Here is a 55,576-nt window from a genome sequence, read left to right on the forward strand (position 1 = left end):
TAGGAATATCATGCCGCCACCCCGACGTCCACCACCGCGGCCACCTTTACCACCGCCGCCTCCTCCGCGTGAAATCAAGTATAGCCATAAAAATATTGCCATAATCACGGTCATAAAGAATCCGCCGCCTAAGGCTAGCGAGCCTGCAAAGAAACCGCCTGCAGTGAGGATAGAGCCGAATACTCGACCAAAAATACTGGTAATAAAGCTACCAAATATCATCGCCATAATAAATAAGAAAATAGGCGACGGCACTTCATCAGATCCTTGCTGCGCACTGCGCTCAGCTGCTTGTGCATCAGCACGCGCTAATACGTCAGGATCAGCGGTCAGGCGTGCATTTAGCGCGCCAACACCTGCCAATATCCCAGCGCCATAATCATTTTGCTTAAACAATGGCGTAATATCTTCACGGATGATGCGATTGACTGCGGCATCTGGCAACACCCCTTCTAGTCCATAACCAGTCAAAATATACATATCACGGTCATTGACAGCGACGACCATTAATAAACCATCATCAATATCTTGATTGCCTAGCTGCCATTTTTCTGCAACCTGTAACGCATAGTCAAAGATGGGCACACCATTGGTCGTAGGAACGATAACAACTGCCGCTTGAGCAAGACCTTGCTGATAGATACCCCTTAATTGAGCCTCTAATCGTTGTTTTTCTTGCGGGTTCAAGATATTGGCTTGATCAACCACTGGTGAATTCAGTATGAGCTTGTCAGCATCGATACTCTCTGCAGTGGACTGTACTGGTGGTTGAGCCGTCGGCTGTGCTTCTGCAGTCGCTTCATTATTAGCCGCATTAGGGTTGATAGCATCATTGCCAAGTATGGCGTCATTGATAGCGTCATTACCGAGCACCGCATCGTTGATGGCTTCATTCGACTCACCTGCCTTAGCAAGCGCCACCAACTCCTCGACACTACGATTTTGCATGGTCGAAGTACTATCGGTAGCAACAGCGGTATCGTTAACATTGGCGTCGGATGCAGCATACAGCACAGGCGCACCACTCATGCTTAGCGCGAATAGTAATACTGATAAGATTGCTTTTGAATTATTCATCTAATCTATACCACCTCAAGTGACATCTGTACTGAATTAATGGGTATGAACACTATCAATGCTAATGATATCGTTAGCAATGAGCTTATTACTGATAATGAGCGATTTTATGCCAAAGCATTAAACAAAAAGCATCCAGAAAAAATTACTGAGCGATAGCCATTAAACGACTCTTTAGCACCATCGGTCATACAAGTTTTAAGTCCTACAAGTACTCAGCAAAAAGCCACTTATATCAATCGAAAGTAAGACACCTCTAGAACCTTTACTGAATAGTAAATAGAGCAGCCAATATACAATACCGCCTTATTTACTTATTGATTTAACGCTTATACGCTTATTCAACCAACAGCAATTACTCAGCAGTGGCTTCAGACGAATCACCGAAATCCACACTTGGCGCGGTCGAGATGGCTTCTTCATTCGCCACGCTAAAGTTTGGTTTGGTATCCATGCCAAATACTTTTGCGGTGATATTGGTTGGAAACTGACGTACCGTCGTGTTATAGCCTTGGACTTCTTGGATATAACGGTTACGAGCAACAGCAATACGGTTCTCTGTCCCTTCTAGCTGTGCTTGCAGGTCTTGGAACAACGCGTCTGACTTTAGCTCAGGATAACGCTCAGACACCGCCATCAAACGTGACAATGCACCGGTCATCTGCTCTTGCGCAGCTGCATAGCGCTCCATGGCTTCTGGATCGTTAAGGACCTCTGGCGTGACTGTGATGCCACCCGCACGTGAGCGTGCCTCAGCGACTTGAGTAAAGACTTCTTGCTCTTGCTCGGCGTACTGCTGAACCACTTTGACCAAGTTAGGCACCAAGTCCGAACGACGCTGGTATTGGTTAACCACTTCTGACCACGACGCCGTCACTTGCTCGTCTTGTGATTGAAGATTGTTATAACCACAACCACTCAAACCAACAGTAGAAGTGGCCAATACTGCTGCCAACAACATAGGTTTTGCAATAGATTTACGCGTCATTGTTATTTCTCCTAATAGTGATAAATACCGTTTATCCATTTATTATAAAACACACGATAGCAAATGAACGGTTGTCTTTTAATTATGCTGCTAATAATGGCGCTATAACGGCACTTTTACAATTCATCGTTACCAAAACACAACCGCAAACCTCTGTCATCGACTGACCCACTACTTACTCGCTCATACTCTTCATTCGATAAAAATGATTCATAAACGCTAAAACAGCAAGCCTCTTACTATTTGTAGTCAGTACTCATAAATTAATGGCTACAAACTAATGACTCATAGAGTAGCAGATTACAATCTGACGAACGGTAAGGTGAGCTATAGTTTGAACACATCACAGCTATATGATTGGTAAATTAACCCAATAAATCTAAACATATACACCTATATATAAAGAAATTTCTAGTAATTGCTATAAAAATATGGCAAATTGCAGTTACGTAGCAGTACGGTTTGAATACATTTGGTAGTGGACTTATAGTTTGATTAGTATTAGCGCATGATTAGCAGCTGTATGAAAACACTAATAAATCGTCAAATACTGATTCGATTTTCGATACCAACTGTGTGGTCAGACTGTATCGCTCATAGCAAATTGGATGCTATAAGCAAGATAAGCGTCTATTTATATAACCGCCTGTTTTATCCGCTGGTCTACTTATAATTCATCTCAGTTATTTCGTGATGATAGGATACCGCAATAATTGGGACAGCAACAAATGCAGCCGCAGCCAACATTAAATAGATAAGCGGTAAGCATAGGATTGACATTGCTGATCAGCCATGTGGATAAATACAGACAACTACAGTCCATTCTTAGTGGCTAAGCGCGTATGAGACCTAACTGATATAGTTTAGTCGATGCAGATAATTTAACTGCTTAACTTGAATAAGTAAGTTAACCAGTTAGCTTACTCCTAGCATACAGCGCCACTTTGAGACAGTACTAGGAATACATAATATGGAAAGTTTAGTCAATCTAGCAAACGGAATTATTTGGAGCCCAGCATTAATTTACTTATGCTTGGGTGCAGGTCTCTTCTATTCAATTATGACGCGCTTTGTACAAGTACGTTTATTCAAAGAAATGCTTAGACTGCTATTTAAGGGTAAACCTGATAATGCTGGTATCTCGTCATTTCAGGCATTAGCTGTTTCACTTGCCGGTCGTGTGGGTATGGGTAACATCGCTGGTGTTGCTGCTGCCATTGGCTTCGGTGGCCCAGGTGCGGTATTTTGGATGTGGGTTGTGGCATTCTTAGGCGCATCCACTGCTTATGTTGAATCGACTCTCGGTCAGATTTATAAAGAGCGTGACGTCGTAACCGGCGAGTATCGCGGTGGTCCAGCTTATTACTTCGAGCGTGCGCTTGGTCAAAAGTGGTACGGTATTTTATTCGCTATCGCTTCGATCATAGCGTGTGGTGTGTTCTTACCTGGCGTACAGGCGAACGGTGTGATTAACGCTGTGGCTCAGGTCGCAGGCGAAGGTTCTGCCATGAATTTCATGGGTATAGAAACCGGCACGACTCGTGTTGTCGCTCTTGGTCTTATCTTAGTTGTCTTAGGTTTCATCATCTTCGGTGGTATCAAGCGTATTGCAACCTTTACCGAATATGCTGTTCCTTTTATGGCAGTTGGTTATATTGTTCTAGCCATCCTTATCATGTTTGCAAACTTCAGCATGATTCCGCAAGTGTTCGGTTCAATCATTGGTGATGCCTTTACTGCTCAAGCAGGATTTGGTGCTGCTATCGGTTGGGGTGTGAAGCGTGGTATTTACTCAAACGAAGCTGGTCAAGGTACCGGTCCTCACGCTGCTGCTGCTGCTGCCGTCGACCATCCTGCACAGCAGGGTTTGGTACAGGCATTCTCAGTCTACGTTGATACCTTACTTGTTTGTTCTGCGACTGCCTTTATGATTTTGTCTACAGGTATGTACAACATTCAAGGCGAACTACCTGATGGTCAGTTCTTGGTTCAAAACGTTGCAGCAACCGTCGAGATTAACTCACCTTCATTTACCCAAATGGCGATGGAATCTGTCTACGGTACATTCGGTAACACCTTTATCGCTGTAGCCGTATTCTTCTTTGCCTTTACCACTATCTTGGCTTACTACTACATCGCTGAGGTCAACATCTCTTACCTCACCCGCTCTATGGGTACTGGCGCTAGTAAAGCAGGTCAATTCGTTGTAAAACTTGTCATCATGTTTATGGTTGGTTATGGTGCGCTAAATAGCTCAGGTTATATCTGGGGACTTGGCGACGTTGGTGTTGGCTTGATGGCTTGGTTGAACATCGTTGGTATCATTGTTATCTTCTTTGTGGCTCGTCCTGCTATCGATATCCTGCGAGATTACGAAGCACAGCTCAAAGCAGGTGGCGGTACGACTTCTAAACGATTCGTCTTTGATCCGAAAAAATTCGGTATCAAAAATGCGACTTATTGGGAAGAACGTCATTTACAAGAGCAAAAAAGAATGGCAGCTGACCCACTACATAAAGAGCATAAGTAATACTCTATAAAGTAGCTGGTGGTTAGTGCTTATTCATTAGTATTAAAGTAGATAAAGCAAAAGCCCGGGACCATGGTCTCGGGCTTTTGCTTTCGGGTCACTTCCAAATTGGTGTTTTTTATAGAAAGTCTAAATACAAAGAACCCAGCGCGAGGGCTGGGTTCTTACATAATATTCATAAATCATTTTGCTCAAATTGTGCTTATTTTGGTAGCAATACAGTGTCAATCACATGCACAACACCATTGGTTGCTGTCATATCTGTTGCGGTGATATTGGCTGAGTTACCGCTAGCATCTGTAATCACATTGGCATCACTGATAGAGAATGTTTGACCATTCGCCGTTTCAATTTCATTGCCATAAGGAATGTCAGCTGCTTTTACGACCATAGGTACCACATGATACGTTAGCACACCAGTTAGCAGCTCTTTGTCCGCTAGTAGCTCTTCTTTAGTGATGTCTAGCTTGGTTAGCAGGGCAGCAAAGGCCGCATCTGTTGGAGCAAATACTGTGTACTGACCGTCAGCCATCATCATGTCGTCTAGCTCTGCTGATTGCAGCGCTTCAGTCAAGATGGTTAGGTTCTCGTTACCAGCTGCCATTTCACCAATACTCTGAGTAGCAACCATATCAGTGCCAGCCACTTCGGTCTCAGCCATTGGATCAGTGTCGACCATAGGCTCAGCAGGTTCAACTGCCATCTCTTCAGTGGTTACTTCTGGCTCAACTGGCTCAGCAACCGTTTCAGTATCGTTACAAGCGGCCAATGACATAGCTGCGGTAACGACGGCGATAGATAGTAGATTTTTCTTTAACATAGGTATTTCCTTTGGTGTTAGCGTTCAAAAGTGAGTAAAATTTGAGAAATTAGTAGTATTCAATACTTAGTGAAACTTAACCTAACTTCTATGAGCAGTCATTTAAAAATAACGGCTAAAAACAGCGTCTAAAAATAGGCTTTATAGCTATTCATTATTTGCTATAAAAATACAAATACTTATTTGGGCATCAATACGCGATCGATCACATGTATCACACCATTGCTAGCAGCAATATCCGTCTTTAGAATATTAGTAATGCGGCCATTCTCGTCTTTTAACTTACCTTGTGGGGTAATGACCAAGGTATCTGTACTAAGCATGGTGTAGTTACCTGGTCTTACATGCTTTTGATAAACCGAGGTATTGCCTTTTAGAACATGATAGGTCAAGATTTTGGTCAGCAGTGGCTTATTGGCAAACAGTTCTGCCTTGGTCATACCGTTCTCTTGCAGTGCTTTTGCAAAAGCAGCGTTAGTCGGTGCCAATATCGTGTAGCTGGCGCTAGTGTCAGACAATGCCCCCGCCAAATCTGCTGCTTGTAATGCCTCTACCAATAGCGAAAAGTCTGAATTACTTTGGGCAATTTGTACCACGTTCATTTTTGCCATTGGCTGACTGTGCGTAGGTGCTTTCATCTGCGTATCTTTGACAGGCATCATATTATTACAAGCACTCAAGCCAGCGATTGATATCGCCAATGTGCTGATAGTAGCGAGTTTAGAGATTTCCATATTTACATCCTTGATTATGAGATTTTTGTTTTATATGGTTGGATATCGTTTAAAGATTCACTCATAAGGTTTGCTAATCCATAAGACAATAACAGCTGCATTTTTATATTCATCACTTTACATCTAAATCACTTGCGCATACCGCATCCTATAAAGGTGATATCCATATATCCTTTCGAGCGCCAGTACTTAATGAGTGCCAATACTTACAAAACTGATGACACAACCGACGCCACGGCTTACAAGTGCTACTTATGAGAGGCGAATCCTTATGTACGCAAATTAGCATACAGCACCCGACCATCAATCCGTATTTACGCTATTTTTTGTGATATCGATGTAAGTTTTGTCAGTGTTTTAGGTAAACTATTAGCTTTTTATGGTTGAAATCAAAGCTTTATGTAATCTCTGAGCGAAATGATATTCATTTGTGCTCACTTGCTTTATGCCATAAAATCTATACTTGCGCTTAAATATGCAATTGATGACGCAAGCAGCAGACATATCCTCTTATTTATCATATGGTACAAAGGAATATGTACTATGACGTCTGTTAACTATTTTTCATGCTAAAATAATGCGGATTTGCCTATTCTATTTAAAAAAATCTGCAGCCTATTTGTTATCCCTCCCCTTTATAATACTGAAGATATAAGCAGCGTTCCTATGACTCAAGCGATGACACAGACTCCTTCTCAAGCTAACACCTCTAGCACATCACAAACAACTGATGACTTCATCCTGACGCCACCTGCTGTGTTCCCTTTTAAAGAAAGGCAGCTAAGCGCACGCGCCCGAATCGTTGAGCAAATGCAAAAGCGCATCCTTATGCTTGATGGCGCGATGGGTACGCATATTCAGAACTATAAGCTAGAAGAAGCGGACTATCGCGGCGAGCGCTTTGCAGATATTAGCCAAGATGTGCGTGGCAATAACGATTTGCTCGTGCTAACCCAGCCGCACATGATCAAAGAGATTCACAGTGACCACCTAACGGCTGGTGCAGATATTATCGAGACCAATACCTTTAATGGCACGCGTCTGTCGATGTCTGACTACGATATGGAATATCTGGTGCCAGAGCTGAACAAGACTGCGGCTAAATTAGCGCGCGAAGCTGCTGATGAAATTACTGCTAAGACCCCTGACAAGCCACGATTCGTCGCTGGAGTCGTTGGCCCAACGTCGCGTACTTGCTCGCTATCCCCTGATGTCAATGACCCTGCCTTTCGTAACATTACTTTTGATGAGTTGGTGCTAAATTACCGTGAAGCGACGCTGGCACTGATAGAAGGCGGTGTCGATATCATCTTGATTGAGACCATCTTTGACACGCTAAACGCTAAAGCCGCGATATTTGCGATTACTGGCGTCTTCGATGATATCGGCTTTGAGCTACCGATTATGATTTCGGGTACGATTACCGATGCCTCAGGCCGTACGCTATCTGGCCAAACCGCTGAGGCGTTTTATAACTCGATTCGCCATGCCAAGCCGTTATCTGTTGGCTTCAACTGTGCGCTTGGTGCTGATGCGCTGCGCCCACATATCCAAACGTTGTCTAATATCGCCAATACATATGTCTCGGCGCATCCGAACGCGGGCTTGCCCAATGAGTTTGGTGAATATGATGAATCGGCAAAGGAAACCACTGCCCTGCTAGAAGGCTTTGCCAAAGCGGGTATCTTAAACATCGTCGGCGGCTGCTGTGGTACGACACCTGAGCATATCCGCCAAATTGCTAATATGGTGGCAAACTACCCACCGCGCGAGATTCCTGAAATAGCACCTGCCTGCCGACTATCAGGGCTTGAGCCATTTAACATCACGTCTGACAGCCTATTCGTCAACGTCGGTGAGCGTACCAACGTCACTGGCTCGAAGAAATTCTTACGGTTGATTAAAACCGAAGCCTATACCGAAGCACTAGAGGTCGCCCGTGATCAGGTAGAGGGCGGCGCGCAAATCGTTGATATCAATATGGATGAGGGCATGCTCGACTCCAAGCAGGCAATGATTCATTTCGTCAACTTAGTCTCAGGCGAGCCTGATATTAGCCGTGTGCCTTTGATGCTAGACTCATCTAAATGGGACATCATCGAAGAAGGCCTGAAGCGTACGCAGGGTAAATGTGTCGTCAACTCCATCTCCCTAAAAGAAGGCTACGATGAGTTCGTCGAACGTGCCAAACTATGCATGCGCTACGGTGCCGCAGTCATCGTCATGGCCTTTGATGAAGACGGACAAGCCGATACTTATGAGCGTAAAATCCAAATCTGTCAGCGCAGCTATGACGTGCTGGTCAATGAAGTTGGTTTCCCGTCTGAGGACATCATCTTTGACCCCAACGTTTTTGCGGTCGCTACAGGTATCACTGAGCACAATAACTACGGCGCTGATTTTATCAATGCCACTAAGTGGATTACGGATAACTTGCCTAATGCGATGGTATCGGGCGGCGTATCCAACGTCTCGTTTAGCTTCCGTGGTAATCCGATTCGTGAAGCCATTAACTCGGTATTCCTCTATCATGCGATTCAAAACGGTCTGACGATGGGTATCGTCAACCCTGCCATGCTTGAGATATATGACGACATCCCGAAGGAAGCTCGCGACGCGATCGAAGATGTGATGCTCAATCGCAATCAAGGTGACAGCGGTCAAGATGCCACTGAGCGCTTGATGACGGTCGCAGAGAACTATCAAAACGACGGTAAGAAAAAAGACAGCACTATCGATATGAGCTGGCGCGAAGGCACAGTAGAAGATCGTATCGCTCATGCGCTAGTCAAAGGCATCACTACCTTTATTGAGGCCGATACTGAAGAGGCGTGGAAGAAGTACCCCAAACCGCTAGAAGTCATCGAAGGGCCACTGATGGACGGGATGAATATCGTCGGGGATTTATTCGGCGCGGGTAAAATGTTCTTACCGCAAGTGGTCAAATCTGCGCGTGTGATGAAGCAATCGGTGGCCTGGCTAAACCCGTATATCGAAGCGGAAAAAGTCGAGGGTGAGGTCAAAGGTAAAATCCTCATGGCGACCGTTAAAGGCGATGTCCATGACATCGGTAAAAACATCGTCGGTGTGGTACTCGGCTGTAACGGCTATGACATCGTCGACTTGGGCGTGATGGTACCGTGTGAAAAAATCCTCGATACCGCTATTGCTGAAAAAGTCGATATCATCGGTTTATCTGGTCTGATTACCCCGAGTCTCGATGAGATGGTCTATGTCGCCAAGCAAATGCAAGAGCGCGGCATGAATCTCCCCTTGATGATCGGCGGGGCAACGACTTCTAAAGCGCACACGGCGGTCAAAGTAGAACCGCAATATCAAAACAATGGCGTCATCTATGTAGCGGATGCCTCACGTTCGGTCGGCGTAGTCACCAAGCTGCTCTCTAAAGAACACCGTCAAGGCTTGATTGATGAAACCCGAGAAGAGTATATCAAGGTACGTGAGCGTCTCGCCAAACGCCAACCAAAAGCGGCAAAGCTGTCTTATGCCGAATCCATCAAGGTTGGCTTTAAAGATGATTGGGAAAACTATGTGCCACCTGTACCTAATAAACTCGGACAAGTGATATTTGATGATTATCCTATCACCAACCTACTGCCATACATCGACTGGACACCGTTCTTTATCTCTTGGGGTCTGGCGGGTAAATACCCAAAAATCTTGCAAGACGATGTGGTCGGCGAAGCGGCACGTGATTTGTTTGACAATGCAGAAGACATGCTGCAAAAAATGATTGATGAAAACTTAATCGTGGCCAAAGGTGTGTTTAAACTGATGCCAGCCAAGCGCACTGGCGCGGATACGGTCACCGTCTATGACAACAGTCCAGCTGATGGCGGCAAACCGACCTATCAGTTTGAGCATTTACGTCAGCAAAGCGATAAAGCCAGTGGCAAGCCGAACTTTAGCTTGGCAGACTTTATCTCACCATCGGACACCCATACCGATTACTTAGGTGGCTTTACGGTGTCGATAGTTGGGACAGAAGCACTGGCTGAAAAGTACAAAGAGGCAGGCGATGACTATAATGCTATCATGGTACAGGCGTTATCTGACCGTTTAGCCGAAGCCTTCGCTGAGCATCTGCATGAACTGATTCGTAAAGATTATTGGGGTTATCAGGCTGATGAAAATCTAACCAATGATGAGATGATTAAAGAAAAATACGTCGGTATTCGCCCCGCGCCGGGCTACCCGGCCTGTCCTGAACATACCGAAAAAGGCAAACTCTTTGACTGGCTCGGCACAGTTGAGGCTATCGGCACGACGCTAACTGAAAGCTTTGCAATGTGGCCTGCGTCATCGGTCAGCGGCTTTTATTATTCGCATCCTGATAGTGAGTACTTCAACGTCGGTAAAATCAGCAGCGATCAGTTAGAGAGTTATGCTGAGCGTAAAGGCTGGGATATCAAAACTGCTGAGAAGTGGTTAAATCCAAATTTGTAGGAATTCAACAGTTTGATATACGACATCGTTTTTTGAAACAAACTATGTCGTTATAAGCCTTAAACATACCGCCACATTGTCTACTTCATTTGATAAAAATGCAGTAGACAATATGGCGGTTTTTTATTGCCTATATCTTTACCTTTTAACTGTCTCTTTCAATCTCTATTTTTTTTACTCACTAAGCCCCGCCAGTCAAGCCTTAGAGTAAAAACAGTTAATTAAAATAATAAATAATCATGTCTGTTTTTACCAATAACCCCTCTTCAAACTGACTGCCTTTAATTCTAAACATCATTCATTCAATCACGATTCACCCTAATCTATTATGCAAAAAAACTCTTATTTTTATGAGCACGCCTTAATTATTTTTGATATATTTATATTTAAGGATATAAATATGTTTTTTTTCTTATATTCTATGCCGCTGTTTTGAGGGTATTTTATTTTTCTACGTTGGGTAGAGACAAGGACGTAACGTTTAAGCTAAGTGAGATTTTACATTTTAATTCAAGGAGAGATAAAAATGAAATCATTCAAACTAGCACTATTAACCATCGCCACCGCGCTCGTTTTACAAGGGTGTAACGATGATAATTCAGACTTTAACCCACCGCCCACTTCATCAGATATCGATACCAATATTGTTGGTTTTTGGAGTGAAGATGATGCTAATGGCAATTTGTCAGCCATCTCTTTTATGGATGATGGCACTTATGTACAGGTTCAAGTTAACAATAACTCATCAGTGGATGATCCAGAGGGCGGCCTCGAATGGGGTGAATATAGTATTGATAAAAAAACCGGCAAACTAACCACCACGCAACGGTTTGATGAAAATGGCGATATGGGTTTATCAGATGCGCCAAATCTATCAGCCCATGTATCTAACGGCAAGTTGATCCTGCAAGTCGATGAAAACGAAAACGGTAGCATCGATAGTGATGAGCAATATAAGTTTTCAGAAATCCAGCCCGATGGCATCGTAGGCGCTTGGAGCTTTGATGATGTAGACGATACAGATGATGAGCTGATTGGAGTCGCTTTTTTAGATGATAGTCAATATGTTCATGTACAGGTAAATTCGGATCTCTCAGTTGATAACGATGAAAACGGTCTTGAATGGGGTACTTATGCGATCAACCCATCCACCAATCAACTCACAACCACTCAAACCTTTGATAGTAATGCTGACAAAGGGCTATCAGAGCCGAGCACTCGTTACGCGCGCGTGACTGATGATGAGAAGCTCATCCTTGATGTCGATGACGATTCATTTACCTTCTCAAGAACTGCTGTTACAGAGCCAGTCGATGCGCAGATGCTATCAGGGCTGTGGCGAATGGATCTTGGTAACGAAGAGCTAGTGACTCTATCATTTTTAGACGATGGCACCTATTTACAAACCCAAGTCACGGGTCCTACTTCCTCAAGAGGCTCGGATAATGGTATTGAGTGGGGCGAATACTCGCTAAAAGCAAATAATGAATTAGAAATTGACGATGTCATTTTTGATAATAATGGCAGCGCTGGCTTATCAGATGAGGTACTAAGAACGGTACAAATCACTGATGACATCCTAACTTTAGGCGTCGACGAGGACGATAGCGGTATAGTCGACAACGACGAAAAGTATCAGTTTACCAAAGCCAAGTCCCAAAATGAGCTAGGTATTTGGAAGGCAAAAGCAGGTCAGGTTGATGACGAACTTACCTTAGTTGGGTTCTTAGATGACCAAACCTTCTTTCACATAGAAGTCGATGAAAAGCCGCCTTTTGATGAGCCTGAAATGCCACCTTCTGGTATGGACTGGAATCTTTATACCTTAGGTAATAATGGACTGTTTACCCTCGGTCAGTCGCTATACAGCAATACTGGTGGTAATGATTTATCGTTCTTTTATCAGATGAACATCAGCGTCTCAGGCGATACACTGACCTTCAACGGCTACGAGGATCAAATTGAAGTACAAAACAATGACGGTGAAACGGTGATTTTTGATCGTCAGTAGCTATCAAAATAACAATGCAAAAATAAAAGTATAAAAATACAATTCAGCCGATATAAACATATCGGCTGAATTTGTTATTTTTGGTCTAGTCATTTTTTATATTTCCCTGCCGACACTTTTCTAAACAATAAATCACCTGCTCCCACTTCTTACGCCAAGTAAAAGCACGCTAGCAGACGGGGCAGATTTTTTACTTTCTTCATTCACAAACCTTTAACCCCTGCTTAAAGCATTTGCTATATCTCTGTGCCATTTTAATTCGCAACTGGGTATTAGGATGGCTTGATAAGAAGTCGGACAGTTTGTCTTCTTCAACCGCTTCAGCTTTTTCATTATTGGCTTCAACTTTTCCATTATCAACTTCACCTTCTTGCTGATCTGCGGCGTCATCGACCTCTTCTGCATTGGTCGTGGTCGAGTAGTCTTCCATACGGCTCAGGATATCTCCAAAGGCCTTTGGATCAATGCCAATCTCAAGCATCTTGTTAAAGGCAAACTCATCGGCTTCGGTTTCGTACTGACGTGAATAGTGATTTGACACCAGTGCCGTGCCCAACCCCGTAGCAAGCTCACTGATACCGTCTGGGTTGCCCAATACCAATATCACAATCATCGTGGTTAATGAGTTTTGAGTGAACATCTCTAAGCTATGACGCTCGACCACATGACCCATCTCATGTAACAGTACCGCATCTATCTCATCATCATTTTGGCTCAATTCTACAAACTTATCGGTCAAAATAATATCGCCAGACGGTAATGCAAAAGCGTTTGGCAGACTTGAGCCGCCTATGCTCATATCCCGAAAGTGTAGCCGATACTGAATATTGTCATCACCACCGAATGGTTTAAGGCGTGTCTTAAACCGAGATATGATTTGCTGTTGTTCAGCATCACTTATTTGAGTGGGTTCTAAAAAATAACGATCCATAAAATCTAATGACTGATGACCTATAAACTCGCCTGTCTGCTGAGGGAGCGCATGAGCGACTGTTTGACTCGTCCAAGGAATACCCCATTTAATAAAACTAAATACAAAAACAACAGTGATGACCAACATCGTCAAGACGCTGGTCATTTTTGTTTCATGACGATGTAAGCGTAAACGCCACTTTGAGGCTGTATCGCTGTTTTTATTACTATTGATTATAGTATCGATAGCATCATTATTGTGAGTCGTAAAGAGTGAGCCATCAGTAAGTGTAAGCTTGCGTTCAGTATTTCCTAAGCGATCATTGATCGTCACTTGCGACCACTGACCCGTGATATTTTGATGTCTTTCGCTGTCGTTACCAGTCTCACTAGATACAATTTTTACCTCATATCTCGTTTTAGCTACCGTGAGTTGCGCGGCGTATTGAACCGAGCTGTCTTTGGGATACCATTTGCCTGATATTGAATTTATCATTACTGTTCTCACTGTATCCACTAGCTAAACGAAGCAATCAAGGATGCCATTAACCAAGCCATGATTGAAATAAGGTGTCGATCAATAAGGTATCGGTTAATAGGATCTGGCTTAGATGGCAATATCTATATCGATATCTAAAACATCACCAATTTCTTCACCAATAGCAGACTGCTCTTGCTCTTTTTGGGTCAGATAACTATTGATATCTATATCTAAGGCTTCTATCCAAGAGTTATCAGCGATATAACGGGCCACACGGACTTTTGCCCAAGGCAATGCTAAGCCCGCAGTAAATAGAACCAATAGCATATTGGTCGCTAACACATAAAAATAACCTTTAGCGCTGACGGTTGACTTAAAAGTGATGGCTCTATCCAACGTGGTATTTTCGAACAGATACTGACGTTGACGGCTAAATGAATAGGCTGTAGCGAATAAGAACGTGGCAATAAAACCAAAATACATAACCAAAAACCCAACAACGAATAATGGATTTGCATCTGCGCTTTCGATGTCACTGGAAATACTGCCAAGGTTAAATCCGCCCGACAACGTAGACGCAAATATTAAGCCGGAGAGTATTAATAGGACAAATAAACAACCAATAATGATTAGCATTTTTTTAAGTTGAATTTTTATAAATTTTTCGGTGTTGATGTTGATGAAGAAATGACCTTGACCAAATTTTGTCTGACCAATCTGGTATTCTGCTGCTTTTTTTGTAAAGAGTCCTGTGACAAAAATGCCTATGGCTATCGCGGCAATGATACCTACGGCAAATAGTATGAAGGCAAAACTTAAATCAGAACCTTCATCTAGACTGGTCATTGGGACTAGGCTACCAAAGGCCAGCAACGCAACTGCTGCATAACCCAATATGGGTATAAGCATATAAATAATATAGGCGGGCTTTAGATTGCCTATGAAGCTAAAGCGCACGTTGCTAAAGCTGGTCATGCGCATATTGAACTTGAGACTGCGCCAGATGATCCAAGGAATAAAAGCAAATAAAACAATGGGTAAAATGACTCCGACGGTAGGTAAAACAGAGCCTACCACCTGTAGGGCAAGCAATATCAGCACACCGATTAAGTAGCCCAGAAACAGCTGTCTTCCGGTGGCATGGTAATCAAAATATCGATCTGCATATTCAGTATTCGCATAAAAATATCGACGCGTACGTACTTTTGCCCAAGGGTAATAAATGCCTATGGTGACGATGCACAATAAAACATTCACAATCCATATCTTAAAATACTCTGATCCGTCACCTTTAAATTGTATTTGTTTCATCCTATCCTTAGAACCTTAAAATTTGATGTGAATGTTTAGGGCGTGTCCGCATTTTAAAATAGTAATAAAAATAAGAACATGACCTAGTTGAATATGAGTTAAATTGAGTATATTTTTGAGATATTAGGGTCTGTTGAAAAACAGAAAATTTAAAAAAAGCATTATAGATTATAAGCTTAGTAACTTCGAGTATTTTATGGAATTTTGTTGATTGAAATATTTTTGCGATGTTATCGCGACCGGAGTGCTGAATGAGATAGAATCGATTCGCTATTTCACGTTTTGACCATGATTCAAATAACATTCTTTGTAGTCATTAGCTAACATCTAGCAACGACTGAGATTTTGATTATTGAGTTTTTATGAATTGATAAAGCCTAGCAAAACAAAAAATGAGCTGCACCTTCTACTTTTTAAAGATACTTCGATTAAAGACGTGGCAGTTTTCTATTATCGACATTTAAAATTACTCTGTTTTATCCTTACTCCGCCGACAGCGCTCAGAACAATAAATCACCTGCTCCCAATCCTTTTCCCACTTCTTGCGCCACGTAAATGGGCGCTGACAGACTGGGCATACTTTTTGCGGTAGGTTTGCTTTTTTGTGTGCCATGAGCTTCCCTGCGTCACTTTGTATAGTTAATACTAAATAAAATGGATACGTTATTTAATAACGCGAAACTGGTATAAATTTTTCTGGCTTGCTGTGCCTATGCCGACAGAGGCTGCAAAAATCATATTAAAAACTAAGCATCCCAGTCCCGCTGTATCTTTTTCATATTGGACTGAATATAGTATAAAAGGCTGGGTTAAAAACCCAGCCTACAACCAACGCGAAATTTAGATTTAAATTCTTACTTTTGATGATCTAACCCTTCATACTTTTTTACGCGGCGGCATTGGTCGGAACAATAGACCATACTCTCCCAGTTTTTATCCAACTTCTTCGCCCAACTAAATTCGCGCTCACAGACAGGGCAGAGTTTTTTGCGGACGTTTTTCTTTTTGTGCGCCATACTTTTCTCATTGGTTTGTTTAACATAGTCGAATCAACTGCCACGACTATACATCAATAACTTATCGCTATAGCCTATTAATTATAAGTTCTAATTATCATTATTGCTTATAAGCGTTAATCGTCAGTATCAATCATAGTCATCAAAGATTTTGTTTAGCCTGTTGAGGCTATTGACGATAAGCTTGCCGGATTGATCGGTACTGCTATCAATTGCCAGCTTCTCATCCATCCGCATCGTCAGTGGCGTAAGCGCTTCTTTAAGAGCTGTTGCCATCAGCGCGGTCTGTTGATGAACATCAAGCGTATCGCTGTCTGCCGTTTGGTTCTCATCATTCTTAAGCAGGCTCTCTGTTAAGCTATTAGACAAGCTATCAGCCATTTTTTGTGCCAGTTGCTCAACAGCATCCACCAGCTGCATCATCAGCGCTTTTTGCGCGCCTTGATTTTGTTTGAGATACTCGCCTTCCGCCTTTTCAGTATTGTGATTGTGCTTATATATTTGTACCAGTTGACTCACGCTTTTCTCAAAGCTATGGTCGATACTGTCGCTGACGACTTTGGCATTGTTAATGACGCTATCGGCAATGATTTTCTGTGCTTCTAACTGGGCATTGAGTTGTGCTTGTTGTCCTGCTTGTCGTAAGCGGGCGATTTGCTCTGGGTCATTTTTCGTTAAGTATGTCTCAAACTGGCTACTGATGGTATTGAAGCCACTAGCCAAGTCGACCAACTGGGCAACGATACGCGCGCCAGTATCACCGTCTTCACCGCCCATGGCTTTATTACGTAAGAAGTCGGCTTTGATTTGTGCCCAACGCTCTTTTTCTGCGTCAGTTAACACACCGCGCATCTCGCCAAGCTTTAGAAGGTTGCTCTCTGCGCCTTGGGTCAATAGCTGCGACTCACCCAAATAGTGATCGTCTATCAGCTGGTTCAGCTCGTTTTCATTCATGACCGCCGATAGCTTTTCGGTCATCTTATTCATATTACGATAACTGCCTTGCAGCTTAAATATCGGCTCGACACGGTATTTATCATCTTGTGATGCTGAGGCAATATAGGCTTGATTAACGTCAAGAATGACTTCTTGCACCCTAAACATATGGCGCAAGATGGCGATAATCTCGTTAACCTCTGAAGTGCTATACGGATACGTCAGCTCGCTGCTCTGTGCTTGGGCGAGGTTGGCATTGTCCGTTTTTGCCATTTTAATCAAACGATGAACATCCGCTAAGTCACGGTTGGCCAGTGGTGCGAGAACGGTATTAGAGGTGAGTGAGTTTTCAATATAACTGAGCGCAAATACCTCTTCCATGCCGCTCATAATATCGCCCAAGTTATAGATATCGGCGCGGTTGGCAAGCATATCAGGGACTTTAAAGGCCTCACCGCTTTCGGTGTACGGGTTACCCGCCATGACCACACAGAACTTTTTGCCACGCATGTCATAGGTTTTGGTTTTGCCTTGCCAGACGCCATCGATACGGCGCGTGCCATCACCTAATGAGATAAACTTCTGCAAAAATTCCGCATGCGTATGCTGAATATCATCGAGATAGAGCATGACGTTATTGCCCATCTCAAAGGCTAAGTTGATTTTATTCAGCTCTTCTCGGGCGGTGGCATTAGGTGCTTTTTCGGGATCTAATGAGGTGACATCATGACCGAGTGATGGACAGTTAATCTTCATAAAGATAAGGCCGAGACGATTGGCCACATACTCCATCAAGGTGGTTTTACCGTAACCTGGTGGCGATATCATCATTAGGATACCCATCAGATCGGTACGCTTATCCTCGCCGACCGTGCCCATCTGTTTGGCGAGGTTGTCACCAATTAACGGCAAATAGCTCTCATTAATCAGACGGTTACGCACAAAGGAGGACAGTGGTCGCGGCATAAACTCGTCCAGTCGCAACGTCTCTTTTGAATCATGCAAAATCTCTGAGCGCATGGCTAGATAGCGTCTGTAAGCAGGGATGACTTGGGTATCATGGTGATGCAGACGATTTAAGAAGTCATCGACCGCAAAGGTCAAGGTCTGCTGATGAATACGTGTATGCTCACCTAGTAAGTTATTAATTTGAATCTCAAGCGATACTTTACCTGTGCTGCGCTCAAAGCTCTGCACTTGATTGAGCGGATTGTTGAGGCTGGTCAGCGAGGTTGTGGCTGAGAATGACAACGTAGATGGCGTGCTAGTGGCGCTATTATCGAAACTAATACCTGAATCAATGAGGCGCTGTACCAAGGCTTCACGCTGAGCATCATTTAACTGGGTAAGCAAGACAGCAATGGCTTCGGGCACATAATGACGGCCACTCTCTAGCTGTTGCTTGCGTAGCGCCTCTTTTTCCTTACTCTCAGCAAGCTGCTCTTCAGTGAGGGCCGCGCCTGCCTCATCCGTGCCATCAGCTGATACGTTAGCCGACTCAGTATCACCATAGGTCTTATCAAGTAACGCATGAAACCATGTGGCTAGTAGCTCATAGGCTGACTTGGGTTGAAAACCCAGCTTACTGATAGAAGACTGTAGCTGCTCAAAACTGGTCGTATTTTGCGTGCTGCCGGCAGCGCTATTCAACGTTTGGCTTAACTGCTCACACAACTGCTGCGCTTGTTGACTCGTTTGCCAGTCTATCTTGGCATCTACGCCACTATCAGAGATACTCGCCTGCCCTATGACGCTCACCAGATACTCACTGGCAAGCTGGACATAGCTTGGTTTAAAGATGTTAGCGTTATGAATATCGCTATTTTCAGAACCTAGCTTTGAATCCAAGCCTGATTTTGACTGCTTACTAGCGCCGTTATCAACGCTACTGCCTTTATTAACACCAATGCTGTCATCATTATGAGCGGCGACAAACTGATGCATGATTTGACTCATGTCCTCAACGAGCAGAGATTTGGCTGTGTCGCTACCCAGTGCACGGCGCAGTTGCTCAGCGGTAGCGGCTCTATCTGTCCAGTTGCTCGCACGCGTCAGCACTGATTCATTCAGCCAATTATCATAACCAAACTGACGTAAGGCGTCTAAGCCAAGCGCTTGCACGAGGTTCAATTGCCAATAAAACAACTGTGCCAAGGCACGTACTTGCGAGGTATAAATCAGTAGCCCTGCTTCACGCAATGTCGGTAGTATTTGCATCAATAATAGCGTGGCATCATGGTCATGAATGCCCTTGTCATAACCGAGCTGATAGCGAGGGGTGGCGTAAGCTTTGACCAATTTAGACAATGGGCTGTCATTATCAATATCACCATTAATATCAAGGGTAATGATGGTCGCATCGTATGCTTGATATAGGCGCGTTTCAGTCAGGCCGTCTTGGCTATTTTTGGCACTTTCGATAATGCTATAAGCCAAGTACTCCGCACGGTATACCTTGTCAGATTCGGATGCGATATTCATATCCCAGTACGGCCGCAAGGCGTTTAGCTCAGCATTATTAAGCACTTCATAATAATCTGTTCCCGTTAGATGTAAGTTCAGCACACGCTTGCCATCTGACTGTTGACGACTCAATAAGGTCAAATCAAGCGGCTGAGTATTAACTGAAAAGCGGTGCTTGCCCAGTTTGATGATTTGACCACCATCTTCAAACAAGTCTGACTTATCTTTTAGACTCTTATAGCTTTCGATTTGAATGGCTTTTAAGCGGGCATCGATGTCATCAGCTTTGACACTAAAGCCCATCGCTTGCAACTCTTTGGCTATATTACGTACTTTTTGTACCAGTCCGTCGGCAGCAAAATACGTATTGAGCGTTTCCTCTTCCTTAAAGCCGGTGACGCCTGTGCTTTGCGTGCGTTTTTTGATACTCTCAAGCATCCGCAGCGCGCCATCGCCTAAGTTCTGCGCTTTGCGGTTGCGGGCATCGAGCAATTGCTGCTTATGATTCTCAAAAGTCTCGTAAATCTCTTCACGCTTGCTGATGATGTCGGCTAAAAATTGATCGCCACTACCGCTCTCTGGGTCCGCGAACTGGCTTTCTAACTCTTCCAACTGCACCAGCAATTTTGCCATTTGCTCGTCTGATTTCTCAGGCGTATTGGCAATGGATAAGGCATTAGCAATCGACTGACCAAATAGCTTGAACTGCGCGCCAAACTGCGCGACTGCTTCAGCCGATCCTAAATTTTTGCGCTTATGATTAAGCTTGGCTTTGCTCTGATTGAGACTCGCATAAATGGTCGATATATCATCGATAATTTGGGTACGTACCGTAGCATCAGCAACATCTAATGTGCCTAATAGCTCAGTCAACAAATCTAAGCCTTGCGCTGTCTCATCAATTTTTTCTAGTACAGGTTTTAATTCAGCATTGGTTTCTGCGGTATGTAAACGCTCACTGACATCGATCAATATACCTTCGTAACTTGAGAGTGCCTCTTCCCCGCTTAAAAACAGCACGGTTTTTTCGGCAAGCTCGCTCTCTGCTGTTGCTAGCTGAGTCTGCAACGCTTCTAATTTATCACTATCTAAATAGCGTAAATCCTCTAGGCTAACCAAACGGCCCTTTTGCCGTCTTAATGCTGACAGCTGATCGACATAATCACTGGCAGACTCAAAGGTGGTAACGCGTATCTGCCGCAAAATCTCATTTTGCTGCGTGTCGGCATCGGCCAATGCCGTTTGGGTTTGCTTCTGGATGCTTTGTACTTTGGCGAACTCATCAATCACCAATTCAGCCGTCGCCGTCACTTCCTTAATACTACTGGCGACTTCACTCAGCTCAGGCTCAGACAGCCAGTAATAGCTATCAAAGAGACGGCTAGTATTGTCGGCTAATTCTTCATAGAGCTTTTGTGACACGCTTTGATTGTCAATGAGGCGGGTGATGCTATAGAGATCTGAGATGCCGCGCACCAATTCTTTATTGCCAATTTTGCCATAGAAGCTCGTGCTTTCAGGTAATTCACTGACATACTCAGGAGAGGCATAAGGGGTATGCCATATCTGCATCGGGTGAATGCGTGACGGCTCACTTTGGTCACTAAACAGCACCAAGCGCCCATTTTCTGACAGCGCCATACCATTACAATAAATGGGGTTTGCCAATTGCTTTTTGATAAGGTTGTAGGGAAACAGACCTGTGACACCTAAAGCGACATCATAGAATAAAAACAACACATCTTCGCCATTGGGCGATACGATTTTACGTTTAAACTTTAAGTCTTTGGCACCGACATTATTGGCATCAAACAGCTTATACTCGCCCGTTTGTAAATAATAACCCCCCGGAAATATAATGCCGTGATCCTCAGGCAGCTGCACACACGACTGTCCAATTGCGTCTAAACGCAGTACCGTTTCGGTCAAGGTGTTATAAACAAAATAGCGATAGCTGTCTTCGCGATACGGCAGTATCTTGAGCAGTATTAAACTGCCAACTTTGGCATAAGCAATCTCGGCATCGGTCAGCGACTGGGTGCGATCATTTACAGGCTCACTATAGATACCCTGCCCTGACTGGGTATTGTCCTCAATTTTAATGGTCAAATCGCCGCCGACGGTTTCTACAAATACCGTATCTAAGATATTCATATGCGGATACTTGCCATTAATCATCTGCTCGCGAGTGGTCTCAATCCAATCAAAATCGTAAGCAGGCGGCAACTCGATATCACGCTCGCCTCGATTGTCTACGTAAGCAATTTGAGCCGATTCAGGTGTGCCTTGACTAAAATCTAACGCAAAACGAAAGACGCGAATATCGGTGATACGCTCGCCAATTTGAAACGCCAATAGCAGCTTGCTGTCTTTGACTGTCAGCTGAATCAGCCGTGTTTGCTTATAATATCGATACAGCTCATTAAAGTCTTGAACAAAGGCCTCTTGATCTAAGAAGGTGTTTTTTAGATCCACTTCTTCTAGCTGATACTCTTGCTCAGTGTGTTCGCGGCTCCCATTGTTATCTGTAGCGCTTTCAGTATTTGCCGTGCTTTCACCATTATCAATATCGGCAGCACTTTCACTATTATTATCACCAACATTCTTGTTAGGAGGATCTATCAATCGATATAGCGACAACACATCTTTGATATTGCTCGCGCGTTTGAGACCCATAAAGACGTTGTAGCCGAATAGCATATAATCACCGACTTGCACCATGTCTTGCGCCACACAGTTATATTCGGTGCGAATGCGGGTGCGAGCGATGACTTGCATTTGGGTACTGCCAAACTCTTGCAAGCGCGCATTGTTCAGCTTGGCCGTTTGCTGCTCTAGACGACTGCCCTGCTCAGTAAGACGCTTTTTAATAAGCTCATAAGCATTGCCTGAGGCGACCGCTTGATCCGTTTGCTCGGATTGATTATGACTATTGGTATTATTTGGATTGGTTGCGTTTTGGGTGTCCGCCATCGTTGCTCGTCCATTTGTATTTTTGGGCAATAAGATAAATCTAAGGAAGTTTTGAATTAAATAAGCACTTGGCTAATCTAAAAAAACCAGCATTGACTACTCGTTTTTTTAGATTAGCCAACTCATGGTTAATAGTAGTCATTAACTACTGCTCTGTTAAAGCGTTTAGATTGAGTTGGTTAAAGCAATCCGCCACCTAAATGACAGACTGCTTATTGATGAAAAAGTTATGGGTCAAATCTTGCTGATAATAAATCAGTCGTGTCGAATAACGATGATACTAAGCCGTTTCATCATCATTCTGCTTATTCGCTTTAGTCATCACTTGACTGGCCATCATTGTATTGATGATACCGCTCAATGTGTCTGATTTACCCGCTAGGCCATCGATGGCTTTACCGATAGACAGTGACTTGGCAAAGTTATCGAAGAAGTGCGCTTCACCGCCAACAATATCGATTTTGGCTTTTTGGAGCGCAACCGCCAAGACTTCAGCGTTTTCTTTGGCAATCTCTTTACCAGCTTCGATAGACGCCATGGCTTCTTGCAGCGCAGTCTCAAGACCCATACGGAACTCTTCGTGCTCGCGCGCTTCTTTGCTCATGCTGCCCATCGCATTGAATTTTTCGACCAGACCATCGGCTTCGGCTTGGAAATGCGCACGGGTGACTTCCGCTTTTGCCAGTCCCACTTCACGCTCCGCTTTGGCATTTGATTCGCCTTGAGCGGCGATAACTTGAGCATTTGCCAGCCCGATATCACGCTCAGCTTTGGCGTTGGATTCGCCGCGCGCCGCGATAACTTCAGCATCAGCCATGCCTTTTTCACGCTCTGATTGCGCTTCGGCTTGACCAGTTGCTCTGATAACGTTGGCTTTGGCAATGCCTTCTTTTTCAAGCGAGGACGCTTTGGCTTCTTGAATAGCCGCTTCGGCAAAGCCGTGTGCCGACTCTTCAGCCTTGATACCTTCCGCCATTTTAATTTTGGCTTCCGAGTCTTTGGCTGAGGCTTCAAGATTAGCGGCAGCCAGCGTGGTAATCTCGACGGCTTTGTGCTTGGCTGAAAGCTCTTCGGCTTCGGCTTTTTTGACCTGACGTACTTTGATTTCTTCGGCGTCTGCTTCGGCTGCCAATACGCGCGTCTGTTTAGAACGCTCGGCTTCGCTCACTTCGCGGACTTCTTTGATACGCTCTTCTTCTTGCGCGACCGTTTTGTCTACCGCGATACGCTCACGAATGACATTGGCGATTTCTTTTTTCTCAAGCTCAATTGCGCGTTCAGCTTCGATACGTTGTAAGTCAACTTCACGCTCACGTGAGACGATTTCTAAATCACGAGCACGCGTGACTTTCTCTTCTTCAATCACAACCGCACGCAAGCGGTTCTGACCAGCCACTTCAATTTCACGTTGTTGGTTTTCGCGCTGAATCGCTAAGTCTTGCTCAACTGAAATAATCGCGGTTTCAGACTTTTTGCGCTCTTCTTCTTCAATTTTGCGCGTCTCAGCTGTCTCACGCGCAATGACAGAAGAGATTTCACGTTGCTGTTTGGCTTCGGCATCGGCTTGTTGACGCTCAAGCTCCAGCATTGCCTCTTTGGTCTCAACGTTTTTCTTTTTAACGGCCAACTCTTCGTCACGCTCAAGCTCGTTAGTGATGACGTTTTGGAAGGCTGTTAGCTGAGTAATCTTTTTGATACCTTCAGCATCCAAGATATTGCTTGAATCTAGTGAGGCTTTCGGCGTTTGCTCTAAATAATCAATCGCCACATCTTCTAAGACATAGCCATTCAGATCGTTACCGATTTCTTGGACGATACTGTCACGGAACTCACTGCGATTTTCAAACAACTTAACGAAATCAATCTGCTTGCCCACAGTTTTTAGTGCTTCTGAGAACTTAGCGTTAAACAGCTCATTGACAGCGACTTTATCAGAGGCGCGCTCAACCCCAACCGATTTGGCAACCTTTAACACGTCTTCTTCGGTTTCATTGACTCGCAAATAAAATGCAACAGTAATGTCCGCACGCATATTATCCGCGCAAATCAGTCCTTCTTTACCGCGTCTATCAACCTCTAAGGTGATGAGTGAGATTCTCATCAATTCTTTTTTATTGATGATAGGCCAAACAAAGCCACCATCAAAACGTACGGCGATTTTACTCACACCATTGATAATCAGTGCTTTGCCTTGCTCAACCTTGAAGTAAAAGGCTTTGAGCATCAAAAGTGCTACCATCATAAAAACAAACGCCAGCACCACAACCACGCCGACGATAATGAGTATGTCCATATCCATTCCTTTAATTAAAACATTCTATAGTCAATCCCACATAAATCAGATACGGCATTAAACGCGCTCAGCCTACTATTCGTAGGACTTGCACTCACTTTTCTTGTATCTCAATTATATTGAATCAACCACAAGCGAATTTAAAACCGTTACGACCATTCTTAAAAATAGTTTATTTTTATCTTACTGAATCATTATTCATTAACCGTTGCCGTCTATTTACTCTGCACGTCTAATCTACGCTAACAACGAATATTAATAGCCATCACGATTACATTATTGGTGACAGTTACTCATCTTTGACAGAAGCGACTCGATAGGTATTGGCTTCGTCTAAATACTCTATCAATACCACTCTATCGCCTTGTCTTAGCAAATCATCATTAGTGTCTGAGCGAATTTTAAGTATCAATCCTGCGCCGCCATCGTTTAATTCTGCTTCGCCATGTTTGTCGGTCACACTCAGGGTGCGCACAACGGCGATTTTGCCAATATTGCTAGACGCATTCCGTTTGGGAATTTTAGCGATATTTTTGCGAATGGGTGAAATGATAATGCCCGTCAACCACATGGAGACGACCAATACAAAAATGAGCGCCCCTGTACCGAATAGGTAATACAAAAGACCAGAGTCGAAATATTGATGTAAAAAGCTGGTATATAGGTAGCTTAGCAGCCAACCGATTAAGCTAATCAAGCTTAGTATGATAATTAAAGGCACGCCATAAAGACCAAATTTGAGCATGAGACCGGTAAAAAAGCCAGGCGATGACAAGGGGGAGACATCACCATCTGCCTCACCAAAATCCACGCTATCCATATCCGCCATGCCAAGTAAAGACACCAGCCAATATAGAGTCACGAACATCACAAGCCCCGTAAAAACAATCGTGGGGTACAAACTGATTTTAGTGATAAAGACTAAAAAAGACTCTTGCATAAACCGCTCTCTCCTATTACTCGCTTAATCCAACATATTAATGGCTCGGTTATACAATTTGGCAGTATGTGGTTACAATTTACTCAACTTTGCTCCACTCAGATTCGTTCTGTCAGCTTGCTTATACCAGATTTTTTACCCATAGCTTGATTATTCTATTTTGAATGACAGGCGATATGGCTATAAGCGCATTGGCTTTAACGAATTTAAGCGATGGCTAAGCCACCTCTAAAATACAGGCTATACAATCAACTTATGTTTCTTTGTCAGTGATTATATATACATTCCATTACATAATACATAGGTTTTACTCTTACCGTCCCCAAATGGGTGAGCGTACGACGCCTCCCGTCTTACTGCCAATGGCATAGCTTGTATTACCTGTTAATGAATGAATGACCAAGCTGCCGCCATTTTGACTGCCCACTTGTGCAAGCTTGGTGGGATAGACGGCATACTGCGCGGAAGGTGACAGACGAGCGGGTTCATCAAGACCCGTTTCGGCTAGATTGATAACTTGCCCAGTAGCCAGCGTCATCACCGCCGCCTTGCGACCATTAAGGTAGGCCAAGCGTTGACCATCTAAGCTCAGTTGCGGACTGGCCGCATAGCCCGCTGTCGGTATCACGCTTGCATTGGCTGTGGCAAAACGATAGCGATAGATACTGGGGCGACCAGCGCGGACCTTATCACTGGTATAAACAAAGCTTTGCCCGTCGCTGGCGTAGCTTGGCTGCACTTCCGTACTCGGTAAGGTGGTTAGCTGTTTGGTACTACCGTCGCTTAGGCGCATCTCATAGATATCGGCATTGCCGCCGACGGTTGAGCTGTAGAGGAGTTTTTGACCATCAGGCGAAAATGATGCTGACAAATTACTGCCCTCAGCATTTACCACCAGATTTTGGATATTGCTTTTGCGGTCATAGATATAAATCTTTGGATGCTGGCGCGGCGCTTGTTTACTATAGGCCAGCATTTGACCATTTGCTGACCACGCTGGCGCATAGATATAACCCTTGAGCTGATCAATCAATTGGCGGTCGCTACCATCAGGGCGAATACTATAGAGTGTCGATATCTTTGCAGCGCCAAAGCCTTGCTCCTCAACATAAGCAATATACCCTTGCCGATCTATTGCTGGCATGCGGGCTGTCAGCGGATTGTTCGTCATTATATTAACAGCAGCATTGGGTGCGGTCATGTTCGGCAATGTCTGACAACCTGTTAGGACCATCCCCGTTAAAAAAGTGATAGCCGTTATGACGATTATTTTATTTAGGTGATGTACATTACTATTCGGTTTCAAAACAATCGGTTTTAACATGAAATAAAGTCCAATAGGGTTTTAATGGTGCGGTAAATATGCTTGAGTAAAAGCTAAGGTTATATAACAGCAAAGAGGATTAATCGACCCCAACAATCCATCACTACAAAAGTTGATGACCTTAGTGTAGCGCAAACGGCAGCATATTTTGGATAAAAAAATGCCCCACTACATAGTGAGGCATATCAAAGACAGGAATTACTGATTAAGTTGCGTCATTGAATTGGCAAATTATTTTGCGACAGCTTTAAAGTACGCCACTTGATTGGCATTACGGATAGTCAAGATAGGCACGTTATTCGCATTGTTATTGATGCTGTATTTGCCTTGTACCGTCGCCATAGTTGCTGTATCGAAGCTTGCTTGTGGCTCAGGGCATGCCATCATAGTCGACATTACATTACCTAACACCACATTGTCATTTACGACGCTATAACTAGCGCCCATGTTATTACAAGTATTAGCAAAGGTGATACGGTTACTCGTACCGTCTTTGAAGAATTTTAGCGTTAATGGTTTGCTTGGGTCAAAAAACAATTGGCTGACTTTGTCACCATTGCTGCGTTTGGCATCGACAAGCTGCCAGTTATATGCTTGTAGTGCATCAACAGTAATTGGTTGAGTCACAGGCGCGGTCACACTAGGGGTAGTTTGACAACCTGCAGCCAATGTACCTACCGCAAGTGTCGCAGCCATCATTATTTTAGTCATGTTTTTCATAGTATCTCCTAAAAGGTTTAAGCAAATTTTTATAGACATGTGCGGAGCTTTATAGCGCTTGTTTGATTATTTTATTCATTGACCAGCACTTTATTCATTGACCAGCACATGGGCGCTATTATGCATGACTGCCATATGACTGTCATATGACTGTCATGATAGATTAGGTATAGATTGAGACGTGGTTTGTGCCAACTATACAGGTGATTTGCTAATAGGTCTTGTTAGCAGCGCCATAAGCTGCTAACACTTTTGTGTGATGGCGAGTCTGCTTGTTACTTTTGGCTTATCAACTTATCAACTTATCGACTTATCAACCGCTGATCGATCAAGCTGTTATTTATCGAACATCTCACTGCCAAATAATCATTCGCCCCGTATCTAATTATTAGGAATTATTGGGCAGCCGCAGCATTTTGTTGTTGCATCGCCGCATAACCCGCCAAGCGCTTGCGCTCGGTATCGTTAAATAGCTGCTGCTCGAGCTGATTGATTTGGGTTTGTGCCTGCGCTTTGTCCGCATTTTGGCTCAATAGGCGCTGCTTTTGTGTTTGGTATTGATCAAAACGCTGATCGAAATTGGCGTCTTCTTGATCTACTTGTGCCAGTCTCGCTGCTGCAGGCGCACCGACCAGCTCTCGACGCATATTGTATAGTGCTTCGGGGCTTGCGCCTTTGGCTTTCATCTGCTCAGTACGAGTCATTAGCTCATTTAGATTGGCTTGTTGTGCAATATTGGCCTTGGTAGTGTTGTCCGGCATGCGGCTAATATAGTCTTGTTTTGCCGCCTCTTTTTGCGCATCAGACAACTGGGTATTTTGGTTGATTCTGACCATCTCCATACTATAATCGTCATAGTCATCCTCTGTACCAAAGAAGGCGGTGATGGTTTCTTTGGAAAAATACTGCTGACGTAGCTTACTGACGTCTTGCTTTTGCTGTGTCACCGCATTCAAATCCAACTCGCCACTTTTGGTCGCCTGTAGTTGCAGATTGCCATAGCGCTTTTCTATCTCAGGGATGTCTTTGAGATAGGCAATATATTGGTCAAATATCGTGACTGCTTGACTGGCGGCAGGCTCTGGCGTATGACTGCGGATATAGGTTTCAACTCGTGCATAAATGACAGCTTCGTTTTCTTCGCCCAGTGCTGACAAAAAATAATCAAACAACCGACGCAAGCCTTCAGTGACGACCAGCTGTCTGCTTTCATCGATGATGATTTCACCGTCGACATCGGTACCTTGCAGAGAGCGCGGTAGGTTTTCAAGCCCCGTGGTAAACACGGTATTACCTGCATTCGGTGCGACTATAACCTCGGCATCAGTCATTAAATCACTCGACGTTGAGATGTTTTGATTATTTTCTAATGTTATTGAATCTGTTTGCGATGACTGAGTATCGCTCTTATTGGGTTTAAACCACATGACAATGGCCACAGTGATAGCAGTCACGATAGCGATAATAAGTAATGGCAAATAAGGCAAGCGGCGATTGTTAGACATAGCGAAAACATCTTATGTAATAAATCAGGTGGTATGTATGGATAAGAGATTCAGGGTAGACAGAATCTTGAAATATAAGAAATATAAATAAATAAGGCCAACGACGTTGACCTTATATGTACATCCGTTTAGAGCGTGCTCTCGATCCAATCGATGGTCATTTAGATAAGCCAATTAGACATCGCTTATAAAATACGGATAAGCAAGTATCACAAGTTGGCTTTTTTCAAGCGGTTGACCTGATCGCGGTAGACTGTCTTCGGATTGGGCTGTCCCCATGCGACTAACCCTAACAACTGATTGACCGAATCCATATGGTTCATTTTATAATCGTCACGAATGACATAGCCGAGGCGACTTGAACAAGCAGAGACCAAACCATCATTCGGATCGTTTTCAAAGACTTTTGACGTCGCTAATAACACATAATCCATAGGGTCTAAAATATTGGTCACTTGACCGACACCACTGAATGAGTAGTACTCGATACCGTTCACTCTGGTTGCTGTCGGCTGACCGCAATAGCTGGTTGGCATCGCGGCAGGGAACTCAGCATTAAAGCTGGTCATGTAATCCGTAGATAAGGCGGTAATGGCCCCATAGGCATCTTGATCTTGTAGCTTATCAACTGGAATACCTGCATTTAAATCCATAAAATTGCCCAAGAAGCCAAATAGACCTAAAGCGGCTTTGGTCGCAGTATTATACTCACCGTTTATTTTATCTTTTTCAATCTGCTCGATGACCCAGTCAGCCAACGCTGCACCTTGCTCTGGGCTGGCGACTGCAGTCACTGAAGCCACATACTTAGGCTCAACGGCTGCGACATAACGGATATCATGACCACCATGGCTATGACCAAATAAGTTAACCTTTGGACTACCTGAAACCGCAGAAATGGTTTTAACTTGTTGTAGCAACTGCTCGCCGCGCACACGACTGTCACCAAAAGATGACGTCTTAGTCGCATATACTTCAGAACCGCCGCTCATGAGCGTTTGCGGTATGCCATAGAAGTAATCAACACCCAGTAATTTAGTGAAACCAACCAAACCATGCGCCATAACGACAGGATACTTGGTATCAGTATGGCTAGATGTAAAGTATTTACTGTCGACCACTTTACATCCTGTGGCATTGGCACAGTTATAGTACTTGCCAGCTGCTTGAGCAGAAGTGGTTTGCATGGTCATTAGTAGAAGGCCGGTGCCGAGCGCACCTAATGTCGGCAGCAGCTTTTTTGCTGATGTAGCCGTAGGAAGATAAGATTTGAGCATCATAACAACATCCTTGTAATCGTTAAATTTTGGTAATCGTTATCTATGACTTCCTATATCGCCTACTGCACAAAAGTCATAAAAATAGTGCCAATTCCTTTAGCAACCAAAATTACAATACTTCTATAATCTGTAACATTCAACTGTTTTTTTGCACACGAACGCCTTCACAATGACTATATAGTCACACCTGTGCATATAAATAAGCTGAGACAGTTGGTATCAGTATATTACAAGGATTTTAGAGATGCGTACAAAGTTACTAAGTGTTAGCAAAACAGCCACTTCTGCATTTATGCTATAATCCATCCTATTAATTCCATAACTATAAGTAAGATAATGATGACTAAAAAATCCCTCATTCAGTCCCCAGAAGCCATAGAAAAAATGCGCGTGGCCGGTAAGCTTGCAAGCGATGTCCTAGTAATGCTCGACGAGCACGTAAGAGTTGGCATCAGTACCGAAGCCCTTAACCAAATTGCTCACGATTATATCGTTGATGTGCAAAAAGCCATCCCTGCGCCGCTTAACTATAATGGTTTTCCTAAATCCATCTGTACGTCGGTTAACCATGTCGTCTGTCATGGTATTCCAACTGACAACAAACTGCTAAAAGATGGCGATATTATCAACATTGATGTGACCGTCATTAAGGATGGCTATTATGGCGATACCTCAAAAATGTGGATCGTTGGTAATGGCTCTATCATGGCACAGCGTATCTGTAAGGTTGCGCAAGAGGCTCTATACGCTGGTATGAGTGTGGTAAAAAACGGTGCGCGTTTAGGTGATGTTGGTGCGGCTATTCAAGAAGTGGTCGAGCCTGAGCGCTTTAGTATCGTTCGTGAATTCTGTGGTCATGGCATCAGTGATGAGTTTCACCATGAGCCACAAGTCATGCACTATGGCAAAAAAGGCACAGGTTTTGAGCTCAAAACGGGTATGACGTTTACCATCGAACCAATGATTAACCAAGGCACATGGCAAACCAAGATTTTGCCTGATGAATGGACGGCGATTACCAAAGACCGTAAGCTGTCTGCACAGTGGGAGCATACGATGGTCGTGACTGATAACGGCTGCGAAGTATTTACCACACGCCCTGAAGAAGATTTGAGTTTTTTGACGCAGTAATACATAAAAAGACCGCCTAGGCGGTCTTTTTTTTGGACTATAATTAGGTGCTGTACTTATGACTGTCATGCCTTTATATTTAGGGCGTGTCTCTTTAACGACAGCGCAGTTTCAATCACTGTTTCTTTTAGCAGCTTTAACAGCCTTTTAACGATATATTTTTAAATTCTTAACTGGATAACACTCATGTTTAATTGTGATGTCGCCTCTATTGATCTAACACCTTTACCTCTATTCTCAAAAGATACAGCGACAACGACCTCTCTGCTAGCAGACCCAAATGCCGCTCAGTCAATGGAGACATCCTTACTTGGTATTCCTGAATGGTTGATTCAGATTAATGACGACATCAGCCGCGCACTTGAGCGCGGTGTCAATATCCGTCAGTTGGTCGGAGCACGTGCCTGCGCTATCGATGAGCTGCTCATTTCATTGTTCAATTGGTTTGAGTTAGATAAGACAGATTTGGCGCTGTTCGCGACAGGCGGTTATGGTCGCGGCGAACTGTCATTGTACTCTGACGTCGATATTTTACTCCTCTCCCCTGATGAGATTGATTCTGATACTAGCGGCAAAATCGATAGTTTGGTGGCGCTACTGTGGGATATCGGCTTAGAGCCTGCACTATCAGTACGTAGTGTCAGTGACGGTTTGGAGGCAGCAACCGATCATACCATCGCTAGTGCATTACTCGAGGCGCGCCTGCTCGCTGGTAATGAAGCTCTGCAAGAGGTACCTGTCCAGATAGTGAACAAACTATGGTCACCGCGTGATTTTTTTGATGTAAAAATCAAAGAAGCCATGGCACGCCACCTACGTCATAACGCCACAGAGTATAACCTAGAACCCAACATTAAAACCGCACCTGGTGGCCTGCGTGATATCCATATCATTGGCTGGGTAACCAAGCGTTATTTTCGAGTCAGTAAGCTCTACGATTTGGTACAACAAAACTTTTTGACCGAAAAAGAATTCGATGAGCTGAGCTTTGCAGAAGGCTATCTATGGCAGATACGTCATTATTTGCATGTATTGACAGGTCGTAATGAAAACAAACTGCTGTTTGACTATCAACGTGAGATTGCCCAGTTAATGGGTTATGAGACTCAGCCGGATGATCAGCCTAATGCAGCGGTTGAGCGTTTTATGCGTGACTATTACCGCTGTGCCATGCAGATATCGACACTGTCTGAGATGCTGACCAACCATTATTACGAGACCATTATCGAGCCGCAACTGCCAGATGATGAGCGACCAAAAAAGCAGCCAATCAATGCCCGCTTTAACAAGGTCGGTGACCAAATCGCGATGGCACATCATAGGGTTTTTGCACAACATCCCGAGTCGATTTTAGAGATGTTTTTGCTGATGGGTCAATACGGAATCAAAAACGTCCGTACCCATACCTTACGCGCATTAAAAATCGCGGCACGTGGTATCGATCAGGTCTACCGTGACAACCCTACTCATCAACAGCTGTTTTTATCAAATTTAAAAGAGCAAAACTATCTGTTTCATCGTCTGCGTACCATGAATCGTTATGGTGTTTTAGGCAGCTACATTCCTGCCTTTGCGCAAGTGACTGGACTGATGCAGTATGACTTATTTCATCGTTATACCGTCGACGCCCATACATTGTTTTTGATTCGTATTTTGCACCGTTTCACTGACCCCCGTTTTTATGAAGACTTTCCATTGGTCAGCTCTATCTTTCAGCGTATCGAACGCAAAGAAATCTTGGTGCTGGCAGCGATGTTCCACGATATCGCCAAAGGTCGCGGCGGCAATCACAGCCAGTTGGGTGAGACCGAATCGATTGAGTTTTGTTTGGCACATGGTATGAGTACAGCCGACGCTCACTTGGTCGGCTGGCTGACGCGCTATCATCTACTGATGTCGATGACCGCGCAGAAAAAAGACATCTCAGACCCGGAGGTTGTGACTGTCTTTGCTGATTTGGTTGGTAATGTCACGCACCTTAACCACTTGTATGTACTGACGGTTGCCGACATGAACGCCACCAATCCACAGCTATGGAACAGCTGGCGGGCGACATTAATGAAGCAGCTCTACTCACAAACTCGCCGCATTTTGCGTGCTGATATCGATGCGCCAACCAATCGCCAAGATATGATTAGCGCGACACGCAAGCAAGCGGAGGCAATGCTTGATGATGTCGACAATCAGCACATGAATCGAGATGAAGTATTGAGGCTGTGGGATGACTTGGGCGATGAGTATTTTTTACGTGAGATTCCAGAAGATATTCTGTGGCATACCGAAGCCATCTTGAACCACCCGCCGATGGGTCGCGCCTCCGACGCTGATAGTGCGCCCTTGGTTGTATTGCGTGAGCATCGTGAACTGGCGCTTGATGCGGTACAGGTCTTTGTCTACACCCAAGATCAGATGAACTTATTTGCCGTTACCATGGCGGTATTTGATCAGATGAACTTGGATGTATTAGATGCTCGCATCATCACTGCCACCCGTGATTTTGCATTAGATTCTTATGTGTTATTAGACCGTAGTGGCACATTATTGGTTGATAAAGACAGCCAACAAGAGCTCAAACAGCGATTGATTGATGCGTTCAAAGACCCAACAGTACCTAAGCTTACTCACAAACGCATTCCTCGTCAGCTCAGGCATTTTGAGGTGACAACCGTCATCAATTTCGAATTTAACGAAGCTTCAGACCAGCATATTATGAGCTTAGAGACACTGGATCAACCTGGGCTATTGGCACGAGTTGGACAGGTGTTTTTGCAAGAGAAAATAGAGGTCCATGCGGCGCGTATCACCACCTTGGGTGAGCGTGCAGAAGATATGTTTTATATCAGTGACCAAAACGATGAGCCGCTGTCCGCTGACAGACTGGACGCCTTAAAATCAGCGTTGATAGCGAGCCTTACTGTACAAAAGGATGCTGCTAGTACCCAAAATTGACAAGTACCTAGAATTGATACGTTAAAAAGTCTGTTTGAAGTTTGCCAGTCTGCTTAAATTAAGTAATAATTAAGTATTAAGCGCCCTATCAGTCATTGATGGGGCGCTTTTTTGAAAAACATGCTCAAAAGAATGATGATGGCGTAAATAACAATCAACCTTACAAAGTACTTTTATATATCATTTCATGAGCATATTCTTTTAGCTCATTATCAGCAAGCTGAGGTGGCAAGACCTCTGCATCGACCTGTTTTTGCGTTAGTATCAGGCGACCAGTACTGACTTCTTTTTGTAGTAAATAGTGCAAACTTGCTAAATGGAACTGACCCTCTAAACCGTTGTATAACTGCTTTAAAGAGATGGGTGACTTGTCATGTACATCAAGATAAAGACAATCTTCTGCCAATATGGCCATCTCATTTAGCGCCTCCTCACTTTGCACTTGATCAGTGTCAATTCTGCTTTGAAGATTATTGGCCAGTCGACCTTTACTCACTATCATGACGACAAAAACCACTGTTTGAATAACAAACAAGCCGACATATTGCCATAAAGGTAATGATATACCGAGCAGCTTACTGAGCAACATCAATGCCATCGCCACGCCTATATAACTGACCAATTGCCACATCAGCCACATCATTAAACTATTTTCACCATACCAAAACATCTGCTTTTCTCTTAACGCAATCAGATGCTGACGACTTTTCCACCAACACTCCTCGCGCTCTTTTAACAGCTCATATAATTTGGCACGCGACATACCATTATCAAAGCTACTACCAGAGCTTGTATCATTGATATCTTTAGCGTTGAGCCCGTTATTTTTTAGCACACTAGACATATCAAACTACCTTTACCTCACCCACTATTGCGTACTGATAGTGAATGTTCATGGTTAATAAGCTATAAACAGTTAATAGCGATAAGTATCAGAAGCAAAAGACAAAAAATAAGAGAAGTGCTACACTTCCCAAATGTAATCTTTCTTTATAACTTTATTATTAATTGTCTATTATAGTTACCCTACTTATGAATCACAACTTAACGCATCTGCACCCTTATCCCTTTGCAAAGATGGCAACATTGCTTTCTAATAGCATGCCAGCTCACGACTACAGTGAAATAAAGCTAGGAATTGGTGAGCCAAAGCACGAGCCACCCGCATTTGTGCTGGACGTACTACGTGAAAACTTGGACAAAATAAGCCGTTATCCGACCACCAATGGCATGTTTGAGCTGCGTCAGACGATTGCACATTGGCTAGAAAGGCGGTTTTTTCTAAATCATGTCGATGCACACAAGCAAGTGTTGCCAGTCATGGGTACACGCGAAGCTATTTTCAGCTTGGTACAAGCTGTTGTTAACCATGAAGTAGTAGAGGCAAAAGACAGGACAAAGACCCATCAGGCAGCGGCTTCTCGTCAATCTTCTGTACCCAGCCAAGCGCCCACTGTGGTCATGCCAAACCCGTTTTATCAGATATATGAGGGCGCAGCGATATTGGCAGAGGCGGCGCCTTACTTTGTGCCCTGTACTCTAGACAATGACTTTAAGGGCAACTATCGCGCGGTACCAAAAGACGTTTGGGCGCGCACACAATTACTGTTCGTTTGTAGTCCGAACAACCCAACAGGCGCCGTCATGACGATGGATGATTGGGAGTATCTCATTCGATTGTCAGAGCAGCACGACTTTATCATTGCAAGTGACGAATGCTATAGCGAGCTGTACTTTGACACTGCGCCGATAGGACTATTACAAGCTTGCGCGGCATTGGGTCGTCATGATTTTAAGAGATGCATCGTGTTTCATTCTTTATCTAAGCGCTCAAATCTGCCTGGTCTGCGCTCTGGGTTTGTAGCGGGTGATGCAAAGATTTTGCAAGCTTATTTGCAATATCGCACCTACCAAGGCTGTGCGATGCCAATACCACATCAGCTCGCCTCTATCGCCGCTTGGCAAGATGAAAAGCACGTGGCACATAACCGTGCACTGTATCAAGAAAAATTCGCCCTATGGATGGCAGAGCTGGGGCAGTTGTTAGAACTACGGATGCCTGAGGCAGGCTTTTACTTTTGGATTAAAGCCCCTGAACAGTTCGATGGTGATGACGAGGTGTTTGTAAAAGCACTATACGAGCAGGCCAATATTCATGCCTTGGCAGGTCGCTATCTATCACGTGAGGTCAATGGTCATAATCCTGGTCAAGGTTATGTCCGTATCGCTCTGGTCGCTAGTGTCGAGGAGAGTCGTGAGGCGATTGGTCGCATTCGTCAATTGCTTGGTGCATAAAGTAAAGTTTGGTGGCAATACACTGGCGCTCTTAAGTTAACGATTTTAAATGCAGCTACTTTCATTTAGTCACTTTAAGCTAGTCACTTGAAAGCAGACATTTTAAAACAGCCGTTATATAGCGCTAGTATTTTCTGCAAAAAACAAACCTTTAATAGCCACAATATAGCTGTGGTTATTAAAGGTTTTTTGCTTTATTAGTGCTATAGTAAACTGACTATCAAAATAAAGTCGAAATTAAATAACCTTTAAAGACAGCTACTGTTAAAGATAAAGATACTGTGAACATAAGCTACCTTTTATCAAATATGCCATCAAGGATGATGCCATGCCCCATCTTGATTTTACCCAGCCCCCCTTTGATGTATTAAGCTTGGCTGAACGCCAAAGCATCAGAAAAAATACCCAAATTCGTTATCTGGCCAAAGACGAAAGCCTTCCTGCAGAAGAATTGCAGTATCTGTATGTGGTCATCAAAGGTCAGATTGAGCAGTTACTTGATGGCAAATTTGTCGCTTCCTACCTGGGCAGCAATCACTCTGACCACCTCAATAACAATGATTGGTTTGATAGTCGCCGCCTGCCTGAGTCCATCATAGAAAACAGCACGCAAACAAACATTGACCATTTATCAAAAACTGAAACCAGACAACCTTATCAATTCCGTGCTAGTGAGGATACCCTGCTATTACAAGTCGATGGTAAGGCCGTCGATAAAATCAGTGCGCAAAACCATCTGGTGCGGCAAATGCTCTCAGACAAACTTCCTGAAAGATTAAAAGCCTTACAACAGCGGCGTAGTCATAAACCGATAGACCGTGATGGCTATAACGATCAACAAGAAGTGCAGCAAATCATGCTGCAGCCCGTCATTGACGTCAGTTTGTTACCAGTGCACATCGTCGATGCCAATAACAGCTTGTTTGAAGCCGCTCATATTATGACCAAGGCAGGATTAAAGCATGTATTGGTCAGACCCTTGAACCATTTACAACATATTGAAGACACTCATATTAAAAACACCCATCAGGGCACCGGTCATCTGCTCGGTATTTTGACTGATACAGATATATGCCGTGCCGTCAGTGATCAGCAAAACCCTGCCACCACCCCTTGCCAGCGTTACGCCAATTTTAATCTACGTACCATCAAATCTAGCGATGAGATTGGTGATGCACTATTGACCATGACTCGATATCGTATTCATCGGCTACCAGTCATTGACCATAATGGCGACGTCGCAGGCGTCCTTGGACAAAGCGACATGCTCGCTCATATCGGTCACCATTCACAGCTCATCAGTATCCAAATCGAGCAAGCTAAAGATTTTGCTAGCTTAGACACTGCTGTCGAATTGATTGGTCGTTATATTCGAGCGCAGCATCAAAACGGCGTCAAAATAGGTAACATCAGCCGCATGGTACAGACGCTCAATGCACAGGTATTTACCAAACTTTGGCAAATGATTGTGCCTGATGACGTCATGAACAACACTTGCGTCATCGTCATGGGCTCAGAAGGCCGCGGTGAGCAAATCATGCGTACTGACCAAGACAATGCGCTCATCATGCGAGATGGCTATACGCATCCTGATTTGGCACAGTTTGCAGATATCTTTAACAACCAGTTAGCAAGCCTTGGCTACCCGCTCTGTGATGGCAATATTATGATGACCAATCCTATGTGGCGACAACCATTACAACCCTTTATGACACAAATCAGCTTGTGGTTTCGCAACACAGATCCGATGCACAGTATTTATCTGTCCGCTATTTTGGACAGTGAGTACGTCTGCGGTGATGAGTCACTGCTAATGCAGGTACGCGCACACTTAAAACACTCTCGCAAGCAGTCAGACCCGATGTTCGTACGTCAGTTCGCTCGAGCAGCACTACAGTTTGGCGATGTCAATCAATGGTGGCAGAAGTTTGTGCCATTGCTTGGTGGCAAACCAACCTCACCAGATATTGACCTAAAAAAGGCAGGTATCTTTCCTTTGGTTCATGGTATCCGTGCCTTGGCATTAGAGAATAACGTATTAGACGTCCCTAGCACCAAAAATCGCCTGAAAGCATTGGTAGAAGTTCAGGCCATCAACCAAGAACGCGCCGACAACCTACTAGAAGCATTGGAATTCTTTATGGCGCAGCGGTTATCAGTCGCTCTCTCAACCGATGATAAGCATGCGCGCGAGGTTGACCCAATTACCTTAACAGCGCTTGAACGTGATTTATTAAAAGAATGTCTATCAGTGGTCAAAAGCTTTAAAAACCAGCTACGTCAGCATTACCAATTAGAGATAACCTAATCAATGAGAAATAACGACGTTTTTTGGCAACAAACATGCATATAAGTAGTTGAATAAAAATCAGCTTAAAAATAGAAACATCACCAAGGAATGAGCGACTGATATGAGTTGGCTAAAGCAACTGTCCTGCACGTGGCAAAAATCGCAACTACAGCGTCCAGAGTTGGCATCTATGTTCACCAAGCCTTTGCCTGAGCAGTGGGTGGCAATCGATTGTGAAATGACTGGCCTCAATCCCAAAAAACACCACCTACTATCAGTTGCAGCGATTCACATCAATGGCAATAGTATTGACACAGGTAATGGCATGCACCTGGTATGTCGACCTCCCGTGATGCCAGACCGCGATACCATTGTGATTCATGGTTTGCGTACGGCTGATGTAGAGCATGGAATGAGCTATGAGGAGATGCTAGCGCTACTCTTGCCTTTTATTGACAACCGGCCGATAGTGGGGTTTTGTCCGCAACTGGATACTGGGTTTTTAAACCCCTTGGTTAAGCGTTATATGGGTACCACTCTGCCCAACAAAGTCATCGACTTACGGCATTTATACAGCCGGCGTATGAGCGGTCAGACCCAAGGGCTCTCTAGTCAGTCACAGCATCTGACCAGCATCCTAGCGCATTATAATATTCCTGATTTGGGCTCTCATGATGCTTATAATGACGCGATTATGACTGCCATGGCATTTCTTCATGTTCGTTAGTATTTATTAGCCAGCACTTCTCATCTACGCGAAAACAGCAACTCATGTTACCATAAGCTATTTTTGCCACCTGATGAAAGATGCTCATGCGACCCACCTCTACACACGTTGACTCTCCTGCCGTTACAGCCCAGCCAAATACTTTCTGCCGTCATGCGCGGCTGCACCCCCAAACGCGTAAATGCCTATCAAAGCTGGCTGTATTGACCACGGCAATGACCTTACCGCTCTATGCGCAAGCAGCCTTACCAGAGGCAATTGAAACGGCATTATCACGAGCTGATTTGGCTGCAGCAAATATCAGTATCGTCATCACACCAGTGGGTGATAAAAACGCCAGTCGCTTGCCCGCTCCGATTCAGGTTATCGATAGCAGCCACTCTAACAGTCAATCGACACAAAATAGCCAGAACAATACTGCTGCTAACACCGTTATCGATAAGAACAATACCCAGACAAATACTCAGAATAGCCATCAAAAAGTTGATGTTAAAAATAACGCTAACCACCAAAGTGCATTAGCGATGGTTGAGAAACGAACCATCAAACAGCATGAGCAACAACTGCATGCATATACCGATGATGCTTACACTTACCAAAGCTTAGAGAGTATTCCGAGCGTCGTCCCAAATAAAAAACCGCCATTCGATACCGATAATGGCAGTAGTCAAAATAGCAATACTAGTAACCAAAACGGCAAGCAAAGTAGTGGCAGTCAAAATACAACTGTAGCATCGATAAAAACCTCATTTTCGCCCCTGCTCAGTCACCAATCAGCCATCGCTCGCACCCCTGCCAGCACCATGAAACTCGTTCCCAGTTTTATTGCGCTAGACACGCTAGGAGCAGATTTTGTTTGGTATACCCGCGTCTATCATACCGGTCTCATCATCGGCGACCGTCTCCATGGTGATTTAATCATTCAAGGCAGCGGCGATCCAAAAATGACCCATGAGCGCTTAAAACAACTGCTTTATAAAGTCAAAGCGGCGGGCATTCATCATATAGACGGTGATATCATTGTCGATAGCGCAGTGTTTGATAGCGTCAGTAAAGACCCTGCCGCATTCGATAACTCGCCTTTACGTCCCTACAATGCCAGTCCTGATGGCTTTTTGGTGAATTTTAGCACCATCGGTATTCAAAGCTATCCGCTAGACAATGGTCAAGCCCGCCTGACTTATACGCCACAGTTAGCAAACTATCAATTGCCCACGACCATAGATACACGTTCAGCAGCCTGTGGCCAAGCGCGTTATAGCCTGGCACCGCAGTGGCAAGCACAACAGCTGCTATTAAATGCCAACCTACCAAACAGCTGCGCCGAGCATATGTTTTATGTCGCTTATCCAAATGCCAAAGATTTTGCCGCTCGTGTTGTCGCTGCGAAATGGCAAGAGCTGGGCAATACGCTAAGTGGTAATGTCATTTCTCAAGAAACTCCTTACGACATCTCTACATCTAAAAATACAAAATTAAGCGCTGGTTTGTCAGCTTTACCGATATCACCACTACCGCTGGCCAGTTACCCTTCTTTGAATTTGACGCAGCAAATTTATGACATCAATCACTTCTCAAACAATGTAATGACTGAGCAAGTGGCACTCTCGATTGGCACTTACGCCAACAACCATCCTATTAAAGGCAGTAACGCCCAAACCAATGCCGCTGAAACAGGTGAGCCTAATATAAGCAGTAGCCATACTGACACCAATAATAAGGTCGTGACACAGGATAAAAAGACTGACAAAAAAATGATGAGTTTATATCAGTTTGGACAACCTGCTAGTACCAACTATTCCACGGCATTACAAACCATCAATCAATGGTGGCAAACCACGCTAAGCACACCACCACCTCAACTGACCAATGGCTCAGGGCTCTGCCGTGACTGCACGATAACCGCTGAAAACCTCAATGAGCTATTAACCTATGCTTATCATCATCCAAGCTTCGACGCTTACGTCAACTCCTTAGGTATCGCAGGTGTTAGTGGCACCATCGCCGCTCATAGCGAGCGCTTACCTGAGTCAGCAGCTATTGGCCGTGCGTGGATAAAGACGGGGACCTTAAACGATGTAACCTCGATGGCAGGATATGTCAAAGGATTATCGGGGCAGGATTATGTGGTCGTTGGCATCATCAATAGTGAACAGGCGCTAAATGCTTATACGGCTAGACCCGTACTTGATGCCATGCTCGACTGGACCGCGCAGCACTAATATTTTTAAAAAGTCTACTCTTAAGAAGTGCTCATTAGCGCTATATTAACCACTTGTTCTCTACCTTTATACAGGTCAGCTTATGTCACGCAAGACAACCCATCTCAGTAAATCCAGTACGCATTTAAGCGCTAATGAGTCAACCAACCGCCTAGAAGCAGCGCAACCCAAACTGGCGCAGTATGTTGGATTTTTCGCGATTGGCTATATCCTTGCCAGCGCGATATTTATGATGATTCAAAGCAAATTTGCCCTAAACTCACAACTTGTCACGGTAATTTCTATTATCACCGGTGCTTTTATCGCTGTTAGTAAGTTCGTTAAACATCATCAGCGCGCGCTCGACAGAAGCGAGATGAATCGCTTGACTATTGGTGGCATTGTGGTCGTTTGGTTGTTGACTATTATTTATTTCTTAGCCATCTGGTTTTGGATTTTCGATACCATAAGCCGTGAAGTCTTGCTTGAGATGACCATGCAGCAGCCCCTTCCACTACTCTCGTCTCTAGTGATGATATTAGTACTGACCTTGGTCAGCGCCCGCATCAGTCTTTGGGGCGTCAATCGCTTGCTTGAGCCTAAGCCCAAAAACATCTGAGCTATTCTTTGGCCCCCCTAGCCCAGCCGACTCTCTACAAGCGACTACAAAGTTTTTTCCCTATTAACGTGCAAAATCCGTTAGGCTAACTTAAAACAATAAGATTTTAAGTGATTTGCTGTTTTGCATTTTAATAGGAGTTCTCGTTATGGACATGATATTTTTTGACAATATCGACAAGCTTGGGCGTATCGTTTTGACGACGGTCATGGTCTATGTATTAATCGTGCTAGTGACCAAAGTCTCGGGCAAGCGCTCCACCTCACAGCTCAATAACTTTGATTGGGTCGTTACTGTGATGATCGGCTCATTGGGCGCCAGTACTATCTTGCTCAAAGACATCCCATTCATCGAAGGTATTGCCTCAATTTTGGTACTGTATCTGTTGCAGTTTTTAGTGACCAAGTACGCCTCTATCTCACCACAATTTAGTAGCTTCATTTTATCCGAGCCGCGTATTGTTTTTTATCAAGGACAGTTCTTGCCAGATGCGATGCGCGCTGAACGTTTGACCCGTCAGGAAATTGAGTGCGCCATGCGTTCTGAGGGTGTGAACAGCTTCAATGATATAGAAGCCATCGTCTTTGAATCTGACGCCAAACTGACCATTATCCCAAAACCAACTTCAACTGATGACGTTAGTGACACTCAAAATGTAGAGGAAGCCGTCTCCCAAACCATTGCGCCTTTGATGTAATCGATTATTTGTATCAGCATCCACTCATGCAGTACGTTATGAGTGGATGCATGATTAGCAATACCTGATGAAAAACAAGTCATAGTCTGTCAAACCCTCATTCAATAAAACCTAAATTTTGGCAATAAAAAAGGTAGACAGTACAAAACTGGCTACCCTTTCGTTTTCATTGGTTTTGCTTTAATTTACTGCGGTTCAAATTATTGAACTTTCAATGCTAGATTTAAAAATGCTAGATTTAAAAGCCAGCAATCAAACCACTTGCTGAGTAATCAATTTATTTGATGCGTTTCCAAGTCTGTGAGCGACCAAACAATGGCGTACCTACATAACCACGTAGATCCAAGCTTTGACCATTATCACTCAAGGTCAACTTGCCTGAATAGACTTTACCTGATTCAGGGTCAACCAGCTTACCATCGCTCCACTGGTTATTACCATCAGCCTTCAAGCCCGTCAAAATCTGCAAACCTTCAATTGGCTTGTTTTTTAGACTACCAGAGCATTTAGTACAAACGGCTTTGGCATTTTCTTTATTAAGTACTTTGATGATTTTTCCTGAAACTTTTCCGCCATTTTCATTTAACTGAATGACAGCCTTTTTCTCACCTGTTTTATCATCAATGGTTTGCCACTGTGTGCCATCCAATGAGGCTGCTAGCGCAGAGGTAGATAATAGAGCACCTGCAGTAAGGGCTAGTAAACTTGACATAGTGCGGTTCATGAACGACTCCTTTCGTTTAAAAAAATTTTCAATTAAACATGTATTCCAAAATAAAAAGCGTTTAAAGACAAGCCTATAAAACGCTGCATAAAGACATTGCGTCGTTATTTATCGTTTGATATGAACTATTTAACATAGTGGTAAAAAAAGCGATAGATAGAACAACTGTTTGTCGAATGCTAGTAAAGCATAAAAAAAATCTTTGTAAAAGGCTTGTTTGTTACGTTAACTTAAGCGTAGAATTCTTTTGTTACATTTTCTCAATTATTGAAGTGGTATGTACTATGAAGGTAAGAATTTTGACCGTTGGTAATAAAATGCCTAAATGGGTACAAACAGGTTTTGATGAATATTTTAAGCGTATTCAGCCCATGCTCAGCACAGAAATTGTTGAAATTGCTGCTGCAAAACGCGCAAAAAACCCTTCGGATGCTAATCTGGCCCAGTATCGTGAGCAAGAAGGACAGGCAATACTAGCGGCTCATAATGCCGCAGGACGTGAGCAATTATGGGTGCTTGATGTCAAAGGCAAGATGCTCTCAACAGAAGGGTTGGCAGACAAACTCGCAAATTCGATGCAACAAGGTGATGATGTGGCACTGGTCATTGGTGGTGCCGATGGCGTTTCGCCAGAAGTACTGGCAAAAGCCGATGTAAAGTGGTCGTTATCGGCGCTGACATTACCGCATCCACTGGTACGCGTGGTACTGATGGAGCAGTTATATCGAGCAATGAGTGTCAACAACAACCATCCTTATCATCGTGGTAATTAGAGCTTGTCCTCAATCCACGACATGCTGGTTGCATTAACAGAAATATCAATCGTGTGGCGTCACTCGCAAATTATCAATGCAGTAATAGCATACAATGGATTGAAAAACGGTGGCACGCCCTAATAAACGCTACATGAAATATCCAAAACACGCGACACCTAACGCCTCGCAAGCGAGCCATCAACGTGATGATGCTTACCCTAACTCACCAGCGCCCGTTACAGCAGCGGGCGTTTGGGCAGATGATGCCACAGTAGCCTCACAGGCGACCAATTTGGCCAAGCTACCAGCACTGTTTATCTCGCATGGGGCGCCAACCCTTGCCATTGAGCAATCTGCGACGACCAGTGCACTGGCACGGATTGGGCAAAACTTACCTGTGCCGCGTGCCATTATTATTATGTCAGCGCATTGGCAATCAGCAAAGCTAGAAGTCAGCAGCAACCCGCAACCTAAGACATGGCATGACTTTTCTGGCTTTAGCCCTGAGCTGTACGAATTACAGTATCCGGCTACTGGTCATCCTGCATTGGCTGAGACCATTGCACAGCAGCTCACTGCCCGTGGTATTACCTGCAGTGTCAATCCGATGCGCGCATCTGACCATGGGGTCTGGGCACCGCTTAGACACCTGTATCCGCAAGCAGATGTGCCTATCGTACAGATTTCTTTACCGCAGCATTATGATAGTGTCGCTTGCTATCAATTGGGCGCGCAGCTAACCCGCCTGCGTGAGGAGCAAATACTTATCATCGGCTCAGGCAACATCACCCATAATTTGCAAGCATTACGCTGGCAAGCGGATAGTATCGATCAAACTGCAAAAGACTTTAAGCTTTGGTTGCTACAGCAGCTAAAAACAGATATTCCGACGGCATTAGACTGGCAGCAGTACCCTGATTATAAAGACATCCATCCCAGTGACGAGCATTTGCTACCGCTCTTTTTTGCACTTGGTGCAGGTCAACGTGTCTCGGTTGTCCATCAAAGCATGGCGCATCATAGTTTAGGTATGGATATCTATCGCTTCGACTAAGGTGTCTTAGCTGCTGCGTTTTGACGACGTTGTTTTGAATAGCTTAAGCTACTTCTCAAACGCTGACTTCGTAAACAGCCCTGCACGCTCCATCTCACCTGCGACACTCAACAGCGTCGCCTCATCATTCATCCGTCCAATCAGCTGCATACCAATCGGCAAGCCTTTTTTGCTCATGCCTACTGGCAATGACATCGCTGGCAAACCAGTGACATTCCCCAATAAGGTAAAGGCCATTTTGCCCAATACCGGCTGGCTAAGCTTTTCAATCATGCCTGAGCGAAAGGCATACTTACCCATATCTAAGCCTTTATTGAGTAGCTCTGCGCTACGCATCAGTAACTCATCCTTGCGACTTGGCGGTAATACGCCATGCTTAACGGCAGCGGTAGGCACGGTAGGACACAAAATCATATCGTACTCTTCTAGTAATAAGCCTGTCTGATATTGACTGTGATGCCAACCGTGCTTGGCATGCGCCAAATCAACTGCTGATAGCGAGCGACCCAGCAACGCCATGTTATAGGTCTGCGGCTCTAGGTTTTTGATATGCTCTGCGCCAAAGTCACGTTCGATATTATCAATAGTAAAGGCTGTATGCGCGCAAACCACAACCATGAAGTCATGCCAAAACTGTTCGATATTGATATTAGGCTCAGCCGGTATCACTCTGTGTCCCATGGCCTCTAACTGCTTGGCAGTCTGTTCAAGTACGGCCAGTACCTCCTTGTCTACCACAGTATTGGCAATCAATGGCTGCTGATGCAGCGCAATAGTCAACTGCCGCGGCGCACGCATGGCTGCTTGTAAAAAAGACCCTTCTGGTGGAGCAATAATAAAAGGTGCACCCACTTCAGCGCCACTTGTGGCATCGAGCATCGCGGCGCTGTCACGAACAGAGCGGGTAATCACATGGTCAGCAACAGCCCCCTCCCAGCCTTCACCAACTGTCGGGCCCATGGGGTTGCGACCACGACTTGGTTTTAAACCAAATGTACCGCACCAAGCAGCAGGGAAACGTATCGAGCCGCCACCATCACCGGCACCTGCCATTGGTACAATACCACTTGCCACTGCCGCTGCACTACCACCTGAGGAGCCGCCAGAGCTATAGCCTTTTTTGAAAGGGTTATGAGTGGCACCATGAGCTTTTGGTTCGGTGGTAATAATCAATCCAAACTCAGGGGTATTGGTTTTACCAAAAGTATTGACCCCTGTGGCTTTCATACGTTTGACGATTTCGCTGTCGTTTTCTGATACGATATTGACACTACGACTGCCCATTGTTATAGGCTCACCTTCAAAGCCAAATGATAAATCCTTAAGTAAATAAGGTACGCCAGTAAACGCACCCGTTGGCAGACCTTGCTCGGCCGCATGATAGGCACGCTCATCGAAACGATGGATGATGGCATTGAGTTTGGGATTGAGTTTATTGGCTTGATAGACGGCAGCATCCAATAACTCTTTGGCGCTGACGTCACCTGCATTGACCAACGCTGCTAGCGCTATTGCATCATATTGAGTATATTCTTTAAACATAATCGAGCTTCCTTGTTCTTGAGTTATTCACCATTCCACTCAGTATATCGGTTTGGTGGCGCAACAAGTAACCCTCTTATCGATACTGCTGTGTTCACGTCATACCAGACCATGAATATATGCTTAACGCTAATGCCTATCACTGTGCCGATTTATGATGTCAGTTTTGCAAATACCATGACGGTGCTACAAACGCTCATAAAAAAAACGAGCTACTTACTGTCACTCGCTTTTTATCACTCAATCAAATTGACTGTTCATCACATCAACAGCTCACGCTTGCCACTTTTGCCCATTGAGCTGACCAGTCCCGCCTCCTCCATTGAGTCGACAATACGAGCCGCACGGTTATAGCCGATACTAAATTTACGCTGGATACTAGACGCTGATACTTTGCGCGTTTCCATAATAAAAGCAACGGCATCATTGTAGAGGTCATCATCTTCACCAGAGGCGTTACCTGCACTACCACCACCAGGGCTAGACAACTCAAAATTCCCTGCCATGTTGTCAATATAGTCAGGTGCGCCGCGCTCACGCCAAGCATCACAGACACGGTTAACCTCTTCATCACTGACATAAGCACCGTGGACACGATCCGGCTCAATCTGTCCTGGACCTAAAAACAACATATCACCGTTACCGAGCATGTCTTCTGCACCGCCACTGTCCAAGATGGTACGCGAATCGACTTTTGAGTTAACACGCAGCGCTGCTCGTACTGGGATGTTGGCTTTAATCAGACCGGTAATGACATCGACTGATGGACGCTGGGTAGCAAGCATCAAGTGAATACCGGCCGCCCGCGACTTCTGTGCCAAACGCGTGATCAGCTCTTCTGCTTGCTTACCGACCTGCATAATCATATCGGCAAACTCATCGGCGACAATCACAATCATGGGTAAGGTTTTAAGCTTTGGCGCTTGGCTGATGCTAACACTGTCATTTGGTCGCCATAATGGGTCGAGCATTGGATTGCCCGATTTTTCCGCCGCAATCACTTTTTTATTGAACTCATTAAGCTTACGTACTTTAAGCAGGCTCATCAGCTGATAACGGCGCTCCATCTCCGCCACGCACCATGACAAGGCACTGGCAGCCTCAGTCATGTCGGTGACTACCGGCGTCAATAGATGGGGGATGTCATTATAGTTAGCAAGCTCAAGCTGCTTTGGGTCAATCAAGATAAGGCGCAGCTCATTGGGTGTATACTTGAGGAGCATTGACAGCAGCATCGAGTTGACCAATACCGACTTACCAGAGCCTGTGGTACCAGCGACCAACATATGTGGCGCACGGGCAAGGTCGGTAATGATTGGGTTACCACCGATATCTTTACCCATCGCCATGCTAATCTGCGCCTTAGGGTCTTTGAACGTTTCGGTATTGAGTAGCTCAATTAGGCGCACCATTTCACGCTTTTTATTAGGTACTTCGATACCGATATAAGGCTTACCAGGAATGACTTCGACCACACGCAAAGATGCCATCGACAGCGAGCGTGCCAAGTCACGTGAGATACCAGTCACCTTACTGGCTTTTACCCCAGCGGCCAGCTCCACCTCAAAACGTGTCACAACGGGTCCTGGTATCGCATTAACCACGGTCGCTTTTACATTGAACTCTTGCAACTTAATCTCAAGCAATTCTGATAGCTGATCAAGCTCTGCAATGGTATAGCTCGGTTTACGGTCAGGATCTGGCTTATCCAATATAGAGACTTCTGGAATAGGTGTAAGGCTACTGCGATAAGCCGCCGTTTGCATAGAGCGTGACTTTTGACTGAATGCCGTATCATCACTGATGTCTGGCATCACTGGCGCAGCTATTTCATCATCAGCATCATCGTCTGGCATCATATCAGTGATGTGGTTGCTACTGTCGCCCTCTGGCACGGCAAAACTGACCGTGGGTTTGGCCGCGGTCTCTGACTGTGTGCTGGTGGTAGTATTAATGGTCTTTGCGGTTGGTGCCTCTTTAGGGTTGGCAGGCGGCGTATTGGTTGGCGTCATATCAACCGTGCCTACCACAGGTGCAGTGATGTTCGATATTGGCTGCTGATCATTCGTTTCTGTTGCCGCTGCTGTTGGTGTTGCAGCTGCATGTGACAGACTCGCTGTTTGTTCTGCTTGTGTATTGACAGACGTCTTCTCTACAGGGTCTGACCCAACTACTTCATTGTCCTTGAACTTCGACATAGCAGGATCTGAAGCATCAGCTTCGAAAACAACAGGCTCTGAAACAACAGAATCTGAGGTCATGGATGTCGCCACATCAGCATGCTCAGCTAGCCACCCCTCTGCTAAGGTGTCAACGCTTTCAGTGGTAGGATCTATGGACTCATCAACTGGTTGCTGGGTGATCTCTTCTTCATTTTTAATACTGTCATTTGCCGTATTTTCATTTACCGTATTTTCATTTTCAACACGACTATTTGCCGTACTGCTACTCGCAGTATTGCCATTTCCAGTGACTGGCTGCGCCGCTGGCTCTACCGTCAAATTACTCGTTGCTAACACTGACTCATCTAAAGACTCCGTATCAGCGTAAGAAGTGGCAGGCACTGCAACATCAGAGACGTTTGTGTCATACGCTGCTTGCTCACTTGCCAGCAAATCCTCAACAGTACTCGCATCATTCCATGCAAAGCTTGGCTCAACTTTTCGAACCGGTGTGGTGACGGGAGTTAGAGTCGTTACAGCGTTGGTCGTGCTTGCAGTATTGTTTGCAAGATTACCAGCTGTGCCGCTAGGCGAGACCTCTGATGACTGCAGGAGGCTACTCGTTCCATTATTTGGCACAGCATTTGAATGAGCAGCCTGATTGGATGCTGCAGGTTGATTGGAAATAGTCGCTTGCGCCGCTGCCATAGACGCTCTTACGCTATCAGCAAGACCAGAAGTCGATAAAAAATCTGACAGTACATTACTAAATCGCCCACTATCTACTTGCGCATTATTCGCAGCATCAGCGGATTGTAACTCTAGTGGCAGCTGCTCATACTGGGGTATTTCTTTCTCTTGATTGCCCTCGATGCTATCGTCTTTTTGCTCAGAGGCCATATTTTCTTTAGTTGTTAAGCCATCATCTTGTGCAAACTCTTTACGTTTGACACCTGAGCCAAGCCATGACAACGCGGTAACTTTTTGGTAAATGGATAGCCAATGAATATTGAAAGCAAAGGTTGCGGTGATAATAACGAAGACGGTCAAGAAAACCACACTCCCCCACTGCGATAACAGCTGTGCCAGACGCGCTTGCAACTCAAGCCCAATAATACCCCCAGCCACACCCTTAAGGCCCGTACTAACTGGGTCTGCCACTTGCTGTACTAAAGCGACCAACTGTGCAAACAAGGCGCTGGTACTAAGTAGCAGAAACACATACGCGACCAATCGCATTAACCAAAACGTTGGCTTGTTGTCCCACCAAATAAGGATAGACTCATAGACCACAAATGCCAGTAGCCACCATGCACCGAATCCGAAGAAACTATAGAGCAAGTCAGACAACCATGCACCCGTCTCGCCACCCATATTATTAATCGTGGTCATATCACTACTAATGTGCGACCAGCTAGGATCATTACCGGTATACGTCATCAAAATGACAAAAAGATAAACGGCCAGTATTAACCCAAGGAGGGTAAATATTCCCTTTTTTAAATACTCAATTAGCGGTGCTGATATCACGTAAAATCTGCCTTGTTATTAATACTAAATGGTCGCCAGTGCATGACTAAGCCTAACCATGCTGACATAAAGTGCTGACATAAAGGTTTTGGTATAACAACACTGATATAAAGTGCCAAAAAATACCTAGCAAAATGTTTAAGATTAATGGTCTGTTATAAATCCTATAGAGGAACAATGCTATACCTGATAGCCATCGCTCAGCCCCTATCACACTTGGCATAACTTCTTATAATAACAAATACATAGGTGCAGTGGCGACAGTCTTCTAAAGAAAGAGAGCAAGAAAATGCCTCAATGGCACATTTAGACAAAAAATAATACGATTAAACACACAGTCGATAGAATATCACTAATGATACTGACTACATTTTATAAAGTCGTTGTCTTTAACTTACTTTGATTCTAATGATACCCATGTTTGCTTTAGCAAACTTGCACTTTGTAGCAACTGCCCTTATGTTATTATCACACAGCAATTAGAAAAACCATATTACTAGCAACTTTTAATCACTATTCTTGGTTAGTTTTACTCTACCTATTTTTGATTTTTATCTTTAGCAAGGAACCTCTCATGGCAACTGACAACACCGCTCCACGTCACGAAAAGCTCATTATTTTAGGCTCAGGCCCTGCTGGCTATGCTGCCGCCGTATACGCTGCACGTGCCAACTTAAAACCTGTCATGGTCACTGGTATGGAAGTGGGTGGACAATTAACCACAACAACTGAAGTCGACAACTGGCCAGGCGACGCTCATGATTTGACCGGCCCTGCCCTGATGGATCGCATGAAAGCCCATGCTGAGCGTTTCGGCACAGAATTGGTATACGACCATATTAATGCCGTAAATTTAAACGAGCGCCCTTTCCAATTAACGGGTAACAATGGCAGCTATACTTGTGATGCGCTAATCATCTCAACAGGCGCATCAGCTCAATATTTGGGCCTAGAGTCAGAGACCAAATTTAGAGGCCTCGGCGTATCAGCTTGTGCAACTTGTGATGGTTTCTTTTATAAAGACCAAAAAGTCGCGGTCATTGGTGGTGGTAATACCGCCGTTGAAGAAGCTTTATACTTATCAAACATCGCTTCTGAAGTAACATTGGTGCATCGCCGTGATAGCTTGCGCTCTGAAAAAATCCTACAAGATAAACTGTTTGAAAAAGCCAAAAACGGTAATATCAAAATCGAATGGAATCACAAAGTCAAAGAAGTGGTCGGCGATGACATGGGCGTCAATGGCGTTATCATTGAATCTATGATTGATGGTAGCACCAAGCAGTTAGACAGCCACGGTATGTTTGTGGCCATTGGTCATAAGCCAAATACTGACTTATTCAAAGGTCAGCTAGACATGAAAGATGGCTACCTCATCGTTAATAGTGGTCTAAATGGTAATGCCACTCAAACCAGTATCGAAGGGGTATTCGCAGCAGGTGACGTCGCCGATCATGTTTATCGTCAAGCCATTACTTCAGCTGGTACTGGCTGTATGGCAGCACTCGATGCTGAGAAATACCTGGATGCTATCGGAGAAGCGACCGCCACCGATCATACATATGCGTCGACATTAACTGCTGATAAAGAAGCTTAAATGGGCAATTTATCTCAACACCCTAACCAACGTAATAATGCCATCGCGCCTGAGACTTTAAAAAGTCTTGGGCGTTATGATTTTCCAGACCCTATCTCTATTGATCCAGATGGCATTGGTATCGTGGCTATGGGGGGTGACTTGGCACCTGAAACGCTGATTTCGGCTTATGCTCAGGGACTTTTTCCTTGGTTCAATGAAGATGAACCAATTGCATGGTGGTGCCCTGAGCCGCGCTGTGTGATGCTACCGACTGACTATAAGCCCAGTAAATCACTACGCAAGCAAGCTGGCCGGTCTCGTTGGCAGCTAACCTTGAATCAAGCATTTGATGACGTCATTCATGCCTGTAGCTTGCCGAGAAGTGGCGGTATCAACGATACGTTATCCGAGGGTGAGCACACATGGATTCATGATGAAATGATTGAAGCGTACACCAAACTACATGAGCAAGGGTTTGCACATAGTGTTGAGGTTTGGGATGAGACAGGACAGCTGATTGGTGGTCTTTATGGCTTAAAAATAGGCGGTATTTATTTTGGTGAATCGATGTTTCATCGTGCCTCCAATGCATCAAAGTTAGCCTTTTGGGGTTTGATGCGCTTATGTAAACAAAGCAAAATTGAATTGGTAGACTGTCAATTACCAAACGACCACTTGATGAGCTTAGGGGCAACAACCTTACCACGTGCTGATTTTTTGATACAGCTAGATACGCTCATCGGCAGCAGCTCAGTTAGATGGCAAAATAATTCTCATCAGCCATTGGCCGTATCATTACTTGAAACGATAGAACCTTGGCAGCTCAACTTAGTATAAATGCAATGCTAACAATGAACAGCTTAATGACTTAACGACTTAATGCTTGTCACTTAACGAGATTCTTATGGCACCTGATACATCATTTCTATTAATTGGTAAGCTGGCGAGCGAAGCCAATACCACTAAGGACACCGTGCGGCATTATGACCAACTGGGTTTGCTTAAATCTCGCAAGCGTCAGGCCGGCTCGCGTCTATATACTGAATTTCATCCTGAATGCATTGAGCGCATTGAATTGATTAAAAGCGCTCAAGCGATTGGCTTTACCCTGATCGAAATCAGAGACAGCCTCAATGATTATTATGATGGACAGCTAGATATTGACTTGCAGCTGATGCTCACTCAGCAAAAGCTGGCACAAGTCAGAAAACAACAAGCCAATATCAATGTGATGGTAGAGCTGCTGAGCGAACGTATTGAAGTGCTAGAGCGTATGAAAACAGATGACAACTATCTATCCAATATTGATATTTGCAAAAAGAAAATACCACCTCAACCCTAGTCAAATTAATAATAGCTCTATTAATATTATTCTATCAGAAGCCATAACAGCACTATTGAAAGCCATTAAATTAGGATCATTTATAGCTATTGACCATAAACACGCTGCATAATTAAAGCGTCTACTGCTGGCTGATGCGGTGATTGATAATACCCTTTACGCTGATGAATCACTGCAAACCCCTGCTGCTCATACAATGCTATCGCAGGGATATTATCTGCCCGTACTTCCAACATTAAGCTCTCTACCTGATTACTTGTTAACTCTTGATTTAGTCTAACAAACAATTGCGAGGCAATGCCCTGTCGTTGGCAATCAGGATGAGTGCCTATGCGCAAGATTTCTGCTTGCTCAAAAACCACCTGATATAAACAATAGCCAATTACATTGTTATCGGCTACGCCCTTTTTGTTATTTTCCTCATAAACAACCAGCATACTGATGCTATCTTGCTTAAGCAGTTCAACCAACGTCTGATAAGTCCACGCGTCATGCGGCTGAACCATAGATTCAATGGCTGCAATTTCTTGAAGCGCATATTCTAACTCTATTGCGTTAATTGGCAGCTCTTCTATACTTCCTATATTAAACACAGCTTGTCCTTTATTATTGTTATTCGATAGCGTTTATTTTATCGTAAAAGTTAATCATTATTCACTTATATCACTTAATCACATTCTCACACCCACAAAAAAAGCCACCCTCAATGAGGATGGCTTTTCGACTAATATTTTAACTTTCTCAGATAACTCTGAATGAGTTAATAATTAGTTCAATACGTTAGCAACAACACCAGCGCCTACAGTACGGCCGCCTTCACGAATAGCGAAGCGAAGACCTTTGTCCATAGCGATTGGGTGGATAAGCTCTACGCCCATCTCAACGTTATCACCAGGCATTACCATTTCAGTACCGTCTTGTAATTGGATTGCGCCAGTTACGTCAGTAGTACGGAAGTAGAACTGTGGACGATAGCCGTTTAGGAATGGTGTGTGACGACCACCCTCTTCTTTTGACAGTACGTATACTTCTGCGTCAAATTTAGTATGAGGAGTGATTGAACCTGGCTTCGCTAGTACTTGGCCACGTTGTACGTCTTCACGCTTAGTACCACGTAGTAGTACGCCACAGTTTTCGCCTGCACGACCTTCGTCAAGCAGTTTACGGAACATCTCTACACCAGTACAGGTGGTTTTTT

At 44.3% G+C, this 55,576-nt stretch carries 37 protein-coding genes and 1 pseudogene; 16 read left to right on the plus strand and 22 right to left on the minus strand.

Annotated elements, in window-relative coordinates:
- Both QL919_RS10680 and QL919_RS10685 read right to left on the minus strand, forming a co-directional pair.
- The coding region (locus QL919_RS10680; RefSeq protein ID WP_290189509.1) for a TPM domain-containing protein at positions 1–1,077 on the minus strand (1,077 nt) is incomplete at its 3' end.
- Positions 1,078–1,432: 355 nt separating this feature from the next.
- The gene (locus QL919_RS10685) at positions 1,433–2,065 is read right to left on the minus strand and encodes a LemA family protein (RefSeq protein ID WP_290189510.1); all 633 of its coding nucleotides are present in this window, start codon (positions 2,063–2,065) and stop codon (positions 1,433–1,435) included.
- A 970-nt stretch (positions 2,066–3,035) separates the two neighbouring features.
- On the opposite strand from QL919_RS10685, the gene QL919_RS10690 reads away from it, so the two are divergent.
- A complete protein-coding gene (locus QL919_RS10690; protein ID WP_290189511.1) occupies positions 3,036–4,595 on the plus strand; it encodes an alanine/glycine:cation symporter family protein in 1,560 nt (519 codons plus the stop codon).
- Between the two features lie 202 nt (positions 4,596–4,797).
- On the opposite strand, the gene QL919_RS10695 is transcribed toward QL919_RS10690, so the two are convergent.
- Both QL919_RS10695 and QL919_RS10700 read right to left on the minus strand, forming a co-directional pair.
- Positions 4,798–5,415, minus strand: coding sequence for a fasciclin domain-containing protein (locus QL919_RS10695; protein WP_290189512.1), 618 nt, complete (start codon positions 5,413–5,415; stop codon positions 4,798–4,800).
- 179 nt (positions 5,416–5,594) lie between these two features.
- Complete coding sequence (locus QL919_RS10700; RefSeq protein ID WP_290189513.1) at positions 5,595–6,149, minus strand: fasciclin domain-containing protein; 555 nt, start codon at positions 6,147–6,149, stop codon at positions 5,595–5,597.
- Positions 6,150–6,827: 678 nt separating this feature from the next.
- Between QL919_RS10700 and metH the strand changes: the two genes are divergently transcribed.
- The gene (metH, locus tag QL919_RS10705; RefSeq protein WP_290189539.1) at positions 6,828–10,616 is read left to right on the plus strand and encodes a methionine synthase; all 3,789 of its coding nucleotides are present in this window, start codon (positions 6,828–6,830) and stop codon (positions 10,614–10,616) included.
- 526 nt (positions 10,617–11,142) lie between these two features.
- Positions 11,143–12,627 (plus strand): hypothetical protein, encoded by a 1,485-nt coding sequence (locus QL919_RS10710; protein WP_290189514.1) that lies wholly within the window; start codon positions 11,143–11,145, stop codon positions 12,625–12,627.
- Positions 12,628–12,712: 85 nt separating this feature from the next.
- Here the strand turns inward: QL919_RS10710 and QL919_RS10715 are convergent.
- From QL919_RS10715 to QL919_RS10770, 12 genes and pseudogenes are all read right to left on the minus strand, one after another.
- A pseudogene (locus QL919_RS10715) lies at positions 12,713–12,814 on the minus strand (DUF2256 domain-containing protein).
- A 12-nt stretch (positions 12,815–12,826) separates the two neighbouring features.
- Positions 12,827–14,035: a M48 family metallopeptidase gene (locus QL919_RS10720; RefSeq protein WP_290189515.1), complete on the minus strand. Its 1,209-nt coding sequence runs from the start codon at positions 14,033–14,035 to the stop codon at positions 12,827–12,829.
- Positions 14,036–14,146: 111 nt separating this feature from the next.
- Positions 14,147–15,331, minus strand: coding sequence for a YjgN family protein (locus QL919_RS10725; protein WP_290189516.1), 1,185 nt, complete (start codon positions 15,329–15,331; stop codon positions 14,147–14,149).
- 466 nt (positions 15,332–15,797) lie between these two features.
- The gene (locus QL919_RS10730; protein WP_101210898.1) at positions 15,798–15,944 is read right to left on the minus strand and encodes a DUF2256 domain-containing protein; all 147 of its coding nucleotides are present in this window, start codon (positions 15,942–15,944) and stop codon (positions 15,798–15,800) included.
- A gap of 241 nt (positions 15,945–16,185) precedes the next feature.
- Positions 16,186–16,347, minus strand: coding sequence for a DUF2256 domain-containing protein (locus tag QL919_RS10735; RefSeq protein ID WP_084212304.1), 162 nt, complete (start codon positions 16,345–16,347; stop codon positions 16,186–16,188).
- Positions 16,348–16,476: 129 nt separating this feature from the next.
- Entirely contained in the window at positions 16,477–22,719 is a 6,243-nt protein-coding gene (locus tag QL919_RS10740) for a DNA repair ATPase (RefSeq protein ID WP_290189517.1), read from the minus strand.
- A gap of 280 nt (positions 22,720–22,999) precedes the next feature.
- Positions 23,000–25,012: a hypothetical protein gene (locus QL919_RS10745; protein WP_264754719.1), complete on the minus strand. Its 2,013-nt coding sequence runs from the start codon at positions 25,010–25,012 to the stop codon at positions 23,000–23,002.
- Positions 25,013–25,301: 289 nt separating this feature from the next.
- A complete protein-coding gene (locus QL919_RS10750) occupies positions 25,302–25,952 on the minus strand; it encodes an OB-fold-containig protein (protein ID WP_101210901.1) in 651 nt (216 codons plus the stop codon).
- A gap of 313 nt (positions 25,953–26,265) precedes the next feature.
- Positions 26,266–27,276 (minus strand): Xaa-Pro aminopeptidase, encoded by a 1,011-nt coding sequence (locus QL919_RS10755; RefSeq protein WP_290189518.1) that lies wholly within the window; start codon positions 27,274–27,276, stop codon positions 26,266–26,268.
- A gap of 231 nt (positions 27,277–27,507) precedes the next feature.
- A complete protein-coding gene (locus QL919_RS10760) occupies positions 27,508–27,996 on the minus strand; it encodes an META domain-containing protein (protein ID WP_290189519.1) in 489 nt (162 codons plus the stop codon).
- 395 nt (positions 27,997–28,391) lie between these two features.
- Positions 28,392–29,501 carry a lipase secretion chaperone gene (locus tag QL919_RS10765; protein WP_290189520.1) on the minus strand — a complete coding sequence of 370 codons (1,110 nt, stop codon included), beginning with the start codon at positions 29,499–29,501 and terminating at the stop codon, positions 28,392–28,394.
- 209 nt (positions 29,502–29,710) lie between these two features.
- The gene (locus QL919_RS10770) at positions 29,711–30,781 is read right to left on the minus strand and encodes a triacylglycerol lipase (protein WP_290189521.1); all 1,071 of its coding nucleotides are present in this window, start codon (positions 30,779–30,781) and stop codon (positions 29,711–29,713) included.
- A gap of 336 nt (positions 30,782–31,117) precedes the next feature.
- On the opposite strand from QL919_RS10770, the gene map reads away from it, so the two are divergent.
- Together map and glnD are read left to right on the plus strand one after the other, a co-directional pair.
- Entirely contained in the window at positions 31,118–31,912 is a 795-nt protein-coding gene (map, locus tag QL919_RS10775) for a type I methionyl aminopeptidase (protein WP_290189522.1), read from the plus strand.
- Positions 31,913–32,098: 186 nt separating this feature from the next.
- Positions 32,099–34,861: a [protein-PII] uridylyltransferase gene (gene glnD, locus QL919_RS10780; protein WP_290189523.1), complete on the plus strand. Its 2,763-nt coding sequence runs from the start codon at positions 32,099–32,101 to the stop codon at positions 34,859–34,861.
- Positions 34,862–35,021: 160 nt separating this feature from the next.
- Here glnD and QL919_RS10785 read toward each other — a convergent pair whose 3' ends face one another.
- Positions 35,022–35,705 (minus strand): hypothetical protein, encoded by a 684-nt coding sequence (locus QL919_RS10785; RefSeq protein ID WP_290189524.1) that lies wholly within the window; start codon positions 35,703–35,705, stop codon positions 35,022–35,024.
- 188 nt (positions 35,706–35,893) lie between these two features.
- On the opposite strand from QL919_RS10785, the gene dapC reads away from it, so the two are divergent.
- From dapC to QL919_RS10815, 6 genes are all read left to right on the plus strand, one after another.
- The gene (gene dapC / locus QL919_RS10790) at positions 35,894–37,156 is read left to right on the plus strand and encodes a succinyldiaminopimelate transaminase (protein WP_290189525.1); all 1,263 of its coding nucleotides are present in this window, start codon (positions 35,894–35,896) and stop codon (positions 37,154–37,156) included.
- A gap of 328 nt (positions 37,157–37,484) precedes the next feature.
- Positions 37,485–39,464 carry a DUF294 nucleotidyltransferase-like domain-containing protein gene (locus QL919_RS10795; RefSeq protein WP_290189526.1) on the plus strand — a complete coding sequence of 660 codons (1,980 nt, stop codon included), beginning with the start codon at positions 37,485–37,487 and terminating at the stop codon, positions 39,462–39,464.
- Positions 39,465–39,567: 103 nt separating this feature from the next.
- Positions 39,568–40,173 (plus strand): 3'-5' exonuclease, encoded by a 606-nt coding sequence (locus QL919_RS10800; RefSeq protein ID WP_290189527.1) that lies wholly within the window; start codon positions 39,568–39,570, stop codon positions 40,171–40,173.
- Positions 40,174–40,259: 86 nt separating this feature from the next.
- The gene (locus QL919_RS10805) at positions 40,260–42,395 is read left to right on the plus strand and encodes a D-alanyl-D-alanine carboxypeptidase (RefSeq protein WP_290189528.1); all 2,136 of its coding nucleotides are present in this window, start codon (positions 40,260–40,262) and stop codon (positions 42,393–42,395) included.
- 82 nt (positions 42,396–42,477) lie between these two features.
- Positions 42,478–42,993: an ABZJ_00895 family protein gene (locus tag QL919_RS10810; protein WP_290189529.1), complete on the plus strand. Its 516-nt coding sequence runs from the start codon at positions 42,478–42,480 to the stop codon at positions 42,991–42,993.
- A gap of 148 nt (positions 42,994–43,141) precedes the next feature.
- Complete coding sequence (locus QL919_RS10815; RefSeq protein WP_290189530.1) at positions 43,142–43,690, plus strand: YetF domain-containing protein; 549 nt, start codon at positions 43,142–43,144, stop codon at positions 43,688–43,690.
- A 277-nt stretch (positions 43,691–43,967) separates the two neighbouring features.
- Here QL919_RS10815 and QL919_RS10820 read toward each other — a convergent pair whose 3' ends face one another.
- The gene (locus QL919_RS10820) at positions 43,968–44,414 is read right to left on the minus strand and encodes a DUF2147 domain-containing protein (protein ID WP_290189531.1); all 447 of its coding nucleotides are present in this window, start codon (positions 44,412–44,414) and stop codon (positions 43,968–43,970) included.
- Between the two features lie 284 nt (positions 44,415–44,698).
- Between QL919_RS10820 and rlmH the strand changes: the two genes are divergently transcribed.
- Positions 44,699–45,187, plus strand: a complete 489-nt coding sequence (gene rlmH, locus QL919_RS10825) for a 23S rRNA (pseudouridine(1915)-N(3))-methyltransferase RlmH (RefSeq protein ID WP_290189532.1) — start codon at positions 44,699–44,701, stop codon at positions 45,185–45,187.
- 133 nt (positions 45,188–45,320) lie between these two features.
- A complete protein-coding gene (locus QL919_RS10830) occupies positions 45,321–46,223 on the plus strand; it encodes a class III extradiol ring-cleavage dioxygenase (RefSeq protein ID WP_290189540.1) in 903 nt (300 codons plus the stop codon).
- Positions 46,224–46,271: 48 nt separating this feature from the next.
- Here QL919_RS10830 and QL919_RS10835 read toward each other — a convergent pair whose 3' ends face one another.
- Complete coding sequence (locus QL919_RS10835) at positions 46,272–47,765, minus strand: amidase family protein (protein ID WP_290189533.1); 1,494 nt, start codon at positions 47,763–47,765, stop codon at positions 46,272–46,274.
- Positions 47,766–48,025: 260 nt separating this feature from the next.
- Positions 48,026–51,457: a DNA translocase FtsK 4TM domain-containing protein gene (locus tag QL919_RS10840; protein ID WP_290189534.1), complete on the minus strand. Its 3,432-nt coding sequence runs from the start codon at positions 51,455–51,457 to the stop codon at positions 48,026–48,028.
- 574 nt (positions 51,458–52,031) lie between these two features.
- Here QL919_RS10840 and trxB point away from each other — a divergent pair.
- The 3 genes from trxB to QL919_RS10855 all read left to right on the plus strand — a co-directional run bounded on the left by trxB (position 52,032) and on the right by QL919_RS10855 (position 54,378).
- Positions 52,032–53,054 carry a thioredoxin-disulfide reductase gene (gene trxB / locus QL919_RS10845; protein WP_290189535.1) on the plus strand — a complete coding sequence of 341 codons (1,023 nt, stop codon included), beginning with the start codon at positions 52,032–52,034 and terminating at the stop codon, positions 53,052–53,054.
- Positions 53,055–53,873: a leucyl/phenylalanyl-tRNA--protein transferase gene (aat, locus tag QL919_RS10850; RefSeq protein WP_290189536.1), complete on the plus strand. Its 819-nt coding sequence runs from the start codon at positions 53,055–53,057 to the stop codon at positions 53,871–53,873.
- Positions 53,874–53,940: 67 nt separating this feature from the next.
- Complete coding sequence (locus tag QL919_RS10855) at positions 53,941–54,378, plus strand: MerR family transcriptional regulator (protein WP_290189537.1); 438 nt, start codon at positions 53,941–53,943, stop codon at positions 54,376–54,378.
- An 86-nt stretch (positions 54,379–54,464) separates the two neighbouring features.
- Here the strand turns inward: QL919_RS10855 and rimI are convergent, their stop codons facing one another.
- Positions 54,465–54,971, minus strand: a complete 507-nt coding sequence (gene rimI, locus QL919_RS10860; protein ID WP_290189538.1) for a ribosomal protein S18-alanine N-acetyltransferase — start codon at positions 54,969–54,971, stop codon at positions 54,465–54,467.
- Between the two features lie 174 nt (positions 54,972–55,145).
- The coding region (locus tag QL919_RS10865; protein WP_244951942.1) for an EF-Tu/IF-2/RF-3 family GTPase at positions 55,146–55,576 on the minus strand (431 nt) is incomplete at its 5' end.

Source organism: Psychrobacter sp. APC 3426 (genome assembly GCF_030408035.1).
Taxonomy (GTDB): domain Bacteria; phylum Pseudomonadota; class Gammaproteobacteria; order Pseudomonadales; family Moraxellaceae; genus Psychrobacter.

Excerpts from the sequence above, each read along its gene's own strand:
- QL919_RS10685 (WP_290189510.1), bottom strand. The coding sequence starts at position 2,065 with ATGACGCGTAAATCTATTGCAAAACCTATGTTGTTGGCAGCAGTATTG.
- QL919_RS10690 (WP_290189511.1), top strand. The coding sequence starts at position 3,036 with ATGGAAAGTTTAGTCAATCTAGCAAACGGAATTATTTGGAGCCCAGCA.
- QL919_RS10695 (WP_290189512.1), bottom strand. The coding sequence starts at position 5,415 with ATGTTAAAGAAAAATCTACTATCTATCGCCGTCGTTACCGCAGCTATG.
- QL919_RS10700 (WP_290189513.1), bottom strand. The coding sequence starts at position 6,149 with ATGGAAATCTCTAAACTCGCTACTATCAGCACATTGGCGATATCAATC.
- metH (WP_290189539.1), top strand. The coding sequence starts at position 6,828 with ATGACACAGACTCCTTCTCAAGCTAACACCTCTAGCACATCACAAACA.
- QL919_RS10710 (WP_290189514.1), top strand. The coding sequence starts at position 11,143 with ATGAAATCATTCAAACTAGCACTATTAACCATCGCCACCGCGCTCGTT.
- QL919_RS10720 (WP_290189515.1), bottom strand. The coding sequence starts at position 14,035 with ATGATAAATTCAATATCAGGCAAATGGTATCCCAAAGACAGCTCGGTT.
- QL919_RS10725 (WP_290189516.1), bottom strand. The coding sequence starts at position 15,331 with ATGAAACAAATACAATTTAAAGGTGACGGATCAGAGTATTTTAAGATA.
- QL919_RS10730 (WP_101210898.1), bottom strand. The coding sequence starts at position 15,944 with ATGGCACACAAAAAAGCAAACCTACCGCAAAAAGTATGCCCAGTCTGT.
- QL919_RS10735 (WP_084212304.1), bottom strand. The coding sequence starts at position 16,347 with ATGGCGCACAAAAAGAAAAACGTCCGCAAAAAACTCTGCCCTGTCTGT.
- QL919_RS10740 (WP_290189517.1), bottom strand. The coding sequence starts at position 22,719 with ATGGCGGACACCCAAAACGCAACCAATCCAAATAATACCAATAGTCAT.
- QL919_RS10745 (WP_264754719.1), bottom strand. The coding sequence starts at position 25,012 with ATGGACATACTCATTATCGTCGGCGTGGTTGTGGTGCTGGCGTTTGTT.
- QL919_RS10750 (WP_101210901.1), bottom strand. The coding sequence starts at position 25,952 with ATGCAAGAGTCTTTTTTAGTCTTTATCACTAAAATCAGTTTGTACCCC.
- QL919_RS10755 (WP_290189518.1), bottom strand. The coding sequence starts at position 27,276 with ATGTTAAAACCGATTGTTTTGAAACCGAATAGTAATGTACATCACCTA.
- QL919_RS10760 (WP_290189519.1), bottom strand. The coding sequence starts at position 27,996 with ATGAAAAACATGACTAAAATAATGATGGCTGCGACACTTGCGGTAGGT.
- QL919_RS10765 (WP_290189520.1), bottom strand. The coding sequence starts at position 29,501 with ATGTCTAACAATCGCCGCTTGCCTTATTTGCCATTACTTATTATCGCT.
- QL919_RS10770 (WP_290189521.1), bottom strand. The coding sequence starts at position 30,781 with ATGATGCTCAAATCTTATCTTCCTACGGCTACATCAGCAAAAAAGCTG.
- map (WP_290189522.1), top strand. The coding sequence starts at position 31,118 with ATGATGACTAAAAAATCCCTCATTCAGTCCCCAGAAGCCATAGAAAAA.
- glnD (WP_290189523.1), top strand. The coding sequence starts at position 32,099 with ATGTTTAATTGTGATGTCGCCTCTATTGATCTAACACCTTTACCTCTA.
- QL919_RS10785 (WP_290189524.1), bottom strand. The coding sequence starts at position 35,705 with ATGTCTAGTGTGCTAAAAAATAACGGGCTCAACGCTAAAGATATCAAT.
- dapC (WP_290189525.1), top strand. The coding sequence starts at position 35,894 with ATGAATCACAACTTAACGCATCTGCACCCTTATCCCTTTGCAAAGATG.
- QL919_RS10795 (WP_290189526.1), top strand. The coding sequence starts at position 37,485 with ATGCCCCATCTTGATTTTACCCAGCCCCCCTTTGATGTATTAAGCTTG.
- QL919_RS10800 (WP_290189527.1), top strand. The coding sequence starts at position 39,568 with ATGAGTTGGCTAAAGCAACTGTCCTGCACGTGGCAAAAATCGCAACTA.
- QL919_RS10805 (WP_290189528.1), top strand. The coding sequence starts at position 40,260 with ATGCGACCCACCTCTACACACGTTGACTCTCCTGCCGTTACAGCCCAG.
- QL919_RS10810 (WP_290189529.1), top strand. The coding sequence starts at position 42,478 with ATGTCACGCAAGACAACCCATCTCAGTAAATCCAGTACGCATTTAAGC.
- QL919_RS10815 (WP_290189530.1), top strand. The coding sequence starts at position 43,142 with ATGGACATGATATTTTTTGACAATATCGACAAGCTTGGGCGTATCGTT.
- QL919_RS10820 (WP_290189531.1), bottom strand. The coding sequence starts at position 44,414 with ATGAACCGCACTATGTCAAGTTTACTAGCCCTTACTGCAGGTGCTCTA.
- rlmH (WP_290189532.1), top strand. The coding sequence starts at position 44,699 with ATGAAGGTAAGAATTTTGACCGTTGGTAATAAAATGCCTAAATGGGTA.
- QL919_RS10830 (WP_290189540.1), top strand. The coding sequence starts at position 45,321 with ATGAAATATCCAAAACACGCGACACCTAACGCCTCGCAAGCGAGCCAT.
- QL919_RS10835 (WP_290189533.1), bottom strand. The coding sequence starts at position 47,765 with ATGTTTAAAGAATATACTCAATATGATGCAATAGCGCTAGCAGCGTTG.
- trxB (WP_290189535.1), top strand. The coding sequence starts at position 52,032 with ATGGCAACTGACAACACCGCTCCACGTCACGAAAAGCTCATTATTTTA.
- aat (WP_290189536.1), top strand. The coding sequence starts at position 53,055 with ATGGGCAATTTATCTCAACACCCTAACCAACGTAATAATGCCATCGCG.
- QL919_RS10855 (WP_290189537.1), top strand. The coding sequence starts at position 53,941 with ATGGCACCTGATACATCATTTCTATTAATTGGTAAGCTGGCGAGCGAA.